This window comes from Pantoea sp. B550 (assembly GCF_024158165.1).
GTDB lineage: Bacteria > Pseudomonadota > Gammaproteobacteria > Enterobacterales > Enterobacteriaceae > Pantoea > Pantoea alfalfae.
Window position 1 is genome coordinate 2,063,265 of record NZ_JAMYXI010000003.1, and the last position, 57,671, is coordinate 2,120,935.

Consider the following 57,671-nt stretch of genomic DNA (forward strand, 5'->3'; position numbering starts at 1 on the left):
TCCGTGAGCAGATTGGTTCAGAAAAGCGTAATCAGGGTAAATCGGTAGACGACATGCTGCTGGTGCCGGAGATGAAAGCGTCACTGGATCGTTTCCCGAAAGGTAAGCATCTGGTGGTGTTGCACACTAAAGGTTCACACTATCTTTATTCACAGCGTTATCCGCGCAGCTTCGCGAAGTATCAGCCAGAGTGTATGGGCGTCGACGAGACCTGCAGTAAAGCGCAGCTGATCAACGCTTATGACAACTCAGTGCTCTATGTCGATAGCATGCTGGATAGCGTGCTGGATCAACTGCGTGATAAGAAGGCGATCGTTTTCTATGCTGCCGACCACGGTGAGTCGATCAGCGAGAATATGCATCTGCATGGCACGCCGCGTGAGATGGCCCCGCCGGAGCAGTTCCGCGTACCGATGATGGTCTGGGCGTCAGATAAGTATCTGGAAGACAGTCAGAACCGCAGTAACTTCGAACGCCTGCAGGCGCAGCAACGTGTGGGCCGGACCCATCGTCACGTTGAGTTGTTCGATACCATTCTGGGCTGTCTGGGTTATACCTCGCCAGATGGCGGCATTAACCCGGCTAACAACTGGTGTCAGGCACCGACTAAAAGTCAGGCTAAAGCGCTGTAATAGTGGCCTGAAAGGGACATGCCGGTGATTGATTTCCGGCAACCGCGTGCTTTCCAGGCGATTGACGTCAAAAGCATAAAAAGCGGTTGACGCTGATCGGGGGTAGCAGTAACATGCGCCCCCATCGGCGAGTAGCGCAGCTTGGTAGCGCAACTGGTTTGGGACCAGTGGGTCGGAGGTTCGAATCCTCTCTCGCCGACCATATTTAAGAAACCTGTCTGAAAAGACAGGTTTTTTTTCGTCTGTAGAAAACCACCGACAGGGACGGTTTTTCCTGAACAGTCTCGATCTGGCCGCTAAGCATTCACATTCTTACCGCTTAGCAGGCTTCAGGGAGCATACGCCTTTCGCAAAGACGCAAAAACGCCATCCCTGACAGGCTCAACGCGGGCGATTACGCACCTCATCCCTGAGGTGCGCCCGTAGCCCGGCGTTTTTGTCCATGGCCCGCGATGCTTTGCTACAGGCGTATGCTCCCTCCGCTTCACGTCTGGCAGACGCATCGGATACTCACATGTGCATTTCGGACGGCTGGGAGACCCAAAGTCAGGTGTATCTGACCGCAGCGCATAAACTCAAGGCGGAGGGAACACGGGCAGAGGAGGAAAGCGTCCCACGCCATGGACGGCGTGGGCCGAGCGTCCAGGGAGGGTTTAAGCGCCTTTCCGATCTGCCCGTGTTCCCGAAGCAGTCTCGATCTGACCGCTAAGCATTCACATTCTTACCGCTGAGTGGGCTTCAGGGAGCATACGCCTTCCGCAAAGACGCAAAACCGCCATCCCTGGCGGGCTCAGCGCGGGCGATTACGCACCTCATCCCTGAGGTGCGCCCGTAGCCGGGCCAACGCTTTGCGTTGTTCAAAAACGCTCCCGGCGTTTTTGTCCCTGGCCCGCGATGCTTTGCTACAGGCGTATGCTCCCTTCGCTTCACGTCTGTCAGACGCATCAGGTACTTACAGAAGCATCTCAGACAACTGACAGATCCAAATCAGAGTGCATCTGACCGCAGCGCATAAACTCAAGGCGGAGGGAACACGGGCAGAGGAGGAAAGCGTCCCACGCCATGGACGGCGTGGGCCGAGCGTCCAGGGAGGGTTTAAGCGCCTTTCCGATCTGCCCGTGTTCCCAAAGCAATCTCGATCTTAACGCTACTCCCGCTTGCCATCTTCGCTATCTTCCAGAAAGTTCCAGTAACCCCCATCCGCGGCGTGTTCCACTTACCAGCCCTGTTATTGTCACTTACCCGCTGGCAGGCCTTGCCATATAAGAGATGCGATCATAATTCGCGACACATTCTTCTTATGACCGAAAGCGGCAACATGCTGATTTCTTATGCTTCTTTGCCAGCATATTCCGCTGGTTGAACGTCATAACGCACAATGAATCGTTCAGTTATTCAACATTTGCCGGTAAAAGTTTTAAGTTTTTTAGCGGTGAGAATCACTAGCGATAGAGCAGCAAGCCAGCACAATGCACGGAATTCAGGTCAGCTACGCTGTGCATTGTATGGCTTTTAGACAGAAACGGTTTTTATTACCGTTGCATGCTATTCCTCACACTCTGTGTAAATAAGTAACCGTTGTATTGACGTTCTTTGCAACTGTTGACAAATTGATGCGTCAATAAACGCGCAGTTACGGAATTTTCTGAATGCACAATCTGCGTCAGAAAAAACAAAAAAAACGCAGCGCGCGTTAACCACCTGTTCGGTGGTACGCCTGAACCGCATAAAAAAATCAGAGGTCGGGCAATACACACAACATCACATCACAATGGAGCAAAAGCATGATCAACTCCCTGGCTAAATCCGGGATGCTGAAGGTCGGTCTGAGCCTGATTGCTATGACTGTCGCCGCCGGTGTTCAGGCAAAAACCCTCGTTTACTGTTCTGAAGGTTCTCCGGAAGGCTTTAACCCGCAGTTGTTCACCTCGGGCACCACCTACGATGCCAGCTCACGTCAGATCTACAACCGACTGGTTGAGTTCACTATCGGCACCACCGAACTGCACGCTGCGCTGGCAGAGAAGTGGGATGTCAGTGAAGACGGTAAAACCTACACCTTCCACCTGCGTAAAGGTGTGAAGTGGCAGACCACCAAAGATTTCAAACCGACACGCGACTTCAATGCGGATGATGTCGTGTTCACCTTTGAGCGCCAGCTGGATAAAAACAACGCCTATCACGGCGTCTCTGGCGGCAGCTACGAATATTTCGAAGGCATGGACATGCCGAAGCTGATCAGCAAAATCGAAAAAGTGGACGAGAATACCGTGCGCTTTGTGCTGACGCGTCCTGAAGCGCCGTTCCTCGCCGACCTCGGCATGGACTTCGCCTCGATTCTGTCGAAAGAGTACGCAGATAACATGCTCAAAGCGGGTACCCCGCAAAACGTTGACCTGAACCCGGTCGGGACCGGTCCGTTCCAGCTGCTGCAGTACCAGAAAGATTCGCGCATCCTTTACAAAGCTAACCCGGATTACTGGGGCACCAAGCCGAAAATCGATCGCTTAGTCTTCTCCATTACCCCGGATGCGTCGGTGCGCTACGCCAAGCTGCAGAAGGGCGAATGTCAGGTGATGCCTTATCCAAACCCGGCTGACATTGCGCGTATGAAGCAGGACAAAAACATCAACCTGTATGAGCAGGCTGGCCTGAACGTCGGCTATCTGTCGTACAACGTTGAGAAAAAACCGCTGGATAACCTGAAAGTGCGTCAGGCACTGACCATGGCGGTCAACAAAAAAGCGATTATCGACGCCGTTTATCAGGGTGCAGGTCAGCCTGCTAAAAACCTGATCCCCCCAACGATGTGGGGCTATAACGACGACGTAAAAGACTACGCCTACGATCCTGAGAAAGCCAAAGCGCTGCTGAAAGAAGCGGGCATGGCAGACGGTTTCTCCATCGACCTGTGGGCGATGCCGGTTCAGCGTCCGTACAACCCGAACGCGCGCCGCATGGCTGAGATGATTCAGAGCGACTGGGCGAAGATTGGCGTCAAAGCCAAAATCGTCACCTATGAGTGGGGCGAATATCTGAAGCGCGCCAAAGCGGGCGAGCACCAGACCGTCATGATGGGCTGGACCGGTGATAATGGGGATCCGGATAACTTCCTGGCCACCCTGTTCAGCTGCTCAGCGGCCAAAGATGGCTCAAACTACTCGCGCTGGTGTGATAAATCCTTTGAGGATCAGATTCAGCCCGCGCGCGCCACCGCCGATCAGGCGAAGCGCATCGAGTACTACAAGCAGGCACAGGTTGTGATGCATGACCAGGCACCGGCGCTGATGATCGCGCACTCAACGGTATACGAACCGGTCAGCAAGAAAGTCTCCGGGTACAAAGTGGATCCGCTGGGCGGACACTACTTTGCTCAGGTAGACATTAAAGAATAATTGTCGCCTTTTCCGGGGCGGCTGCGCGTCGCCCCGGCTTTATCTCCCTGTTTTACTGGAAACGGTAGAGGCGCAGCCTGTCTGCGTCGCGGTCGGGCCTACCCGATCGTCAGATGTAAGCAATAACAACCCTCGCGGCGACGGTCGCGCGGACAAGAGAGAACCCGGATTATGCTGCAGTTCATACTCCGACGTCTGGGCCTTGTCATCCCAACGTTTATCGGTATTACATTACTCACCTTCGCGTTTGTTCACATGATCCCCGGTGATCCGGTGCTGATCATGGCCGGTGAGCGCGGTATTTCTCCTGAACGTCATGCTCAGTTAATGGCGCTGTTAGGTCTGGATCAGCCGCTGTGGAAACAGTACCTGAACTACATTAATGGCGTATTACATGGCGACCTGGGCATTTCACTGAAGAGCCGCATCCCGGTCTGGGATGAGTTTGTTCCCCGCTTCAAAGCGACGCTGGAACTCGGCATCTGCGCCATGATATTTGCCGTTGCCATTGGTATCCCGGTTGGTGTGCTGGCGGCGGTAAAGCGTGGTTCGATTTTCGATCACACCGCCGTGGGCATCTCACTGACCGGCTACTCCATGCCGATCTTCTGGTGGGGCATCATGCTGATCATGCTGGTCTCGGTGCAGCTCAATCTGACACCGGTTTCCGGGCGGGTCGGCGACACCGTCTTCCTGGATGACAGCATGCCGCTGACCGGCTTTATGCTGATCGATACCTTCTTCTGGGGTGAGCCAGGCGACTTCCATGATGCGGTGATGCACATGATCCTGCCTGCCATCGTGCTCGGCACTATTCCGCTGGCGGTGATTGTGCGTATGACGCGATCGGCAATGCTCGAAGTGCTGGGTGAAGATTACATCCGTACAGCGCGTGCCAAAGGCCTGACGCGGATGCGCGTGATCGTGGTGCATGCGCTGCGAAACGCCATGCTGCCGGTGGTTACGGTCATCGGCCTGCAGGTCGGCACGTTGCTGGCCGGGGCGATTCTGACCGAAACCATCTTCTCGTGGCCGGGTCTGGGTCGCTGGCTGATTGAAGCGTTGCAGCGCCGTGACTATCCGGTGGTGCAGGGCGGTGTGCTGCTGACCGCAGTGCTGATTATTGTGGTCAACCTGCTGGTTGATCTGCTGTATGGCGTGGTTAACCCGCGCATACGTCACAAGAAATAAGGGGGCATCATGTCTGTTGTTGATCCCGGCAGCGTTACCGTTGCACCCAAGCCGATGACCCCGTTTCAGGAATTCTGGCACTACTTCAAACGTAACAAAGGCGCGGTCGTCGGTCTGGTTTACATCATCATTGTGCTGCTGTGCGCCATCTTTGCCGATGTGCTGGCCCCGCATGCCCCTGCTGAGCAGTTCCGCGATGCGCTGCTGCATCCGCCGGTCTGGCAGGAAGGCGGTAACTGGAGCTACATTCTGGGCACCGACGATGTGGGCCGCGATGTGCTATCGCGTCTGATGTACGGTGCGCGCCTGTCGCTGCTGGTGGGTTGTCTTGTAGTCGTACTGTCGCTGATTTTCGGCGTGATATTTGGCCTGCTGGCCGGTTATCTCGGTGGCGTGGTCGATGCCATCATCATGCGCGTAGTCGATATCATGCTGGCATTGCCAAGTCTGCTGCTGGCGCTGGTGCTGGTCGCCATCTTCGGTCCCTCAATCGTTAATGCCTCTATCGCGCTGACGTTTGTGGCGCTGCCGCACTATATCCGTCTGACCCGCGCCGCAGTGCTGGTGGAAGTGAACCGCGACTATGTGACCGCTTCCGGCGTGGCCGGTGCCGGTATGCTGCGCCAGATGTTTGTGAATATTCTGCCTAATTGCCTGGCACCGCTCATCGTGCAGGCGTCATTAGGTTTCTCCAACGCCATTCTTGATATGGCGGCGTTGGGCTTTCTCGGTATGGGTGCGCAACCGCCAACGCCGGAGTGGGGCACCATGCTCTCCGACGTTCTGCAGTATGCGCAAAGTGCCTGGTGGGTCGTGACCTTCCCTGGATTGGTCATTCTGCTTACCGTGCTGGCATTTAACCTGATGGGCGATGGTTTGCGTGATGCCCTCGACCCGAAACTCAAGCAGTAAAGAGGCACCGAGATGGCGTTATTAAATGTAGACAAACTGTCGGTGCATTTCGGCGACGATAAAGCACCGTTCCGCGCGGTTGACCGCATCAGTTATCAGGTTGAGCAGGGCCAGGTCGTGGGTATCGTGGGCGAGTCCGGCTCCGGTAAATCGGTAAGTTCACTGGCGATCATGGGACTGATCGACTTCCCAGGCAAAGTGATGGCGGAGAAGCTGGAGTTCAACCAGCGCGATCTGAAACGCATCTCCGAACGCGAGCGCCGCCAGCTGGTGGGCGCAGAAGTGGCGATGATTTTTCAGGACCCGATGACCAGCCTGAATCCCTGCTACACCGTGGGCTTCCAGATTATGGAAGCGATCAAGGTGCATCAGGGCGGCAATAAGCGCACCCGGCGTCAGCGGGCGATTGACCTGCTGAATCAGGTCGGGATTCCCGATCCTGCGTCACGGCTCGATGTCTATCCGCACCAGCTGTCGGGCGGCATGAGCCAGCGTGTGATGATTGCGATGGCAATCGCCTGTCGGCCTAAGCTGCTGATCGCCGATGAGCCGACCACGGCGCTCGACGTGACCATTCAGGCGCAGATCATTGAACTGCTGCTGGATCTTCAGCGGCAGGAGAACATGGCGCTGATCCTGATTACGCACGATCTGGCGTTAGTGGCAGAAGCGGCGCACCACATTATCGTGATGTATGCCGGTCAGGTCGTGGAGAGCGGTAAAGCGACCGATATCTTCAAAGCGCCGCGCCATCCTTATACGCAGGCGTTGCTGCGCGCGCTGCCGGAGTTTGCGGCCGACAAAGCGCGTCTGGCTTCACTGCCTGGCGTGGTGCCGGGCAAGTATGACCGCCCGGCTGGCTGTCTGCTTAACCCACGCTGCCCTTATGCGACTGACCTTTGTCGTCAGGAAGAACCTGAACTGCGCACCATTCCAGGACGCCAGTCCAAGTGTCACTATCCGCTGGACGATGCCGGGAGACCCACTTATGAGTCATGAAACCACGAAAGATCAGTTCCTGCTGCAGGCGATTGATCTGAAGAAGCACTACCCGGTGAAGAAGGGTCTGTTTGGTCAGGAGCGTCTGGTCAAAGCGCTGGATGGCGTCTCTTTTAATCTGGAGCGCGGCAAAACGCTGGCGGTCGTCGGCGAGTCAGGCTGTGGCAAATCCACCCTGGGACGCCTGCTGACCATGATCGAAACCCCGACTGAAGGCCAGCTTTACTGGCACGGCCAGGATCTGCTGAAACACGATCCCCAGGCGCAGAAGCTGCGTCGCCAGAAAATCCAGATCGTCTTCCAGAACCCCTATGGCTCGCTCAATCCGCGTAAGAAAGTGAGCCAGATTCTGGAAGAGCCGCTAGTGATCAATACCCAGCTCACGAAAGCGGAACGCCGCGAGAAGACGCTGGAGATGATGGCGAAAGTCGGCCTGAAAACCGAGCACTACGACCGCTATCCGCATATGTTCTCAGGCGGGCAGCGTCAGCGTATCGCGATTGCGCGTGGGCTGATGCTCGATCCGGATGTACTGATTGCCGATGAGCCGGTTTCGGCGCTCGACGTGTCGGTGCGCGCCCAGGTGCTGAACCTGATGATGGATCTGCAACAGGATATGGGCCTCTCTTACGTCTTTATCTCGCACGATCTGTCGGTGGTGGAACACATTGCCGATGAGGTGATGGTGATGTATCTCGGCCGTTGCGTAGAGAAAGGCAGCAAAGAGGCGATTTTCGCCAACCCGCGCCATCCTTATACCCAGGCTTTGCTGTCAGCGACGCCGCGGCTTAATCCTGACGACCGTCGTGAGCGCATTAAGCTGACCGGCGAGCTGCCCAGCCCGCTCAATCCGCCGCCAGGCTGCGCCTTCAATGCGCGCTGCCACCGACGTTTTGGCACCTGCGTGCAACTGCAACCGAAGCTGAAAAACTACGGTGGCCAGGAGATTGCCTGCTTCGCGGTCGATCAGGACGAGAATCAGCCGGTGGGTGTGGCAGAAAAGGTCAGCTGACGATTGGCAGCTCAGGCCGTTAATGCAGTGATGGCCTAGGGAGCATATGCTCTTCGCAAAAACGCCATCCATGGCCCGCGATGCTTAGCTACAGGCGTATGCTCCCATCTCCTGAAGAGAGTTAGCCGTCTGTGGTTCTGATTTGGTAATGCAATACACCCTGAGCCAGTACAATTTCTTAAGCTGAAGGCTCCTTATTGGAGCCTTTTTTTATCTCAATTCTGCTGCAAACCGCACCGCTGGCGGACCGCCATCACGTTTCGGTTATTTCCCCTCTTTTTCCGTTATCAGATTTAATCTGTTTTTCTTCTGGCGAAATTCGCAGCGAAAAAAGATAAACAGGCTCAATCCCTTATGACAGCGATCGGTTTTTTTTGCGCCTGCGGCCGCCCGATCGTGGCTTAACATTGCGTTTATCATGTCCCGTCTGGTTGTGCCAGGGGTTGTCAGAGCGGCTAAGTCTTAAAAATTATTGAAACATCGCAGATTAATTTAACTTAAACATCACTTATTAATTATAGGGGTTACTTATCTTATATTGGCTTTATTTTGCTGTAAGTGAATCTTTATGATTAAACTATTTTATTGAATATGCTTTATTTGTAATCAGGTTTTTCTGACTGACATTAAAGGGATGTGTTATATTCCAGGAAAAATCCTCCCTTGTTGCAGGCCACGGCCAATGAAGAATAATTACGATGATTTGCAGCGTTTTAAAGAGAAAACGCAAACGCTCGACATCGACTTTAAAGATATGTCTGGCCAGGCGCAGGAAGCGGCGGAACACAGTAAATGGGCTTTAATTCGTCAACTGGCGAAAGAGGAGCATCAGACCTCATTGGGTGGCGGTCAGCGTATCGACCTGCCGCAGCCACAGCCGCTGCGTGGAGATGAATTTACCGCACCACCACCTGAGGCACCGGCAAGGCCTGCCACACTCAGTGCGCAACCGACGACATCCGCCCGCAGCGCAATTCTCGATAGTCTGTCAGGCAGCAACCTGCCCACGGCCCGCACCGCTGAACGTGACCCTTCAGCACTGTTTCCGCCACCGCCGCCACCGCAAAAACGGGTTGCGGCTGATCCTGTTGCTGTATCACATGCTGAGCCAGTCCGGCCCGCCATGGTGGCGGATTTAAAGCCCACCATCACGCCTGCTACACCCCATTCTGAACCGGAACGGTTTGGTGCGTTGTTCCGCTCGCGCAACAGCGAACCGTCGAATCTGCCAAAAGAAACCTTACTCAAACCGTTACTGGAGAAGATTGCGCTATGCCGTTAGTTTGTGTGTGCTCGCCGAAGGGAGGGGTGGGGAAAACCACGCTGGCGGCGAATCTGGCCTGGAGTCTGGCGCGTTCCGGTAGCAAAGTTCTGGCCATTGATTTCGATGTGCAGAATGCACTGCGTCTTCATTTTGGCGTGCCGCTGCATGATGGCCGCGGATTTGTGGCGCGCTCAGAAGAGCAGGCGGACTGGAGCCAGTCGATTCTTACCACCGGCGGCAATATCTTTGTCCTGCCCTATGGCAATGTCACCGAGCCACAGCGCGAACGGTTCGAAGAGAACCTGATGAAAGATCCCCACTTTATTAAGCGTGGTCTGGATACAGTACTTAATTATCCCGGTCTGGTGATTGTCGCTGATTTTCCGCCTGGTCCGGGTCCGGCCCTTAAAGCAATGACGGCGCTGGCCGATATGCATTTAGTGGTGATGTTAGCGGATACCGCCTCTGTGTCGTTATTACCGCAGATTGAAGAGAACCGGATGACCGGGAAACCGCTCAATAATAAGCAGGGGCACTATTTTATCCTGAACCAGTGCGATAACCGCCGGAATATTAATCGCGATGTCACTGCATTTATGCAGCAGCGTCTGGGCGATAATTTACTGGGCGTGGTTCACCGTGATGAAAGTGTGGGTGAAGCCAATGCTTCGCAGCAGTCCGTATATGATTTCAGCCCTGCCTCAGCAGCGGCATTTGATATTGAACTGATCGCCAAACGGGTCAGCAGCATTCTGAATATCACCGTGGGAAATGGCGAAGTTCAGGCTCCCATCCGCACAAATCATTTTTAGTCGGCTATTGCAGGCGACTGACTTAAACAGCTCTTCTCAGGGTGAATCATGAGTAAAATCGGGTTTTACCTGCTGCTGCTGGTGCTTGCACCCGTTGCCGCGGTGATCATCATTACGCCGATGGACAGCCAGAAACAGTATATTTTTGGTCTGATCAGCATCGGCATGATGTTTTTATTGGGTTTCAGCAAGAGCCGCAAAATAACCGTGGTGATGGTGATTCTCTCTGCCCTGATGTCCAGCCGCTATATCTGGTGGCGCACCACTGAGACGCTGCACTTTAATTCCGAAATCGAGGCGATATTAGGGATTGGCTTATATCTTGCGGAGCTTTACGTCTGGCTGATCTTAATTCTTGGCTTCCTGCAAACCACCTGGCCATTAAAGCGCACCATTGAGCCGTTGCCGGACGATACCCGTCTGTGGCCGACGGTCGATATTTATGTGCCGTCTTATAATGAAAGTCTGGATGTGGTGCGCGATACCGTGCTGGCGGCGCAGTGTATCGACTACCCGCGTGACAAACTCAAAATCTATCTGCTGGATGATGGCAAGCGCAGCGAATTTGCCCGATTTGCGGCGGATGTCGGGGTAGGGTATATCACCCGCGACGACAACAAACATGCCAAAGCCGGTAACCTCAACCATGCAATGAAAATCACCAAAGGTGAGCTGATTTGCATCTTCGACTGCGACCACGTGGCGACCCGCACCTTCCTGCAGGCGACGGTGGGGCCGTTTCTGAAAGATCCGAAGCTGGCGCTGTTGCAGACGCCGCACTACTTCTATTCGCCCGATCCCTTTGAGCGTAACCTGCGCGCTGCGCGCAGCATTCCCAACGAAGGCGCGCTGTTTTATGGCCCGGTGCAGCAGGGGAACGACAACTGGAATGCTACCTTCTTCTGCGGCTCCTGTGCGGTGATCCGTCGTTCGGCGCTGGAAGAGATTGGCGGCTTTGCCGTTGAAACTGTCACCGAAGATGCACACACCGCCCTGAAAATGCAGCGCCTGGGCTGGGGCTCAGCCTTCCTGTCGATCCCGCTGGCGGCCGGTCTGGCGACCGAACGTCTGGGTCTGCATATCATCCAGCGTACCCGCTGGGCGCGCGGCATGACGCAGATTTTCCGCGTCGATAATCCGCTGTTTGGCCGTGGCCTGAACTGGCAGCAGCGTCTTTGCTACCTCAACGCCATGCTGCATTTCCAGTTTGGCCTGCCGCGCGTTGCCTTCCTGACCGCGCCACTGGCTTACCTGCTGTTTAACCTCAATATTATTCACTCATCGGCGTCGCTGATTTTTGCCTACGTGCTGCCGCATCTGGTGATGTCGCTCTACGTTAACTCACGCATGAATGGCCGTTTCCGTTACACCTTCTGGGGTGAGATTTATGAGACGGTGATGTGCTTCCATCTGGTCATTCCGACCATCCTGACGCTGCTGTCGCCGAAACATGGCAAGTTTAACGTGACCGACAAAGGCGGTGTGCTGGATCAGGGCTTCTTCGATTTCCACATCGTGCGTCCGCACGTGATTGTGGCGCTGCTGCTGGGCATCGGCATTGTCGCTGGCGTAGTGCGTGCCGTGATGCATGACTATTTTGGCGTCGACCCTTACGTTATTGCGCTCAACGTCGGCTGGGCGATTTTCAGCCTGATTATTCTGATGGCGGCGATTGCCGTGGCGCGCGAAACCAAACAGGTGCGTAAAACCATCCGCGTTGACGTACAAATCCCGGCGATTATTCACTACGCCAGCGGCATTTCATCACGCACCCAGACCAGCAACCTTTCGATGGGCGGTGCACAGCTCGATGCGCCGGATGGCCGTCATGAAACGGATGAAATTGAAGAGATTGATCTGCTGCTGAAATCCGGCGCGATCACCATCCCGGTGAGTAAGATTTCCGGCGATGACGAGAGCATTCGCCTGCGCTTTGAAGCGATGCCGCTGGCGCGTCGTCGCGAACTGGTGCGTGTCGTGCTGGCGCGTGCGGACGCCTGGATCCAGCCAGAGTATAAGCAGGACAACCCGCTGATGTCGCTGGGCACCATTATTCGTACCGTATTTGAGCTGTTCTGGCTGACCTGGAAGGGGCGCCACGATAAACGTAAAAAAGTCGACCCGGTTGCCGCGGCGGCGAAAGAGGATGGCGCGGCATGAAGATCCTGACGCACACGTTGCTGGCCAGTTCACTGACCGCCGCGTTATGGCTGACGCCCGCTGGCGCCGAAACGCCGACGGCGATCGATAACAGCAGTGCCGCGCCGGTAAACAGTCCGGCTCCGACGCCGCCTGATGCTGCTGCAACCACCCAGCCAGCTGAGGCCACTGCAACCTCGAAATCTGCTGATGCCGCCACGAGTGTGCCGGTAACCAGTACGGCTCCGGCGTTGCCTGATGCGGCTGCAACCACGCAACCTGCCAGTGCAGCAGCGAGTGTGCCGGTAACCAGTACGGCTCCGACGCCGCCTGAGGCTGCTGCAACCACTCAGCCAGCTGAGGCCACTGCAACCTTGAAATCTGCTGATGCCGCCGTCAGTGTGCCGGTAAACAGTGCGACTCCGGCGTCGCCTGATGCTGCTGTAACCACACAGTCAGCTGAGGCCACTGTCAGTACACCCGCGGAAAATCAGGCCCCGGCCAGCGGTGCGGCGTATGTGACGCCACCTGCAACGCCTGTTAATCACGCTGCCACACCGGATGCCGGTTCAGCGCAGATGACGGCCCCGGTGAGTGTGGGCGGGTCAGCAGCGCCGTTAGTGCCGTTCGCGGCCCAGCCCGCGGAATCTGTACCGGCCTCTGCGCCACAGAGTGCAGTACCTGATGCCACGCCGACATCAACAAACTCTTCTTACGCACCAGCGGGTGAGGCAACATCAGCGCCTCAGGCGTCAGCGAACGGCGGGTCTTCTTCCGTCGCGCCGGTGACGAGCAGTGGCGCCGTGACCCAGGATAGCAGCGCGCTCTCCGCGGTGCCGCTGCCACAGGGGCTGAGCAATGCCGATCCGGCGCTGGAAGCGGCCGCCAGTGCGCTGCCCTACGCGCCGGGCCAGGCGACTGCGCCGGTTGCAGAACCGCAGCCACCTATCGCGTCGGCCATCAATCAGCCGATCAGCAGCGTGATTTCAGTGGCCCAGATGGGCCAGTCACGCGGCATTACGCTGACCGGCGGTCAGTTACAGTCGGGCATCACTTTTACTCTCCCCAGCGATGAAGTGATTACCAATGCGCGACTCAGTCTGACGCTGCGCGTCTCCGCCGCGCTGGCGGCACGCAATACCTCACTGCAGCTGATGCTGAATGGTCAGCCGCTCGGCACGCTGCCGCTGGGAGCCACGGACAGCGACGTCAGTGATTATGAGCTGGATATTCCGGCGGCGATGGTGGTGTCGAACAACAACCTCAGTTTTAAAATCAACGATGCGGACAAGCTGCTGTGTGAGAAAGAGAGCGCACAGCAGTATCAGGTCACCATTCTGCCGAATACCACGCTGCACCTTGAAGGTCAGCAGCTCAATATTGGCACCCGTCTGCGCAACTTCCCGCGTCCGTTCCTGGATCCGCAGCGGATGACGGCGTCCACCATCACGATGGGCTTTGCCAGTAACGTCTCACCTGATGCGGTCAGCGCGGCTGCGCTGGTGGCTTCCTGGCTCGGCATTCAGAGTGATTATCGCGGCATCCGGTTCCCGGTGGTACGCGGCGAACTGCCGGAAAACAACGGCATCCTGTTTGGTCATCCTGGCGATCGAATCGGCACCCTGACGTTCCCGGCCAGTAATGGCCCGATGCTGCAGGTGGTGGATAACCCCAGTAATCCGGTTTACAAATTGCTGCTGGTCAGTGGTAACAATGACGATCAGCTGCGTCAGGCGGCGAACCGTCTGACGACGCAGCCTTTTACCACCGATGAGAGCCAGCTGCAGGTTCCTGTACAGACCATTGGCAACCGTAAACCTTACGATGCGCCGCGCTGGATTAACACTGACCGCCCGGTTCGCCTGAGCGAACTGCTGCGTAAAGATCAGAGCCTGACCAGCAGCGGCATCTGGCATGATGCGCTGCGGGTTAATTTCCGCGCCGCGCCTGATCTGTTCCTGTGGGATGGCGACACGGTGCCGGTCAATGTGCACTATCGCTTCCCGTCTGAAAGCTGGATTGATGAGGACAACTCGTTCCTTAACGTCATGCTCAACGGCACGTTCCTGCGCAACCTGACGGTGAACAAAGTTGGCCTGCTGGAGAACGCCTGGCATAGATTGGGCGGTGATGCGCGTCAGGAGCAGTATCAGCTGAATCTCGAGCCCTATCTGATCTATGGCGATAACCAGCTGGCGCTCTACTTCAATATTAAACCCCGCGCCGATGCGCCCTGCGGCGTGCTCCTGAATAACAACATCAAGAGCCGGATTGAAGAGGACTCGTGGATCGATCTGAGCCATACCCGCCACTTCAGCATGTTGCCGAACCTCTCTTACTTTGTGGGTGCCTCGTTCCCGTTCTCGCGGCTGGCTGACTTCGGCCAGACCACGCTGCTGCTGCCGGAAACGCCCAGCGATGCTGAGCTGTCGACGCTGCTGGATCTGACGGCGCGAGCCGGAACCGCGACCGGCGTGGCGCTGACGCAGAATCAGGTGCTGTTTGGTCTGCCCACTGGCGGCACCCATCTGGCGCGCATACAGCAGAGCGATCTGCTGGCGGTCAGCACGACAGGTAACACGGCCTTTAATCAGGCGATGCTGGCGGCGTCACCTTATGATGCCACCAGCGGCACCTTTGGAGTTAAAGAGCCCGACACGCTGGAAAAATTACGCGGCTGGCTGACCGGCGACTGGAGTCGTCAGCAGCTGGATGCCGATCGTTACTTCTCATCCAACGAAGCGTGGCGGGGCTTTCTCAGCTACCGGTCGCCATGGAATCGCGATCGGCTGGTGGTGATGACGGTGGCAACCAGCGACGATCAGCTGTTGCGACTGCACAACGATTTAAGTTCGGCGCAGATTAACGCCGCAGTGCGGGGCGACACCGCGATTATCACCGATGAAAACGGCATTCGTAGTTTTCGCGTTGGTGCACAGTTCCCCAGCGGCGAGATGCCCTGGTACATGATGGTGGTATGGTATGCCAACCAGCACTCGGGGCTTCTGGCGGTGGCAGCGATGCTGCTCTCTGCGCTGGTGGGCAGTGCGGTCTGGGTGATGCTGAAGCATCATGCCTGGCGGCGTCTGAACCCGAAGCAGGGCCATGATTCCGGCAGGAAGTAAGGACAACAATAATGAAAAAAAATCCGTTAAGTGCCGGTATTCGTAAAGCGTTGCTGCTGGGCAGCGCGCTGGCCCTGTCACCGCCGCTGCTGGCGGCAGAAAGCGCCAATCCGGCGTTGCAGGCTCTGTTCGATCAGGCCTCCTACTGGCATCAGAAAGCACATGACGACCTGGCGAAAGCCTCACTGCAAAAGGTGCTGATGGTTGAACCCGGCAACACCCAGGCGCTCTATCTGCTGGCCCTCTATTCACAGCAGGGTGGCGACACGGCTGCCGCAGCGCAGTATCGCGCCCGTCTCAGCCAGGTCTCTCCCAGCGATCCGCACCTGAGCGAGCTGGATAATGCGCGCCAGATGCAGACCATTCCGCAGGCGCAGCTTTCGCTGGCACGTCAGCAGGCGCGCAGCGGCAACATTGCGGCGGCATTACAGACCTGGCGCAACACCTTCAGTGGTAATGAGCCGCCACCGAGCGTGGCGGCGGAATATTATCTTACGATGGCGGGTGACCGTACGCTGCTGCCGCAGGCCGTTGAGGCGCTGCGGCAGTTTGCGGCTCAGCATCCGCAGGATACCGGCGCACGGCTGGCGCTGGGTAAAGCGCTGACCTGGCAGGAACCGACCCGTCGCGAAGGCATTGAGGTGCTGAGTTCGCTGGCAAGTGGTAATCAGGATGCCGATCGTTCACTGCGACAGGCGCTGCTGTGGCTCGGTCCGCAGCCGTCAGACGCGGCACTCTATCAGACCTGGCAGCAGCGTCATCCGCAGGACTCCGCCGTCATCGACTACTATCGTAAAAATGTCGGTGGCGCAGAAAAAGGGGCCGGATTCAGCGCGCTGAACAGCGGTGATGTCGGCGGTGCGCAGTCCAGCTTTGAAAAAGTGCTGGGTGCGAATCCGCAGGATGCCGATGCGTTAGCGGGGATGGGCTATGTGGCCCAGCGAGCCGGACATTATCAGGAAGCGGCAGATTATCTGCAGCGGTCTGCTCAGCAGGGCGGCGATCAGGGTTCCTTGCGCCAGCAGCAGGCCGACGATGCCCGCTTTTATGCGCAGCTGGCCAGCGCGCAGCAGGCGCTGAAAAGCGGCGACACGGCGCAGGCGCTGACCTTAAGCGAACCGCTGGCCCAGGCTGACGGCGAAAAAGGGCTGGCCGCCAGGCTGTTCCGCGCCGACGTGCTACGCCGCACCAATCAGCCTGAGCAGGCTGAGCAGATCTACCGCACCATTCTGCAAAGTGATGCGGACAACCGCAGCGCCAAAGAAGGGCTGTTCTACGTTCTGCGTCAGCAGAATCGCAGTGCCGAAGCCAGTACGCTGCTGGGGGCACTGCCGGACAACGTACGTCAGAGCGTCACGCCACGCGCCAATGAAGCCGATGCGCTGCGTCAGCAGGCGAAGCGGCAGCAGGCGGCCGGTAACAACGCCGCTGCTATCGCGACACTGCAGCAGGGCATTCAGCGCTATCCCTCCGATGGCTGGCTGCGGCTCGATTTAGCCCGACTCTATCGTCAGCAGGGCGATACGCTGCTGGCGGCCAACGTGATGCAGCCGGTGATGCGCAACGGGGCCAGCACCAGCGAGCTCTATGCCGGTGCACTTAACGCCAGCGAAAGCGGTGGCTGGCAGCAGGCCAGCGCGTTGCTGTCGCGCATTCCCGCAAACGCACAGACGGCGGCGATGCGTGAGCTGGCGCAGCGGGTGAATTTCAATCTGCAGATGAGCACCGCCGATCAATATCTGGCGCAGGGCGCGATGGCCGCCGCCACCAATACCCTGAAAGCGCTCACGGTCACGCCGCCCGCTAATCCGGTGGATGCCGGAAACCTGGCGCAGAAGCTGGCAAAAGCGGGCGATCTCACCAGCGCGGTATCAGTGGTGCGGACGAACCTGCAGCGTGGCGTACAGGGCAATGCGGGCGATTATGCCGCGCAGATGGCGGTGCTGAATCAGGCAGGCCTCGGCAGTGAGGCGCAGCGCTTCCTCAGCAACCCGGAGCTGCAGGCGCGCAGTACCCCGGCGCAGCTGGCCGGTATTCGTAACGGCTATCTGATTAACGAAGTGGATCGCCTGCGGCAGCAGCGGCAGTACGCAGTGGCCTATGACAAGCTGATAGGTGCGCTGCAGCAGGATCCGCAGAACCGCGATCTGATGTTCGCGATGGCCCGTCTCTATCAGGACGGTAAGATGAACCGGGATGCGGGAGTCGTGTATGACTACCTGATGACCCAGGATACGCCGACCCAGGATGCGCGTGTCGGGGCCATCAACGTCGCGCTGGCGCAGAACAATGTGCAGCGCGCCAGTGAACTGAGCCGCGGCCTTAACAGCACCACGCAGACTCCGGATCGCCTGCTGCTGCTGGCGCGGGTCGCTGAAGCCAATGGCGAGCATTCACAGGCGATGGCGTATCTGCGTTCGGCACGCGGGCAACTGATTGGCCTGCAGGGCGTGCAGTCTGGCAGTGTGCCGACCGTGGGCGGCCTGGCGCTGGCGGACAATCCGTTTATCAACCGCACCACCTCGCCGGTGGGACGTTCACCATCCAGCTACGGTACCGTGCTGCCGTGGCAGGCGGCACCAGTGGCGGCTACTGCGGGGGTGACCACGCAGGATGAACCGGCAGCGGGCAGTAAAACGGTTTCTCAGCAGTCACGGATTCTGCATGACATCGACACCATGATGGATTCGCTGCAGGAGAAAACCGGCACCTGGAGTCAGGGGATGGTGCAGGTACGCGGGCGCGATGGCGAGTCGGGCCTGAGCAAGCTGACGGAAGCCAAAGCGCCGCTGACCTTCTCTACCGTGCCGTTTGAACAGGCGCGTCTCGACTTTACCGCCACGCCGGTCTCACTGACGGCGGGCAGTGGCGCAGCTGATGCCTGGCGTCGTTTCGGCACCAATGCGCTGAGCCAGGGCCGCGTCGTGGCCGCAGGCGGCGCGACGGTCAATGACCTGCCCAACGCGACTACCGATTCGCAGACCGCTTCTGGCGTCGAGCTGAATCTGGCGCTGAAAGGCGACAGCTACAAAGTGGATATCGGCAGTACGCCGCTGGGCCAGGATCTCAGTACGCTGGTCGGTGGCGTGCAGTGGTCACCGAAACTGACCGACTTCCTGACGCTGATCCTGACCGGTGAGCGTCGCGCGATTACCGACAGCCTGCTCTCTTATGTCGGCGCAGAAGATAAAACCAGCGGCAAACGCTGGGGACGGGTCACGAAGAACGGCGCGAACGCCCTGTTAAGCTATGACAATGGCGATGCGGGCTTCTACGCTGGTGGCGGCGCTTACAGCTACCTTGGCGAGAATGTCGCCAGCAACAACAGCCTGCAGGCGACTGCCGGGGCCTATGTCCGTCCGTTCCACAGTGACGATCGCGAGCTGAAAGTGGGCATGAATCTGGCGTGGATGGACTTCTCAAAAAATCTCAGTTACTTCAGCTATGGGCAGGGTGGTTACTTCAGCCCGCAGAACTACGCGTCGGTCTCGTTCCCGATAGAGTTCACCCGCAAATTTGACGATTTAAAAGTCAATATCGGCGGTGCAGCCGGTTATCAGACCTACAGTCAGGATAAGAGCGCGTACTTCCCGTCGGATGCCAGCCTGCAGTCGGCGCTGGAATCTCTTGCTGCCAGCGGCAGCGTGAAAGACGCTTACTACTCTGGCGGCAGTAAAAACGGCATCGGCTATAACCTGCACGCCGGAGCGGACTACAAACTCAATAAAGATGTGACGATTGGCGGCCAGCTGGGTTATGACACCTTTGGTGACTACAACGAAAGCAGCGCCCGGCTCTATGTCCGTTACCTGTTCGGAGAGAAGTAATGAGTGAACATTCGGGGGTATCGCATCCTTATCAGCCGGGCTGGTTTGACCTGGTCAGCGTACTGATTGACGGGATGATCGCCAACGCCGGTCAGCAGGAGGCGGAAGCCTTTCTCTACAGGATGGGTGAATCGCTGGCGACCCGCTATCCTTTGCCAGAGTCGCGCACCGTGCAGGATCTGGAGCGCGAGGCCAACCTGCAACTGGCGCGGTTTAACTGGGGCTTTGTGCAGCTTCAGCCGGAAGAGAAGGCGCTGCTGATTGCGTATCACGCCTTACCGGCAGGCGACAGTCTTCCTTCTCCGGCTGACTGGCAGGCGGCGTTTGGTGCGGTCATCGCCGGACTTTTTTCAGGCTGGTTGCAGGGCCAGGGCGGCAGCAGAATGGTGCCGGTGACGCTTGAACTCAACGATGGCAGCACGCTGCACTATCGATATCAATAGGATCACAAATGAAACGTAAGCCATTCTGGATGGGCTGGATCTGCTCTGTTTTACTGCTGGCCTGCAGCGCGCAGGCAAGTGCCAGCGGCTGGGATACCTTTAAAAGCCGTTTTCTGACCGCCGAAGGGCGGATCACGGACACCGCTAATAACAATGTCAGTCACACCGAAGGTCAGGGGTATGGCATGTTGCTGGCGGTGGCCAACAACGATCGCGCCACCTTCGATCGGCTGTGGCAGTGGACGCGCACTCAGCTGCGTAATCCGCAGACCGATCTCTTCTACTGGCGCTATGTGCCGGGCAGTGATAATCCGGTGGCTGACAAAAATAACGCCTCGGATGGCGATGTGCTGCTGGCATGGGCGCTACAGCGCGCCGCACAGAAATGGCAGGAGGAGAGCTATCAGCAGGCGTCTGACCGCATTCAGCGCGCCATCATCAAGCTGGATGTGACCAGCTTTGGCGGCCATACCGTCCTGCTGCCGGGTGCACAGGGTTTCAATAAAACCAGCTACGTGGTGCTGAATCCCTCGTACTTCCTGTTTCAGGCGTGGCGGGAGTTTGGCGAGCGCAGTCATCTGCAGGTCTGGGATAAGCTGATTAATGATGGTTTTGATCTGCTGGGTAAGCTGAGCTTTGGCAAAACCGGCCTGCCACTGGACTGGGTCGCGCTGAATGCGGATGGGTCGGTTGCGCCGGCTGTCGGCTATTCAAACCGCTTCAGCTACGATGCGATTCGCGTGCCGCTGAACATCTGGTGGTACGATCCGCACAGTCTGGCGCTGGTGCCGTTTCAGCGCGTCTGGCAGGGTTACAGCCGCATGCTGACCCCCGCCTGGTTCGATGTGCTGGCGAATGCACCAGCCCCTTATCATCTTGAGGGCGGTCTTCTGGCGGTACGTGACCTGACGCTGAATGAGACCGGCTATCTGAGCGATACGCTGGCTGCCGATCAAAACTACTTCTCTGCCAGCCTGCAACTGTTGACCTGGCAGGCGTTTCAGGAGAAGCGCTGATCAATCGCATAACGTCGGCGCTGGCCGCCATTATGCGGCTGATAACCCGGTGTGTCAGGCGCTGAGCCGCGCCTGACACATACTTCTGCTATCCGGCGGTAAGGCGTTACTGCGGATAGGGCACCCAGTCGCCGCCGTTGAGCCTGATCCAGGGCTTGCCCTGATACATCATCACCACCGCCCCGTCGTTTTCTGACACCACTGGCGTCTGCGGCAGCTTGTCGGTCAATACCGACATATTCACATTCGGCGCATTAAATACCTGCCCATCCACCACCCGCGACACAATTTCTGAGATCGCCAGCAGGCTGGTCGGTGCATCAATATTGAGAGGCTGACCCTGATGCGGGGCTTTCATGCCGACAAACTTAATCCCCACCGGCACATGCGTAATGGCAGGGCTGGGAATATCCCGCAGGCCTGACATCTGCATCTTATCACCCTGCAGTGCGGCACCATGCTCCGGTACGACCAGCACCATCACCCGACGGCCCGACTTCTCCAGCTGGGTGAGGAAGGCGTCGATTTGATCAAACAGCAGTTGAGCGCGCGGCTTCCATGGGGCGGTCTGGGTGCTGCCCAGCTCACGGGTGCCGTCGTGCAGCGGGATCAGGTTGTAGAAGGTGGCGCTGCGGGCATCGCTGCTCTTGCTGCGTTCGTCCAGCCAGCGCTGCATCAGCTGAGCATCGTTAAGCACCGGCGAGCCGTCGAATGAGGTCAGCTCCGGGGCAATGCCCGCCTGTGACATCAGCGGTGCCTGAATATCGCCGCCCTCGCGCAGTTCCTTGAGATAGTTACCGAACACACCAGTGTGATCCATCATCAGTTGCTCTTTAAAGCCCAGCTTCGCCAGATTATCGAACAGATAACAGCGTGAATCGGTGGGTTTGTAGAGTTCGCTGTGCGAAATCTGACCGCAACTGGCACGCAGCAGACGAATCCCCGCCGGTCCGCTGTAGCTGGTGGCGGAGTTATAGTTGGTCAGCATGATGTCGACGTGCTGCCACAGCGGATGATTACGCAGCTGGGCGGCATCCATGTCGGACCAGGCGAGTGAACAGATGTTGATCACCAGGATGTCGAACGGCTGCGAATCGGCTGGCAGGCTGTCAGGGAAATGGGTGTAGCGCTTGCGTTCATTCTCGTAAAAACGGCTGAGCCAGGCGGTCAGGCTGGCGCTGGTGGGCGCGGCTGACTGATCAAGCCCATCCGGCACGGCAGCGGCCTGGCTGGCAGCAGCCGGTGTCTGATTCAGCACCACCGGCGGGGTCGTCGCGCGGGTCGGCAGCAGCGACATCGCCGGACCCGCAATGGTCAGCACGTTGAGCCAGATCAGCATCAGCGAAACCAGCACGGTGATGCGAACCCACTGTGAAATAAACAGATAGAGCACCAGCAGAACAAACAGGGCACCCACCATTTGCCAGTTGATAAAACGGTCAGCCAGATCGAGCAGGTAAGCACCCGAGAAGCCCGCCAGCTGATCGCCCTGGCTGAGAATGCTGCTGAGTCCCGGTAGCCAGGTGTCATGCCAGAACAGCGCGAGGCCAACAGGGATCGAGACCCAATGGCGCAGGCGATGCAGGCGAACCGACGGCAGCGGGAAAAGCAGCCAGGCAAGAAACACCAGATTACTCAGGGCGTGAAAATTGAGGTAGCCGTACCACAGCAGGGCGAATTTGACTAAAAAGTAGAAGTTCCAGCCGCCCAGTCCGCGCCAGCAGGACCACAAACGGGAAGAGTGGGCCGCAGCGGGTTGATCATTTTTCATTAATTTTTGCATCCGTTTTTGGAGATTGACGCTGCCAGTGACCTTCAGACTTCAGCGCGCGAGCAGGCAACAGCCGATTCAGCAGGCCATTCCAGCGACGCGGCAGCCACTGGTGCCAGACCGGCTTTAAAATCAGCAAAATAACAACGACCAGCAGCGCAATCTGTACCCAATCCATCAGGTTCATCGGGATTCATTCTCCGGCAGTAAAGTGATGGGCAGGGGAGCTGAGCGTTCCTGCGCTTCGTGCCGGCGCTCGACGGCGACACGTGTTGTCTCTGATACCGGCGTCAGATCCTGAATCGCCATGGGCGTCAGTTTCTTAATATTGCTGACTTCCGCAAGGATCTGATTATCCTCGAACCAGACCATTCGGTTTGCAAACAGCTCGTCATGAGGCAATGAAAATATATATTTCAATGCTTTATCAAGATCGTTATAGCGGCAGGAGGAGAGAAACAGAATGACGCGATCTTCCAGTACCGTGACCAGGTCGCCAAAGCGGCGCGGCTTACAAAGTGTCAGAATCTGCTGCGGTTTAAGCTGTGGCACCGGCCGCAACGCCACCAGCAGGCCCTTATCATTTTCCGGCAGTAAAGTATTACTGATCAACTGGCTGACTGACTGGCAGAAGGCGTCAAGCCGCAGGTAGCCTTTTTCATGCAGAGGCTGCAACGACGCGGTTAACGCTTCAAGACTGGCGGGAACACGGCGGTTAAACACCTGTCCCTGAAGACCTTCAAGTGTGGTCAGAAACCGCGACATTGGCGCGTTGGTCGGCACAATAACGTTTACCCCGCAGGCCAGCAGCAGACGTTCGTCGCTGTAACGCAGGCTGGCACCCATCTCACGCACCACAATTTTCAGGCCGTTGCCGCGTCCGCGTCGCAGGCTGTGTACAAACTTCGCCAGTTCGTTGATAAGGTCGCTTCGGGTCAGGCTGAAAATAACCGTTGCGGCATTGGCCTGTTGAGCCCGTAACCAGACCTGCTCATTATCATCAAAGAGTTGCCACTGGCGTGAAAGTGGCGGTGCACCCTCAAGCACTATTTTGTCTGCAAGATAATGCTGCTCGTCATTAAGGCTCAGCGGTTCCTGATTTTCATTTAAAGTAAAGAAACGATCCGCTTCACAGCCCAGGCGTATTGCACGATCGGCCAGCAGGCGTTCTGCGGCATACCACCAGTTAATTCGATACTGCCAGCTATCCTGCTGAAAGCCCAAATGCGCCACGCCATCCAGCTGACGAAAATAACGCTGAAGATTATTACTCAGGTTTATTATAGTGGAACCGGAAGTCACGATTAAAAGCGTGAGTTTTCTTTTATGCAGCGTGTGGCGCATACCCTTTATCCACCGCGTTAATTCGGCGTCATCGAGCTTATCCCATTGCGCTGCACTGCTGTTAAATATCACCAGGCCGTTTTTACTGCCGAGCGTGCGCAGAAAATCACTTTCCAGCTGCAACAGACTCCGTTTGCTTTTGGGAAGAGAAAACAGCGGGATACGGTCAGGGCCGCCGACCGGGTCAGGCGTCAGTAAATCACGCGGCGGCTGATCAGCGCTGATGAGCGTGACGGCCTGCTGATGTGAAATCACCTGTCGAATAAAAGTGCGGGCGTCATCCTGCCGTGCACAAGTGACCCAATAACAGCCAGGGGTTTGCAATGCCGTTAATTCAGGCTGAACATGCAACAGCCCTAGCGAAAAAGAATTTTTCATATTGAATTCGTTATTTTTCCAGTCCAGGCTAGCTTATTATAGACAGGCCAGGATGTAACCTGAGAAATTTAAAGATTTCTGATGGCAGGCTGGCTCACAATGTTGTGCAAATGCCGCGTTTCTGGAAATTTTTTAATGCCCTTTTTACGCGCGGCCGGTCATTCTGAATCTGACATTGTTTTATTTTTGGCGAACAGTAATGAAAAACCAGAATCTTTATAACCCTGTCGCCACTGCTGGCGAGCGTCAGGATGATATTAGCGCTTTGCGTGACGCCTTTTCTTTGCACTCTTTTCGCTATGTCGATATTGCACGTGAAGAGCGCCTGAAAGAGATCGTGTCACGCTGGCCGCTGTTAGCGGAAACGCTCCCCAGCCAGCCTGAGCAACCTGACTGATGCCGCTGATAGCGCTTCAGGGCGTGCGGGGCGGCGTTGGCACAACCTCTCTTTGTGCAGGACTCGGCTGGGCGCTCGCGACCCTCGGCGAGCGGGTCTTACTGATCGACGGCTCGCCGGTCAGTCAGCTCGGCGTGCATTTTAATCTGCCCGCTCAGCAGGAGAGTGGCTGGATGCAGGCGCTGTGCGATGATGAGGCGTGGCAGCATGCCGCGCTTCGCTATCCCAATGGACCTGATTTGCTTCCTCATGGTGTGCTTTCTCATCAGCATGCGTTGACTATTGCCCACCAGAATGAGGCGGTGGCCGCGCCGCTGCTCCAGGCATTGCCGGACCTGCAGGTGCGCTATCAGTGGATTATTTTCGATTTGCCCGCCGATCCCCTGCCGTGGCACGAAACGCTCTATCCGGAACTGGACGGTGTACTGTGCGTCACTCAGCCAGACGCGAATTGTCATTTACGCCTGAGCCAGCGTCATTTTCCAGTGCATACCCGGTTTATTATCAATCAGTTTAATGCTAACAGTCGTCTGCAGCAGGACCTCCATCAGCTCTGGATGGCTTCGCTGACAGAGCTGATACCGCTGCTAATCCACCGCGATGAGGCGCTGGCTGAATCGCTGATGATGAAGCAGCCGGTCGGTGAATATCGGCCACATGCGTTAGTCAGCGAAGAGATCATCACGCTGGCAAACTGGCTGCTGCTCAATCTGAATGGGGTGAGGTCGTGAACCCGTTGCGCTGGCTGTTGACTGCTCCCGCCTGGCAATCGCTGCACAGCGGCTATACCACCGCGCGTGGCAACGGCGCTTCACGCTTCGCCAGTGCACTCCACCTGTTCTGGTCTGTTCTGGGGGTGATGCTGCTCCGTTTCGAAAGCCCGGCCTGGCAGCGTGTTATTCAGCAGCGTCGCCGACTTTATCCGCACATCTCACCAGAGCGTCCGCGTCCGCTGGATATTTTGCGTTTTCTGATTCAGACACTCTGGCTGATTGTGATCCGGCTACCGGGTGCGCGCGGGCGCGGCGGCGTTAATCGCCTGAGCGTGCTGACTGGCTGGCGGCACCACGGTTATCGCTGGCTGGATAATCTTGTCGCCCGCTCGCAAACCCAGGGCATTGATACGCGTCTTGAACAGCGGCTGAAGCGCCTGTCGCCGCTGATGCGACGCAGCCTTTTCATTGTTATTGCCCTCTTTGCCTCACTGCTGGCGTTGCTCTGTATCAGCCAGCCCTTTGGTCTCATGACCCAGTTTATTTTTGTCGTACTGCTCTGGGGCCTGGCAATGCTGGTACGGCGCATACCGGGGCGTTTCCCCACGATGATGCTGATCGTACTGTCGCTGACCGTATCGTGCCGCTACCTCTGGTGGCGCTATACCTCGACGCTGAACTGGGACGATCCACTGAGCCTGATCTTTGGTCTGCTGCTGATTGCAGCAGAGACCTACGCCTGGGTGGTGCTGGTGCTGGGCTATTTCCAGACACTCTGGCCGCTTAACCGTCAGCCAGTTTCTATGCCGGCGGACCGTTCGCAGTGGCCATCGGTGGACCTGCTGGTGCCGACCTATAACGAACCGCTCAGCGTTGTCAGACCGACGCTCTATGCTGCGCTGGGCATTGACTGGCCGAAAGATCGCCTGACTATCTATCTGCTCGACGACGGCAACCGACCGGAATTCCGCGAATTTGCCACCAGCATTGGCATTAACTATGTGGTGCGCCCCTCTAACGAACATGCCAAGGCGGGCAACATCAACCACGCGCTGAAAAAGTACTGCCGCAGCGACTTCGTCTCGATCTTTGACTGCGACCATGTGCCAACTCGCTCATTTTTACAGATGGCCATGGGCTGGTTTATCAAGGACCCCCGGCTGGCGATGCTGCAGACGCCGCATCACTTCTTTTCGCCCGATCCGTTTGAGCGCAATCTCGGGCGGTTTCGCCGTACGCCGAATGAGGGATCGCTGTTTTACGGGCTGGTGCAGGACGGTAATGATACCTGGGACGCCACCTTCTTCTGCGGCTCCTGCGCCATTCTGCGTCGTACCGCGCTGGAAGAGATTGGCGGTATTGCCGTAGAAACCGTGACTGAAGATGCTCATACCTCGCTACGTCTGCATCGGCTTGGCTACACCTCAGCCTACATCCGCATTCCTCAGGCGGCCGGACTGGCAACCGAAAGCCTGTCAGCGCATATCGGACAGCGTATCCGCTGGGCACGCGGCATGGTGCAGATTTTCCGCCTGGATAATCCGCTGTTTGGTAAAGGGCTGAAGTGGGTGCAGCGGCTCTGTTATGCCAACGCCATGCTGCACTTTCTGTCCGGCATTCCAAGGCTGGTCTTCCTGCTGGCACCGCTGGCATTTTTACTCTGCCATGCCTACATCATCTACGCGCCTGCGCTGGCGATCGCGATTTATGTTTTACCTCACATGCTGCATACCAGCCTCACCAACTCGCGTATCCAGGGGCGCTGGCGTCACTCTTTCTGGAGCGAAGTCTACGAGACGGTGCTGGCCTGGTATATCGCCCGCCCGACCACCGTAGCGCTGTTCAATCCCCACAAAGGCAAGTTTAACGTTACCGCCAAAGGCGGACTGGTCGAGGAGCAGCACCTGGACTGGGTGATCACCAAGCCCTATATGCTGCTGGTGCTGCTCAATCTGGCGGGTGTGCTGATGGCGTTCTGGCGCATACAGCATGGTCCGGCAAACGAGATACTGACGGTATGCGTAAGCCTGATTTGGGTGATCTACAACATGATTATTCTCGGTGGCGCGGTAGCGGTGTCGGTTGAAGCACGACAGATCCGTGAGGCGCATCGGGTAGAGATTGCCATGCCCGCTGCCATCGCACGCGAGGATGGTCACATGCTGCCCTGTACGCTGCGTGATTACTCTGACGGCGGCGTAGGGCTGGAAATGCGCGAACCGGATGCGCTGCGGGAAAATGAAAAAGTCTGGCTGCTGCTGCGTCGTGGACAGCAGGAGTTCAGTTTTCCGTGCCAGGTCCAGCGCGTCTTTGGCCGTCGGGCAGGTGTCCGTCTGCATCAGCTGACCACCCAGCAACATATTGATTTTATCCAGTGTACCTTCGCCCGTGCCGATACCTGGGCACTGTGGCAGGACGGTTTTCCGGAGGATAAGCCGGTGCAGAGTCTGGCCGACATCATGATCCTCGGTTTTAAAGGTTATCTGCGCCTGGCGGAATATGGCCCGCCGCAGTTACGTCGGTTGTTTAACCTGCTTACCGCTGGGGTAAGCTGGCTGGCTTCGCTGTTGCCGCAAGGCATCGGACGCGTGCCCGCTTCAAAAAATCTGCATTGAGTTGATGATATGATAACAACAGGAATAAACAGGTGGGTCGCTGCACTGCTGCTGGGCTCGGCAACGCTGAACTGCGCAGTGGCGCAGGAGAGTGCGCCGATCATGGCCACAGGAGAAACGGCGGTGCAATCGTTGCCCCAGCAGCCTGCCGCGCCGCTGCGTAGCAGTCAGCTGAGCTTCGTTAAGCTGGCCCCGCCGCCGGGCAGCATGACGCTGAGCGGAACCCGCCCCAGCGGGCAGATCGAGTTCGGGGTGCGCAGTGATGAGGTGGTGACACGTGCGCTGCTTAATCTCAGCTACCGGCCGTCGCCTGCGCTGCTGCCCACGCTGTCGCAGCTGAAAGTCTATCTCAACGATGAGCTGGTGAGCCTGATCACCCTGACGCCGGAACAGCCTGGCAAACAGAATCAGGTGCAGCTGGCGATCGATCCCCGTTTTATCGCCGACTTTAACCGCGTGCGCTTTGAGCTGGTCGGTCACTACGCCAACATCTGTGAAAATCCGGCCAACAGCACCATCTGGCTCGATATCGGCAAAGAGAGCGGTCTGGATCTGACGCTACAAAAACTGCCGCTGAAAAACGACCTGTCTCATTTCCCGGAGCCCTTTCTTGATACGCGCGACACGCGGCCGCTGACCCTGCCGATGGTGTTTGCTGCCCGGCCAGACGTTAACCAGCAGCGTGCCGCTGCGATCCTGGCCTCCTGGTTCGGCAGCAAAGCGGCCTGGCGCGGACAGCATTTTCCGGTGCTCTACAATCAGTTGCCGCAACAGCAGCATGCGGTGGTGTTTGCCACCAACAATGCACGCCCGGATTTCCTGAAAAATTTGCCACCGGTGATGAAGCCGACCGTGGCGATGGTAAGCCAGCCTGACAGCCCCTATGAAAAGATGCTGCTGATCCTGGGACGCAACGACGACGATCTGCTGACGGCGGTGCAGGGGATTGCGCAGGGCGAGCTGCTGTTACGCGGCGACAGCGCGACCGTCGACCGCGTCACACTGCGGGCACCGCGTCAGCCCTATGATGCGCCAAACTGGGTACGCACCGATCGCCGCACCACTTTTGCTGAGCTGACGCAGTATGAAAACCAGCTGCAGTCTGACGGTCTGCAGCCCAACCCGATCAGTCTGACGCTGAACCTGCCGCCCGATCTCTTCCTGGTGCGCGCGCGCGGTATCGATATGGATCTGAGCTATCGCTACACCTCGCCTGTTCACCCGGATGGCTCACGACTGGCCGTTAACCTGAATAATCAGTTTATTCAGGACTACCCGCTGGTGCCGAAAAACACGGCCGGGCAGCAACTGCTGCATATTCCGCTGATTCAGGGAATGATGGACAAGAATCATGAGCTGCTGATCCCGGCGCTGCGGCTGGGCGTGGTTAACCAGCTGCGCTTTGATTTTGACTATGCCAATACCTTTATGGGGGGCACCGCCGACGGGCGTTGTGAAACCGTGACGCCGGTAGGACATCATGTGGTGGTGGACGACAATTCCAGCATCGACTTCTCTGGCTATCGCCACTACATCGAAATGCCCTCATTGCAGAGCTGGGCGAATGCTGGCTTCCCGTTCAGTCGCTACGCCGATCTGGCCCAGACGCTGGTGCTGGTCCAGTCCAACCCTGATGCACAGCAGGTGAGTACACTGCTGAATGCGCTGGGCAATATGGGCGCGCAGACCGGCTATCCGGCGCTGCGCGTGCAGCTTACCGATGACTGGAGTACGGCGAAAAAGCAGGATGCGGATCTGCTGATGATCGGCGATATTCCTAAAGATCTTCAGGATGACCGTCGGATCACGGCGCTGGTCGATGCCACCGCCAGCTGGCTGAAAACCCCGGCGCGCAAGGTTTCTCAGCCTGTTCAGCCGCTGAGTGAGGCTGAAAGAGCAGCGGAAAGTACCACAGCCATTGGTTCACGCGGCCCGCTGGCGACCGTGATCGGTTTCCAGTCGCCGTTTTACGATCAGCGCAGTGTGGTGGCACTGCTCGCCGATGGCAGTCCGCGCAGCTGGCAGCTGCTTGATGAGGCGCTGGATGACAGCGGCAAACGCCAGGCGATCTCAGGCTCCACGGCGATTATCCGTGAGTCTGGCGTCAACAGCCTGCGCGTTGGAGAGACCTACTTTGTTGGCCATCTGCCGTGGTGGGAACGTCTCTGGTCACTGCTCTCTTCACATCCCTTCTGGCTGGCACTCTGTGCATTCTTTGTGGTGGTGCTGTTCGCGCTGATGACATGGCGTCTGATGCGAATTATTACCCGTCGTCGTTTACTGGATGAAGATGAATAACGCTCAGTTATTGCGGACAGGCATGCTGCTCGGCGCGCTAAGTGCGCTGCCGGGAATGGCCGCGTCCGCTGACGGATCGGAAGTCTCACCGGTCGACTGGCTGCTGACCCAGGTCCGTACCGGCGAGTCGACCAACAAATACGATCTGGTACAGCAATCGCTCTATCGGCTGGAGAAAATCGATCCCGATAATCCCCAGGTGCTGGCGGCACGTCTGCGGCTGGCGCTGCATCAGGGTGATATCGCCAGCGCGCAATTGCTGCTGGCTCAACTGAAAAAGGTTGCACCTGATTCGGCAGAGACACGCGAATCCGCTGTCGGCCTGGCGCTGACCTCATCCGATGGACGACAGCAACTGCAGCAGGCGCGTCTGCTTGCCACCTCGGGGCGACTGACCGAGGCGAAAAGCGCTTATGATGCGCTGTTTAACGGCGTCTTTCCCGATCCCAATACCGCCCTGGAGTACTGGCGGCTGCTGGCACGTCTTCCCGGTCAGGAGGGCGTGGCTTATCAGCAGCTTCAGGCACTGGAACAGCGCTATCCGGGCAATATCGGGGTTGAGCTACAAATTGCGCGTATGGCGTTTAATCAGCAGCAGCCAGAAAAGGCGATAGCGCAGCTGAAAAAGCTGGCAAACAGCAATGGCGGGCGTACCGCTGCCGCCGACCTCTGGCTGCAGCAGATCACCGATCAGCCCATCAGCGACAGCAGCGTGGCACAGCTTAAAGCTTATCTGGCTGTTTTCACTGAGGGCGATGCGCACCAGCAGGGCGCAGAGGCGCTCGCGAAGCAGCAGACGACGCTGGCCGATCCCGCTTATCGGGAACGAATGCGGGCGCTGGCGCTGGTTGACGCAGGCGACGTGAATAACGCGATGACGACCCTTAACCGGGCGCTGAAAGCGAATCCCGACGATGCCGAATTAATGGGCGCAATGGGACAAACTCAGGCCCGCGCAGGTCATCGTGATGCCGCCATTCTCTGGCTGGAACGCGCCATTAAAGCGGGTCAGCAGAGCACGCTGATTGGTAAATGGCAGTCACTTTTGCAGAGCAATCGCTACTGGCTGGCGATTGAGCAGGGCGATAAAGCGCTGGCACAGCACGATATTGATGCTGCCGAAAAATACTATCGCGCGGCGCAAACGTATGACAGCAGCGACAGCTATGCCCTGATTGGTCTGGGTGATGTGGCGATGGCGCGCAAAGAGACGGCGGCGGCTGAACAGTTCTGGCAGCGCGCGCGACGGCTGGATGGCACCAATATCACCGCAGTGCGTCGGCTGGCGGGGCTGTATCAGACGGTGTCGCCTGCCCGCGAGATGGAATTTATCACTACCTTGCCCGCTGCACAGCAGCGTGCACTGGCCGATACAATCCGGACGCTGCGCAGCGACAGCCTGCGCGCGGAGGCGGATGCCCTGGCGCAGCAGGCGCGCTGGTCGCAGGCCGCAGAGAAATATCGCCAGGCGCGCGAGCTGGCACCGGATGACGTCTGGCTCAGTTACCGGCTGGCGGGTGCACTGCGTAACGGCGGAGCCGGACAGCAGGCGGATGCGGTAATGCGCGCACTGTTGCAGAAGCATCCCCAAAACGCCACCGCGCTTTATGCGACCGCACTCTGGTTCTCAGGCAACGATAACAATAGTGAGGCGATGGCTACGCTGCATCGGCTGCCCGACGCGCAGTGGAGCAGCGATATGCGCGAGCTGGCTGACCGCCTGAAGCAGGATCAGATCTTTGCCCAGGCTGAGGCGCTGCGCGTCGCCGGGCAGGAGCAGGCAGCGGTGACGCTGCTTAAGCAGCAGCCGGTTTCCAGCCAGCGCGACCTGCTACTGGCCGACTGGGCGCTGGAACGCGGTGAAGCGCAGCAGGCACTGGCGGATTATCAGCAGGTGCTGTCGCGCCAGCCGGATAACGGCGATGCGGCGCTGGGACGAATCGAAGCGCTGGTTGCCCTGCAGCGCAACAGCGAAGCCCGACAGGCGCTTGAGCAACAGCCGCCGGTACAGGCCAGCGTCAATGCGGATCGCCGTGCTGCGCTGGCGTGGCAGGCGGTGGGTGAAACCACACGGGCTGTCGCGCTATTTACCGATTTGAAACAGCGTGCTGCCGCGCTGCCGCCTTCGCAGGACAAGGCGCTGGTGTTTCGTGATGCGGCACGGCTGGAGGGTGCGCAGCAGCAGCCTGAACAGGCGCTGACAGACTATCGTCAGGCGATGACGGCCAGCGGTATCGATAGCCGTGGCAATATCAGCCGCGCAACCCGCAACGATCCTCAGGATGACTGGCTGAAGCGCAGCCTGCGCAGCGACACGGCCGATCTTTACCGTCAGCAGCAGACCACGCTGACGGTGCAGCAGGACTATTCACGCAACAGTGGTACCGGCGGCATCTCCGATTTTACGGCGCACACCACCATGCTGCAGGCGGAACATCCGTTTGCCGATGGCCGGGGCTTTGTCCGTCTTGATCGGGTGGATGTCTCCGCAGGCACCTTTACCACCCAAAACGGCAGCATCGACGCCCTGTTTGGCAGCTGTGACGACGCCAGTTCGGGCGGCTGCAGTCGCCAGACCCGCCAGCGCGATGAGGGTACGGCGCTGGCCGCTGGCTGGCATAACGCGACCTGGTCGGCTGACCTCGGTACCACGCCGCTGGGTTTTGAAGTCACTAACTGGACCGGCGGGCTGAGCTGGAAAACCGATGTGAAACAGCTCGGCGTCACACTCACTGCCTCACGCAGGCCGATAGCCAGTTCGCTGCTCTCCTATGCCGGGACGCGCGATCCTGCAGCCAACGGGGGCAAAAGCTGGGGTGGCGTGGTGGCCACGGGCGGCAGCATCGGGCTGAGTTACGATCAGGGCGGCGCGCATGGCGTCTGGGGTGATATCAGCGCGCATCAGATCACCGGTAAAAATGTTGCCGATAACAGCCGTGAGCGCCTGATGGGCGGCTATTACTACAAGCTCATCAACAGCGACAACCGCCGTGCAACCGTCGGGCTGAACAGCATGCTCTGGCACTATCAGAAGGATCTCAGTGATTACACCTTCGGCCAGGGCGGCTACTACAGTCCGCAGCAGTATCTCTCCTTTTCCGTGCCGGTGACCTGGCGGCAGCGGACAGAGAACTGGTCGTTTGATCTGGGCGGCTCCGTCTCCTGGTCACATTCGAAAACCAGTGCGCAGCAGCGTTATCCGGTTAATCCGGGCTATACCCTTGCCAGTAATCCGTCTTCTGCCAGCAGTTCCGGCGGCGGTACGGGCTATACGCTGCAGGCAGTCATTGAGCGACGGCTGACGTCGAACTGGTTTATTGGTGCGGGTGTCGATATTCAGCAGGCGAAGGATTACACCCCGAGTCATGGTCTGCTCTATGTGCGCTATGCTGCCGGCGGCTGGGAAGGCGATCTCGATATGCCGCCACAGCCGCTGATCCCTTACGCAGATTTTAAATAACACGGAACGGGAAAAAGCAGGACTTTTCAGACGGTAAAAAAGTCAGTTTTTGGGATATACTGGCGGGCATTGTCCTGTCTGCTATCTGGGCTTTTTTCATCGTCGGGAGAGAATTTTTTGCGCGTAAGCCGGTCACTTACGATAAAGCAGATGGCGACAGTTTCGCTGGTTGCGGTTATCACCATCAGTATCTTTATCGTCATCCAACTGTTTCATTTTGTGCAGCAGCGCAGGATTGACTACGCCCAGCAGATGGAGAATATCGCGCACACCGTCCGCCAGCCGCTGTCGGAAGCGGTGCTGCGTGCCGATATTTCTCAGGCCGAACGCATTCTTCATTCACTGAAGCCTGCCGGTATTTTATCGCGCGCCGACGTGGTGCTGCCTAATGCGTTTCAGGCCCTGCATGCCGACTTTGAGACGGAAAAACCGGTGCCGCTTCTGGTGGCCCGCCTGTTTGAGCTGCCGGTGCAGATTACCCTGCCGCTCTATTCGGTCGAAAATACCGGGATGCCGAAGCCGCTGGCCTATCTGGTGTTGCAGGCTAATTCGACGCGCGTCTACCAGTTTATCCTCAGCACGCTCTCAACCATGATCATCACCTATCTGCTGCTGGCGCTGATCCTCTCCGTGGCGATCAGCTGGTGCATCAACCGGCTGGTGGTGCATCCGCTGCGCAATCTCTCACGCGAGCTGCAGGAGTTGCCACCGCAGTCGATTCTGACGCATAAACTGACCCTGCCGCAGAGCCATCGCGATGACGAAATCGGCATGCTGATCCGCAGCTACAACCGTAATCAGCAGGTGCTGGAGTCGATTCATGACGAGATGAGTCGGCTGACCACCCATTTTGCCGTCACCGATCTGCCTAACCGTACGCTGTTTCTTGCGCTGGTCGAACAGTTCATGTGTAACCCTGAACAGCCTCTGGGTCTGATGGTGATCCGCATTGAAACGCTGCAGGAAGCCAATGGCGTCCTGCGCGATGAGCAGCGCGATACGCTGATGCTGACGCTGGTGGAGAAAATCCGGCATACGCTGGATGACCATACCCTGCTGGCACAGACCGGTGTCAGCGACTTCGTGCTGTTAATGAAGCGCGCCAGTAATCCGTTTCGTGCGCTGCGCCTGGCGCGCAACCTGATGATTCGCCTGAATCAGCCGGTCAACCTGCATCAGCTGCAGCTGCGTCCTAACGTCAGCATCGGTCTGGCGCTGCGCGACGACAAGCCGATGAGCGCTAACGAGCTGCTTGACCGCGCGACCTCGGCGATGATGTCGGCCCGTCATCAGGGCAAAAATCAGATCCTGTTCTTTGACGCCGCGCTGACCGAGCGCGCTCAGAAGCGTCTGACACAGGAGCATGACATTCTGCAGGGGCTGCACGATGAGCAGTTCGCCCTCTACCTGCAACCCCAGGTGGATATGCGCACCGGTACGTTAACCGGCGCAGAAGCGCTGCTGCGTATGCGCCAGCCTGATGGCAGTTACGGTCTGACCGAAGAGTTTATTGCCAGTGCTGAAGAGATTGGTGTGATTAGCGCGATTGGCCGCTGGGTGTTTGAAGAGGCGTGCCGCATTCTGGCTGGCTGGCAGCGACAGGGTATTATGCTGCCGCTGAGTGTGAATATTTCCGCAGTGCAACTGCGGGATACCGGTGTAGTTTCTCATCTGCAATCCCTGCTGGCGCGCCACCGTATCGCACCAGGCACTCTGGTGCTGGAAGTGACAGAAACGGCTCAGCTTGACGATGCGGAACAGGCGATGTCGATGCTGCGGATGTTGCAGCAGACCGGCGTGGCGGTGGCGCTGGATGATTTCGGTATGGGCTATTCTAACCTGAACTATCTCCATCAGCTGAAAGCGTTGCCGGTTAACAAACTGAAGATGGATCGCAGCTTTGTGGCGGCACTGCCGCATGACGACACCATGGTCCGCATCGTGGCGGCTATCGCCGAAATTATCCATCTGGAGGTGATTGCCGAAGGTGTGGAAACGGCGGAGCAGCGCGACTGGCTGCTGGCGCGCGGCATCGCTATCGGTCAGGGCTACCTCTATGCGGAAGCGCTGCCGGTGAGCCGCTTCAACCAGACCTGGATCGAAAAATCCTCACTGCCGCAATAATTGCCTGATTCATTGATTTTGCGAGAATTTTAGTTACAAAACCCCTTGCTGAAGCGTTTCAGTTCAGAATTACGATCCCAGGGTTTCCTGGGCGTTTGTCACCCTGTATTAATCACGTAAACAGAGTGTTATTTTCGGGTTACTGTCAGGCGCCACCTCTGTTGCCCGCCAGTCACAATAACGAATCCGACAACATCACCTCACGGCGTTAGTGGACACCTGTTTATGAAAACCTCACTTTTTAAAAGCCTTTATTTCCAGGTGCTGATGGCGATTGGCATCGGCGTTTTGTTAGGCCATTTTTACCCGGAGTTAGGGACCCAGATGAAGCCGCTGGGAGATGGCTTTGTTAAATTAATCAAGATGATTATCGCCCCGGTGATTTTCTGTACCGTGGTGACCGGCATCGCTGGCATGGAAAGCATGAAAGCGGTAGGGCGTACCGGCGCAGTTGCACTGCTCTATTTTGAAATTGTCAGCACCATCGCGCTGATTATCGGCCTGATCGTGGTAAACGTCGTGCAGCCAGGTGCCGGGATGAACGTTGATCCTGCCACGCTGGATGCCAAAGCCGTGGCGATGTACGCCCAGCAGGCAGAACAGCAGGGCATCGTCCCCTTCCTGCTGGATATTATTCCTAACAGCGTGATTGGCGCCTTTGCCAGCGGCAACATTCTGCAGGTATTGCTGTTCGCCATTCTGTTTGGTTTCGCCCTGCATCGCCTGGGTAACACCGGCACGCTGATTTTCAACGTGATTGAAAATTTCTCAAAAGTCATTTTCGGCATCATTAACATGATCATGCGTCTGGCACCGATAGGGGCATTTGGCGCAATGGCGTTCACCATCGGTAAGTATGGCGTGGGATCACTGGTGCAGCTCGGCCAGCTGATCATCTGCTTCTATATCACCTGTGTTCTGTTTGTGGTGATCGTGCTGGGGCTGATTGCGCGTCTGTTTGCCGGATTCAGCATCTTTAAGTTCATCGCCTATATCAAAGAAGAGCTGCTGATTGTGCTGGGGACCTCCTCTTCCGAGTCTGCACTGCCGCGCATGCTGGATAAGATGGAGAAACTGGGCTGTAAGAAATCAGTGGTCGGGCTGGTGATCCCCACCGGTTACTCCTTTAACCTCGACGGCACCTCGATTTACCTGACCATGGCGGCGGTGTTCATCGCTCAGGCGACCAATGCGCACATGGATATCTTCCATCAGATTACGCTGCTGGTGGTGCTGCTGCTCTCCTCGAAAGGCGCAGCGGGGGTAACCGGAAGCGGATTTATCGTACTGGCGGCGACGCTCTCTGCGGTAGGACATCTGCCGGTGGCGGGTCTGGCGCTGATACTCGGTATTGACCGCTTTATGTCTGAAGCCCGTGCGCTGACTAACCTGATCGGTAACGGAGTGGCGACCGTGGTGGTCGCGAAGTGGGTCGATCAGCTGGATCATAAACAGCTGGCCGACACGCTGGCAGGCCGTAATAAGGAGAATAAAGCGTCTGAATCTTCAATTTAATCATTGAATTTCACTTAAATCCCCACAAATGCCCGCTGTCGCTTGCCCTGACAGCGGGCATTTGCATAATGAACCCCACTTGTTTTTTTTGACGTTTTTCACTTCGTTGCGCGACATCCTGAGCTTCCTGTGGTCAAACACTCTGTTGTTGGATAACAGCGCGAATCGGCGTCAGCCGGTTCGTTAATAACAGCGGCAATATGCGCCAGTGATAATGATATTTGAATTATTTGAGTAGGGGTTCACATGCAGGGCACCAGAATTCGGCTTTTGGTTGGTGGATTAGTGCTGGCAGGCAGCTTTGGTCTCCAGGCCGAAACGCTGCAACCGGATCCGGCCTGGCAGGAAGGCAAGCTGGATAATGGATTTAACTGGCAGTTACTGGCCACACCGCAACGGCCCAGCGACCGCATTGAACTGCGTCTGGTGGTGAATACCGGTTCGCTGGTGGAGAGTGCGCAACAGACCGGCTTCAGTCATCTGCTGCCACGCCTGGCGATGGTGCATAACACTGCACTCGATAATCATCAGCAGCGTGCGCTATGGCAACAGGCGATGGATCCTCAGCATCCGCTGCCGCCCGTCATCATCTCCTATGATTCCACCCAATATAATCTGAGCCTGCCGAATAACCGCCCTGAGCTGCTGAAAGAAGCGCTGAACTGGCTGGCGGCCACGGCGGGCAATATGGCGATCACTGAAGAGGTGGTTAACACCGCGCTGGCCGCCTCCGATCCGGTGGCGACCTGGCCGAAAGATCCGCAGGATGTCTGGTGGCGCTACCGCCTGAAAGGCTCCGCGCTGCTGGCGCACGATCCCGCTACACAACCCCGTGCGCCGGTGGATTTAACCCAGCTCAGCGATTTTTATCATCAGTGGTACACCCCGGACGCGATGACGCTCTATGTGGTAGGCAACGTCGACAGCCGTAACCTCTCTGAACAGATCAACAAAACCTTTTCGGCGTTAACCGGCAAACGTGAAACCCCTGCGCCACTGCCGACGCTGTCACCGCTGCCACATGAGCCGGTGAATCTGGTCAGCAGCAACATGACGCAGGATCGTCTGTCGCTGGTGTGGGATACGCCATGGCAACCGATTCGTGACTCCCAGAATCTGCAGCGTTACTGGCAGAGCGACCTGGCCCGTGAAGCGCTGTTCTGGCACGTTCAGCGTGCACTCAGCGACAGTAAGGCGCAGGGCATCCAGGTCGGATTCGACTGCCGGGTGCTCTATCAGCGGGCGCAGTGTTCCATCAACATGGATGGGCGCAATGACAATCTGGCGCAGAATATGAATCTGGTGGCACGTGAGCTGGCGAACGTGCGTGATAAAGGCATACCGCAGGAGGAGTTTGATGCGCTGATGGCGCAGAAGCTGCTGGAGCTGAACAAGCTGTTTACCACTTATGCCCGCACCGATACGGATGTGCTGATGAGCCAGCGCCTGCGCTCGCAGCAGAACGCCGTGGTCGATATCGCGCCAGAGCAGTATCAGAAGCTGCGTCAGACTTTCCTGGCCGGCCTGACCCGCGAACAGCTGAACCAGGAGCTGCGTCAGCAGCTGACGCAGGAGCTGATGATGGTTCTGATTCAGCCGGAAGGCGAAGCGGAAACCAACGTGAAGAGCCTGCAAAACAGCTGGGACAAAGTGATGTCACCGCCAGCGGCACCGGCGACCAGCAATGAAGCCAGTCCGCCGGATAGCAACGTCAAAGACGTTCCGCCCGCCGCGTAACGTCAGGTTTTTGCCCTGAGCCACTCGGTCACTAACATCGGCCAGCTGGCGAGGGGCAAATCTGCCACGCCACGGATACCAAATCCGTGCCCGCCTTTCTGATAGAAATGCACCTCTGCCGGAACCTTATGCTCACGCAGCGCGCCGAAAAACGCCATGCTGTGATTCACTGAGACATCGTCATCGTCGGCGGCGTGGATTAACAGCGTCGGCGGCACCAGCGGATGAACCCGGGTTTCCATTGAATAGGCTTCAATCGTTTTCTGATCGGGCCATGCACCCAGCAGGCGGGTTCTGGCACCTTCGTGGGCGATGCCGTCACGCATACTGATCAGGGGATAGACCAGTACCATCGCATCCGGACGCGGCGAGAAGTTTTCAGCGCCATCCTGCACCGGATAGAGTTTCTCTGCGAAACGCGTTCCCAGGCTGGCCGCCACGTGGCCACCCGCCGAAAAGCCCATCATCACAATGTATTTACCGTTCAGGCCGCGCTGTGCCCGATCACGCAGGACGCGAACCGCACGCTGCGCATCGGCCAGCGGCGCATCGGGGCCTTCGTGATGCCCGTCGTAGGGCAGGCGATAGGTCATGACCGCCAGGGTGTAGCCCATTGAAGTAAAGAAGGTTGCCAGCGCGCTGCCTTCACGATCGATCATGACACGCTGATAGCCACCGCCCGGTGCGACCAGCAGGGTAATGCCATTGGATTCGACCGGATGCCAGATCGCCATCTCCGGGCAACGCACGCCGGTAGCGGCGCGATCGTAAGGCTCATACTCTTTTGCCATATCGACAATCTGCGGCTCGGCGCGCGAGTCGCTGGCGCCTGGTGCATCACCGTGTGGCCAGATATTAATAATTTCTGTGTGCATAAATAGATCCTGATGCGGGGAATATTTTAATTGTTTTGTTCGCGGCCGGAGAGAACAGCGTCCTGCTGTCTTTTGATTAAAAGATGGTCTTTTTTCAGGCGGTCGTCCATCCGAAAAGGGCGAATCTGACCAGATTAGGACTATGCCTGGAGAGCGATTTGTTTGCGTAACTGATTAATATTAATCAATAAATTATAAGAGAGATTAAAGAGGATTGCCGAAGAGTGTCTGTTATTAACCACTAATTTTCAGCTTAAGGTAAATAACTGGCACGGGCCACTTTGTTAGACGCAATTTACCGGATATCACGCTGTTTGCTGTTAAGGCGACATAATGCTTTTTGTGCCAGAGTGATCCCCGTCTCAATGCTGAGATTAATGTGCCAGTCTCATTTGGGAATGGTCAGCATTATTTACCACGCGGCAGTTTCCTGTTGGTTGATGCGGTTTAACATAACATCCTCCGTCTGTTCACAACGGTAAGAGGCATGTCATGCTTGATACCAATCTCTCAACCAGACAAACCTTTGGTCGCCTGTGGCCGATGATTTCTCCCTTCAGACTGGGGCTATTGGTCGCGGGTGTTGCCCTGATCGTCAACGCCGCCATAGACCCGTTTATGCTGACGTTACTGAAGACGCTGCTGGACGATGTCATTGGCCAGAAAAATCCCGGCATTCTGGTCTGGATGCCGCTGGTGATTATCGGGCTGATCCTGATCCGCGGTGTCAGCGGCTATCTCTCCAGTTACTGTATCTCGTGGGTGTCAGGCAAAGTGGTGATGGCCCTGCGTTGTCGCCTGTTCAGCCATATGATGGGCATGCCGGTGGCATTTTTTGATCAGCAATCAACCGGTACGCTGCTCTCCCGTATCAGCTACGATTGTGAGCAGGTCGCCTCTTCCTCTTCTGGTTCACTGGTGACGGTAGTGCGTGAAGGGGCCTCTATTCTTGGCCTGTTTGTGATGATGTTTTACTACAGCTGGCAACTTTCGCTGATCCTTCTGGTGCTGGCACCTATTGTGTCGCTGGCAATTCGTATCGTCTCCAGGCGCTTTCGCCACATCAGCAAAAATATGCAGAACACCATGGGGCAGGTGACTTCTCATGCCGAGCAGATGCTGAAAGGGCATAAAGAGGTGCTGATGTTTGGCGGCCAGCAGGTTGAGTCCGACCGCTTCGGACAGGTCAGCAACAACATGCGTCGCCAGGGAATGAAAATGGTCTCGGCGACCTCACTCTCCGATCCGATTATTCAGCTGCTCGCCTCCTCGGCACTCGCCTTTGTGCTCTATGCGGCCAGTTTCCCCTCGGTGATGGCCACGCTGACCGCAGGCTCTATCAGTGCGGTTTTTTCCGCCATGCTGATGCTGATGCGTCCGTTAAAGTCGCTGACCAACGTCAATGCCCAGTTCCAGCGCGGCATGGCGGCCTGTCAGACGCTGTTTGCGATTCTGGATATGGAACAGGAGAAAGATGAAGGGACACGCGTGGTTAAGCGCGCCACCGGCAACATTGAATTTCGGGATGTTACCTTTACCTATCCGGTCGCGGAAACACCGGCGCTGCAGCAGATCAATCTGACCATTCCTGCCGGTAAAACCGTGGCGCTGGTCGGCCGTTCCGGTTCAGGGAAATCGACCTTTGCCAGCCTGCTGACGCGCTTTTACGACATCGACAGCGGCGAAATTTTGCTGGATGGCCATGACCTGCGTGATTACACCCTGGCCTCGCTGCGCGAGCAGGTGGCGCTGGTCTCTCAGCATGTTCACCTGTTCAATGACACGGTTGCCAACAATATTGCCTATGCCCGTACCGATGTCTTCAGCCGCGAGGAAATAGAAAAGGCGGCAGAGATGGCCCATGCCATGGAATTCGTTAATAAAATGGATAACGGACTGGATACGGTGATTGGAGAAAACGGCGTGCTGCTGTCGGGTGGACAGCGGCAGCGCATCGCCATTGCCCGCGCCCTGTTGCGAGACAGCCCGATTCTGATCCTCGACGAAGCGACCTCAGCTCTGGACACTGAGTCTGAACGCGCGATTCAGTCTGCGCTGGAGACGCTGCAGCAGAACCGGACCACGCTGATCATCGCTCACCGTCTCTCGACCATTGAAAAGGCTGATGAAATTCTGCTGGTAGATGAGGGGGAAATTGTGGAGCGCGGCTCGCATCAGCAGTTGCTGCAACAGAACGGCGCATATGCGCGGCTCTATCAGATGCAGTTCAGTCAGCCGCTTTGTGCGTAAGAGTTGTTTGTGCCAAATCACTGCCTGAAAGGCAAATCAGAGTGAATCCAGCAGCAATAAATCAGCTCAACGCACAGGGAACCGGGTCAGAAGAGGAAAGCGTCCCGCGCAAGACAAAAACGCCGGGAGCGTTTTTGAACAACGCAACGCGTTGGCCCGGGTACGGGCGCACCTCAGGGATGAGGTGCGTACTAAAAACGCCGGGAGCGTTTTTGAACAACGCAACGCGTTGGCCCGGGTACGGGCGCACCTCAGGGATGAGGTGCGTACTAAAAACGCCGGGAGCGTTTTTGAACAACGCAACGCGTTGGCCCGGGTACGGGCGCACCTCAGGGATGAGGTGCGTACTAAAAACGCCGGGAGCGTTTTTGAACAACGCAACGCGTTGGCCCGGCAACGGGCGCACCTCAGGGATGAGGTGCGTAATCGCGCGGACCGAACGTGTCAGGGATGACATTTTCCGTCATCTATATTCGCAGATAGATCTTCACGACGCTAACTGCTACAGCATCACTCTGGCATCGCCGCTGCCGGAATAATCGCACCGCGATGCTGAATCACGGTGCTGGCGGTCAGGTGTCCGCGCTGCGCGGCGGCCTCTGCAGAAGCGCCCGTCAGACGGCGCGCCAGATACCCGGCACTGAATGAATCGCCAGCGGCCGTCGTATCGATTACTCTCTCTTTCGCCAGACGTACCGCAGGCACCTCAATCAGCGGCGCATCGCCGATAGCGACCAGACATGACTCTGCACCCCGCTTAATGACGATTTCGCTGGCACCGGCCTGACGGGTACGCGAAATAACGTCATCGAGCGGCTGCTCGCCCCACAGCAGATGTTCATCATCCAGCGTCAGGAAAGCGATATCGGTACAGGTCAGCATGGCGCGATATGCAGCCTGCGCGCTGGCGCGGTCGGCCCATAAACGCGGGCGGTAGTTGTTATCGAAAATCACCCTGCCGCCATTCGCCTGACAGCGGGCCAGCAGCGCCATCAGCTTCTCACGACTTGCCTGCGGCAGAATCGCCAGACTGATGCCGCTGAGGTAGAGATAATCGTAGTGCGACAGCTGTTCGGCTATCTCTGCGGATTGCGGGCTGTCGAGCCAGTAACGCGCGGCAGCATCGCTGCGCCAGTACCAGAACGTACGCTCGCCGTCGGCATCGGTTTCAATCACATACAGGCCCGGCATCTTATTATCGAGGCGCTGAATCAGGTCCGTATTCACCTTCTCCTGCTGCCAGGCTGCGATCATCTGATCGCTGAACGAATCCGTCCCCAGCGCGGTGACATAATCGACCCGCAACTGCGGCTCATCAACCTGGCGGGCGAGATACACCGCCGTGTTAAGGGTATCGCCGCCAAAGCCTCGCTTAATGTTCTCACCCTTTTCGGACAGCTCAATCATGCATTCGCCGATGATGGCAATTTTCTTCTGCGTCATGGTTTCAGACCTGTAGTGAAATATCGCCTTAGTCTCGCGTCTGGTATGGCAGACGTCAATGGTTTTAAAACGGTGTTTTAATTTAACTTAAGGCGCAGAAAAGCCGCGATCCGGGCGATAAGAGCGGCTAATTTCGGCCTGTTTTACCGATTATGCTAACGAAACGGCTGGTAAACTCTCCGTTTTCATACGGCCGCCCCATTCATCTCATTATCACAGGCATTTACGATAATCGCTTGAGTCTCCCGTTTTGGGGACGTATTACCAACCAGGAAAATAGCATGGTGATGGAGAATATTAGCCAATGGCTGCCGTCTTCAACCGACCTTAATCTCCACACGGAAACGCCGCTCTTCTGGCAACAATGTCATCGACGCTATCGGTTTCAGCCGATTTATCGGGTAACAGGTCGGTTACTGGCGATTGAACTGCTGACCGCCGTTTATCATCCCATGGCGCCGGAAAGGAATCTCTCGCCTGAAGCCTGGTTTGCCGGACTCGATATCGCTCAGCGCCTGAACGTAGTGTATGAGCAGCTCGAGCTCCTCGCAGAATGGACTGCATTTTTCGAACACAATGATGTGGTCGCCTCGGTCAACATAGACGGTCCCTCACTGCTGGCCATTCAGCACCGACCCGCTATTCGTCGCCTCATTGCCAGCCTGCCATGGATACGCTTTGAACTCACCGAGCACCAGGCGCTGCCGCAGGAGGAGAAAGTAGCGAAAATACCTGAACTGGGGCCGCTGTGGCTGGATGACTTCGGTTCGGGTATGGCGAATTTCTCGGCGCTGACCGAACTGAAATATGATTACATCAAGCTGTCGCGCGACCTTTTTACTATGCTGGGCACCACCAATGAAGGGCGCAGCCTGTTTTCGATGCTGCTGGCGCTGATCAATCGCTACTGCAACGGCGTCATTGTTGAAGGCGTGGAGACGGAAGCGCAGTGGCAGCAGGTTAAAGCATCCCCCGCTATCGCGGCCCAGGGCTACTACTTTTCGCGACCTGTCCCATTTTCTGAACTGAATCATCTCACTATCCAGCTTCCCTGATGCCGTTGCTCGCCGTCTCGACTATCTTTAACGCAGACCGTGAATGTGCAAGGAGAAAGCGTAATGTCGCGTACCGGGAAAATAGTCAGCTGGGTAGCAGGAATTCTGGTGTTATTAATCGTGGTGATTATCGTCGTCATCGCCACCTTTGACTGGAATCGCCTGAAACCCACCATCAATCAGAAAGTCTCTACCGAATTAAATCGCCCCTTTGCGATACGGGGAGATTTGGGTATCGACTGGGCGAGAAATCGCGACGAGGCAGGCTGGCGGCGCTGGGTGCCATGGCCGCAGGTGCATGCGGAAGATATTATGCTGGGCAATCCGCCAGATATTTCTGACGTCACCATGGTGCATCTGCAACGTGTGGATGCCACGCTGTCACCGCTGTCGTTGCTGCATAAGGAGCTGTTCATTCCATGGATTAAGCTGCAGCGGCCCGATGCCCGACTGATCCAGACTGCAGATAAAAAGAACAACTGGACCTTTACGCTGGCCGAAAGCGACAAAGATGAGAAGAATGCCGCGCCATCGGCCTGGTCCTTCCGTCTGGATAATATTCTGTTCGATCAGGGCCAGATTCGTTATCGCGATGCCGTTAACCGTGCAGATGTGACGGTGCAGGTCAATCCGCTAGGCAAACCGGTGCCTTACGCGCAGATCGCCGGCGGCAACGACCAGCAGAAGGGCGCGGGCAACTTTGTCTTTGGCTGGAAGGCCAGTGGCACCTACAACAACGAGAATCTCAGTGGCGACGGCAAAATCGGCGGCATGCTGTCGCTGCGCAGCCAGAACACCCCGTTCCCGATTCAGGCCGATGTGCGCAATGGCTCCACGCGCGTGCAGGTCACCGGTGGTCTGCAGGATCCAATGAACCTCGGCGGGCTGAATGTGCGACTGCGCTTCTCGGGCGATACGCTGGCGAATCTCTACGGCCTGACCGGCGTCCTGTTGCCTGACACACCGCCTTATGAAACTGACGGCCATCTGATTGCTAAATTCAATGGCGAAAAAGGTGCGGTCTACCGTTATGAGAAATTCAACGGACACATTGGCGACAGCGATATTCATGGCTCCCTGATTTACACGCAGGGCAAACCCCGTCCAACGTTGACGGGTGAACTGACCTCGGAGCAACTGCGCATGGCCGATCTGGGGCCGCTGATTGGCGTAGACTCTGGCAAAGGCAGTGAAAAAACCGCGCAGGCCAAAGCCCGTCGCGGTGAGAAATCGAATCAACCCGCCGACCGCGTGCTGCCGCACGATAAATTTGAGACCAAAAACTGGGACGTGATGGATGCCGATGTGAGGTTCAGCGGCAAACGAATCGAACACAGTAATTCACTGCCGTTAAGCGATCTCTACACCCACTTACAGCTGAAAAGCGGCGATCTGCTGCTGGATCCGCTGCGCTTTGGTGTGGCAGGTGGCAGTCTCAACAGCACCATCCGACTGGAGGGCGATCGCTCGCCGATGCGTGGTCGGGTTGACCTTCATGTACGTAAGCTGCAGCTGCGTCAGCTCTTCCCGACGGTGGACGCAATGAAGAACAGCCGTGGTCAGCTCAATGGCGATGCCAGCTTTACCGGCACCGGTAACTCAGTGGCCGATCTGCTGGCGACCAGCAATGGTCAGCTTAAGCTGCTGATGAATGATGGGCTGATCAGTCGCAGCCTGATGGAGATTGCCGGACTCAACGTCGGTAACTACGTGGTGGGCAAGCTGTTTGGCGATGACCAGGTGCGTATCAACTGCGCCGCGACCGATCTCAGACTGCAGAATGGTGTGGCGACCCCGAACCTGTTTGTATTTGATACCGAGAACGCGATTATCAATGTGTCAGGCAACGCCAACTTCGCCAGTGAGAGACTGGATCTGTCGGTGAATCCGGAGAGTAAGGGCATCCGCATCGTGACGCTGCGCTCCCCGCTCTACGTGCGCGGTACCTTTAAAAATCCTGATGCAGGCGTGAAAGCAGGGCCATTGCTGGCCCGCGGTGCCGCTGCTGTGGCACTGGGTGCGGTCGTCGGCCCGGCAGCGGCGCTGCTGGCCATGATCTCGCCAAGCGATAACGAAGACAATCAGTGCAGCACCGTCCTGCAGCAGATGAAGCAGAAGAAGTAACTAGTTGCGGTAGAGCACTTTGATAACGTGATAACCAAAGCCGGTCTTTACCGGCCCGTAAGGCGTCAGCAGCGGGCAGGTAAAGACCGCTTTATCAAAGGCCGGCACCATCTGTCCCTGACGGAACTCGCCCAGATCGCCCCCCTTCCGGCCGGAAGGACAGGTAGAGTGCTTCTTTGCCAGCTCCTGGAAATTGCCGCCTTTCGCCAGTTTCGCCAGAATCTCTTTTGCCAGCGCCTCCTCTTTGACCAGGATGTGTAAAGCCGCCGCGGTTTTCGCCATGTTGGTATCTCGCTTGTGTATAATTGCCGCCCAGTATAAACCCCTTTCTTTTGATTCAATCAGGCGATTTCTTTTATGCGTTTAAACCCCAGCCAACAACGTGCCGTCGAATTTGTTACCGGTCCCTGTCTGGTGCTGGCGGGCGCGGGATCAGGCAAAACCCGCGTGATTACCAACAAAATCGCCCATCTGATTCGTGAATGCGGCTATCAGGCGCGCCATATCGCCGCAGTAACCTTTACCAATAAAGCCTCGCGCGAAATGAAAGAGCGTGTGGCACAGACGCTGGGCCGCAAAGAGGCGCGTGGCCTGCTGATCTCGACTTTCCATACGCTGGGACTGGAGATCATCAAGCGCGAGACGGCGGCGCTGGGCATGAAGTCCAACTTCTCACTGTTCGACGATCAGGATCAGCTCGCCCTGCTAAAAGAGCTGACCAAAGAGTGGCTGGAAGAGGATAAGACGCTGCTACAGCAGCTCATCTCCACCATTTCGAACTGGAAAAATGATCTGATCGATCCGCAGGGCGCCGCCGCGCTGGCGCGCTCGCAGCAGGATAATATCTTTGCCCACTGCTATGCCCTCTACAGCCAGCATCTGAAGGCGTGCAACGTACTGGATTTTGATGACCTGATCCTGCTGCCGACGCTGCTGCTGCAGCGTAATCAGGAAGTGCGCGAGCGCTGGCAGCAGCGTATCCGCTATCTGCTGGTGGATGAGTATCAGGACACCAACACCAGCCAGTATGAACTGGTTAAGCTGCTGGTTGGCGCACGCGCGCGCTTCACAGTAGTCGGCGATGATGACCAGTCGATCTACTCCTGGCGCGGCGCACGGCCGCAGAATCTGGTGCTGCTGAATCAGGATTTCCCGGCGCTGGAGGTGGTGAAGCTGGAGCAGAACTACCGTTCTTCGCAGCGCATACTGAAAGCGGCAAATATCCTGATTGCCAATAATCCGCACGTCTTTGAAAAGCGCCTCTTTTCGGAGCTGGGGCAGGGTAGCGAGTTGAAAGTGCTTACCGCCAACAGCGAAGAGCATGAGGCGGAGCGGGTCACTGGCGAACTGATCGCGCATCACTTTATCAACAAAACGCAGTACAAAGATTACGCGATTCTCTATCGTGGTAACCATCAGTCACGGACCTTTGAAAAGTTTCTGATGCAGAACCGCATCCCTTATCGCATCTCTGGCGGCACCTCCTTTTTCTCACGTCCTGAGATCAAAGATCTGCTCGCCTATCTGCGTGTGCTGACCAATCCCGAGGATGACAGCGCGTTTCTGCGGATCGTCAATACGCCGCGCCGCGAGATTGGCCCGGCGACGCTGCAGAAGCTCGGTGAGTGGGCCAACCTGCGGAGCAAGAGTCTGTTTAACGCCAGCTTTGATGTCGGTCTGGGGCAGACGCTGAGCGGCCGTGGTCTGGAGCATCTGCAGCGCTTCACCCACTGGCTGAATGAGATTATCCAGCTGAGCGAACGTGAGCCGGTGAATGCCGTCCGCGATTTGATTCGCGGCATCGACTACGAAAGCTGGCTGTTCGAAACCTCCGGCAGCCCGAAAGCCGCCGAAATGCGGATGAAAAACGTCAATACGCTGTTTCAGTGGATGACTGAAATGCTGGAAGGCAGCGATATTGATGAGCCGATGACGCTGGCGCAGGTGGTAACGCGCTTTACCCTGCGCGACATGATGGAGCGCGGTGAAAGTGATGAAGAGCTTGATCAGGTGCAATTGATGACGCTGCATGCCTCTAAAGGTCTGGAGTTCCCCTATGTATTCCTGGTGGGCATGGAAGAGGGACTGCTGCCGCATCAGAGCAGTATCGATGAGAACAACATCGAAGAGGAGCGTCGCCTGGCTTACGTGGGGATCACGCGGGCGCAGAAAGAACTGACTTTCACCCTGTGTCGCGAGCGCCGGCAGTATGGCGAGTTAATCCGGCCTGAACCAAGTCGTTTCCTGCTGGAGTTGCCCCAGGACGATCTGCAATGGGAGACCGAGCGCAAAGTGGTCAGTGCGGAAGAGCGGATGAAAACCGGGCAGAGTCGGGTCGCCGGGTTGAGAGCGATGCTCGATAAGGCGAAGAAGAGTTAAACCTCGCAGGAGGCGAAGGAGATTCGCCTCACGCGGGTGCCATTACGACAGGGTTAACAACCAGTGGACGTAAGACTGATAGTGGCTTTCCTGCTCCAGCAGTTCGCTGCGCAGCGGATGCGCCTCCAGCCAGCCTGCGGGCAGGGTCAGATGCAGGGCATCATCGTCTGCCAGTAACCGCACTGCAGGCAGGGTGTCGTCGCGACGGCGGGTGGAGAAAATAATCGCCAGCCGCAGCAGACGGCACATCCGTTCCGCCAGGCGCGGCGGCAGCGCGTTTTGCTGAGTCAGCAATGCCAGATCGATGCTGCCGCTCTGATTTTGCAGTAAACAGGCCAGCAGCTTCTTCTGTGCCGGTGTGAAGCCGGGAAGGTCGAGGTGACGCACCAGATACGCCGCGTGCTGCGGCGCATGACGGAAGTCGACGCTCAGGCCAATTTCGTGGATCGCGCAGGCGCTGAGCAGCAGCTCACGACAGCGCTGATCCAGCTTCCACGGCGTGGAAACCTGACGGAAAAAGCTCTCTGCCAGCTGACGCACGCGGTCTGCCTGTTCGACATCGATGCTGAAACGGCGCTGAACGTTGTGCAGCGTGCGGGTACGGATATCGCGGTCAATCGGCAGATGCAGCATGCCGTAAACCAGTCCTTCCCGCAGTGCACCACCTGCCAGCGTCATGCTATCAATGCTGAGCGCCTGGAAGATAGCGATCAGGATCGACAGGCCGCTGGGGAACACCAGTGCCCGTTCCAGCGTCAGTCCTTCAATTTCCAGCTCTTCCAGTTTGCCGCACTGTATAGCGCGCTGCTTCAGCTGCTGCAGTTTATTCAGCGTGATGCGCTCATCCATACCCTGCGCCACCATAATCTCCTGCAGCGCCTGAACCGTGCCGGATGCCCCGACACAGGCCTGCCAGCCCTGCGCACGCAGTTGCGCGGCAATCGGCTGGATCATCTCACGGGCCGCCTGTTCAGCCTGGTCGAAGTTCTCTTTTGCCAGATGACGATCGCTGAAGAAGCGCTCCAGCCACGTCACACAGCCCATCGACAGGCTGAACAGCACTGATGCGTGTGAACCGTCGCCGGTAGCCAGTTCGGTACTGCCGCCGCCGATATCGACCACTAAGCGCTGGTCGGAACCGCCGGTAGTGTGGGCCACGCCCTGATAAATCAGGCGCGCCTCTTCTTCACCGCTGATGACGTTGATGGTACAGCCGAGAATCTGCTGGGCGGTGTTGAGGAAGGTCTGCGCATTGGCAGCCAGACGCAGCGTGGCGGTCGCCACCACGCGAATCTGATCGGGGGGAATATCCTGCAATTGTTCAGAGAAGAGTCTGAGGCATTGCCAGCCACGCGACATCGCATCGGCTGACAACAGGTTATTTTTATCCAGACCGGCAGCAAGGCGAACCTTGCGCTTAATTTTTGCGACGGTCTGAATACTGCCAGAAACTTCGCGCACCACCAACATATGAAAGCTGTTAGACCCTAAATCGATCGCTGCATAAAGTGACGACGCGCTGAGCATGGTGGCCTAACCTGAACGTTTGCGGTTATTGTTGCGTGGAGCACCGCGACGATTGGCGTTATTCCCTCCGCGACGCTGGCCATTGCCGGTACGGCTGCGTTGCAGACGTTTAGGCGGCGGTAAATCGGTTAACAACGCCTCGCTGCTGTACTTGCTGACAGGAATGCTGTGGCCAATGTACTCTTCAATTGAAGGCAGGTTCAGCGCGTACTCTTCACAGGCCAGGCTGATAGAGTGTCCGCTGGCGCCTGCACGACCGGTACGGCCAATACGGTGAACGTAATCTTCACAGTCATCTGGCAGATCGTAGTTAAAGACGTGCGTCACAGCCGGAATGTGCAGACCGCGAGCGGCCACATCGGTGGCGACCAGAATATCCACATCACCTTTGGTGAAGTCATCCAGAATGCGCAGGCGTTTCTTCTGAGCCACGTCGCCGGTCAGCAGACCAACACGATGTCCATCGGCAGCCAGGTGGCCCCAGATATCTTCACAGCGGTGCTTGGTATTGGCGAAGATAATGGCGCGATCGGGCCACTCTTCTTCCAGCAGTGTCTGCAGCAGGCGCATTTTCTCTTCGTTAGACGGATAGAAAAGCTCTTCCTGAATGCGATGGCCGGTTTTTTGTTCCGGTTCCACTTCCACATATTCAGCACTGTTCATGTGCTCAAACGCCAGTTCACGGACGCGATAAGAGAGCGTCGCCGAGAACAGCATACTCAGACGCTGCGTAGCAGGCGGCATGCGACGGAACAGCCAGCGGATATCTTTAATAAAGCCGAGGTCGAACATGCGATCGGCTTCGTCCAGTACCATGACCTGAATGGCACCGAGGTTGACATGATTCTGCTTCGCGTAATCGATCAGGCGGCCGGTGGTTGCCACCAGAATATCAACGCCCTGTTCCAGCACTTTCAGCTGTTTGTCATAACCGTCTCCGCCATAGGCGAGACCCAGTTTCAGGCCGGTTGAGGCGGTAAGGGGTTCGGCATCCGCATGAATCTGCACAGCAAGTTCACGCGTCGGCGCAAGAATTAAAGCCCGTGGCTGGTTAACCTGACGACCTTCCGCCGCAGGATGTGAGAGAAGATGATGAAACGTTGACGTCAGAAACGCCATCGTTTTGCCGGTACCGGTTTGCGCCTGGCCTGCAACATCACGCCCTGAAAGCGTAAAAGGCAGAGCTAACGCCTGAATCGGCGTGCAGTATTGAAAGCCTTTACTATCAAGGGCTTCCACCACTTTTGGGTGCAGGGCGAAGTCGGAAAACTTCTGTTCAGTTAAGTGTGTTTTGCTCATAGTGTGGTAGAATATCAGCTTACTATCGCTTTACGAAAGCGTATCCGATGAAATAAAGTCAACCAACATTGGTATATATTACGCCAATTCGCCAGGCATAATCTTTGGAGTAAAATATGAGCAGCGATAAAATCGTTCATCTGACTGATGACAGTTTCGACACCGACGTGCTGAAAGCCGACGGCGTTACACTGGTAGATTTCTGGGCTGAATGGTGTGGTCCTTGCAAAATGATCGCGCCCATCCTTGATGAAGTTGCAGAAGAGTATGATGGCAAGCTGACCATCGCTAAGCTGAATATTGATGATAACCCAGGCACGGCGCCGAAATATGGCATTCGTGGTATCCCGACGCTGCTGCTGTTTAAAAATGGCGAAGTCGCCGCGACCAAAGTGGGCGCGCTGTCTAAAGGCCAGCTGAAAGAGTTCCTGAACGCCAACCTGGCGTAATTCAGGGCTGAACGTCCGGCAGTGGTGAATTTATCTCCTGCTGCTGGACGTTCGCTTTCGGGCGTGCTAAGTTACCAATACTGCATTACGAACTTACCTTGTAGTTTGCATCTAAAAGTTTTCCCTTGTTGAACCCTGTCGCCCTGTACCTTATAAAGATAGAACGGTTCAGCAATCTTACGGTTAGCTCCAACTCTGGCATCACATTCGGACATCTGCCTGCATACCGATCGCCATTTCATACGATGATCGTCGGGAAGAGCCGAAAAGAGCCATTAACGGCATGGATTAATTGCCATACCACTCACGACAAACATTCCGAGTATTACCCCGAGTTTAAGAACCCATCACTATGAATCTTACCGAATTAAAGAATACGCCGGTTGCTGAGCTGATTACTCTCGGCGAAAATATGGGGCTGGAAAATCAGGCTCGCATGCGTAAGCAGGACATTATCTTTTCAATCCTGAAACAGCACGCGAAAAGCGGCGAAGACATCTTTGGTGATGGCGTGCTGGAGATTCTTCAGGATGGATTTGGATTCCTCCGTTCCGGAGACAGCTCCTACCTCGCCGGCCCTGATGATATCTACGTTTCCCCCAGCCAAATCCGCCGCTTTAACCTCCGCACTGGTGACACCATCTCTGGCAAAATCCGTCCACCAAAAGAAGGTGAACGTTATTTTGCGCTGCTGAAAGTTAACGAAGTTAACTACGATAAGCCGGAAAACGCGCGTAATAAGATTCTGTTCGAAAACCTCACGCCGCTGCACGCAAATAAACGTCTGCGTATGGAGCGGGGTAATGGCTCAACGGAAGATTTAACCGCTCGCGTACTCGATCTGGCATCGCCGATTGGTCGTGGTCAGCGTGGTCTGATCGTGGCGCCGCCGAAAGCCGGTAAAACCATGCTGCTGCAGAACATTGCGCAGAGTCTGGCGTACAACTACCCGGATTGCGTGCTGATGGTGCTGCTGATTGACGAGCGCCCGGAAGAAGTGACCGAGATGCAGCGTCTGGTGAAAGGCGAAGTTATTGCCTCAACCTTCGATGAGCCCGCTTCGCGCCACGTTCAGGTTGCTGAAATGGTGATCGAGAAGGCCAAGCGTCTGGTTGAGCATAAAAAAGATGTCATCATCCTGCTCGACTCCATCACACGTCTGGCGCGTGCCTACAACACCGTGGTGCCTGCTTCAGGTAAAGTCCTGACTGGTGGTGTGGATGCCAATGCCCTGCATCGTCCAAAGCGTTTCTTTGGTGCTGCACGTAATGTGGAAGAGGGCGGAAGCCTGACCATCATCGCGACCGCGCTGGTTGATACCGGTTCTAAGATGGATGAAGTCATTTACGAAGAGTTTAAAGGTACCGGTAACATGGAACTGCATCTCGCTCGTAAAATTGCTGAAAAACGCGTCTTCCCGGCGATTGATTACAACCGTTCTGGTACGCGTAAAGAAGAGCTTCTCACCTCTCAGGAAGAGCTGCAGAAGATGTGGATCCTGCGTAAAATTATTCACCCAATGGGCGAAATCGATGCAATGGAATTCCTCATCAACAAGCTGGCGATGACCAAAACCAATGATGAATTCTTCGATATGATGAAGCGTTCATAATCTGATACTGCCAGGCCGGACCACAGATTCGGCTTTTTTAGTTCAAATGCGCAGAAAATCGACCTTACGCCACGTCCCGACGTGGCGTTTTTCATTTGTGAGCTATAGGATTGAACACTGACAGGAGCATTTATAATGACTGTGGTAGTGATGGCGAATTTATGACCATTCGTCTGTCTCTTTATGCAGAATTCGGAATCCGACACAGCACCAGGCGCGCTTTTTCGCGTATTGTGGTGCGGGATGTTAGCTGAGAGCGTTTAACGTGAATTTACTCACTATGAGTACTGAGCTTGGTTTAATTTTTCTCTTTTCCCTGGCTTTCCTCTTTTTTGCTCGAAAAGCAGCTAAAAAAATTGGTTTGGTTGATAAGCCTAACTCACGTAAGCGCCATCATGGCGCGATTCCGTTGGTGGGCGGCATTTCCGTGTTTGCAGGTATCTGCTTTACGTTTGCCATTACTAATTACTATCTGCCACACGCGCTGCTCTATCTTGGCTGCGCCGGTATTCTGGTGCTGGTTGGTGCACTGGATGACCGCTTCGATATCAGCGTCAAATTCCGCGCGGTTGTGCAGGCCATTGTCGCCCTGGTAATGATGTTTGGCGCAAAGCTCTATCTGCTCAGCCTGGGCTTTATCGTCGGTCCGTTCGAGCTTATCGTGGGCCCCTTCGGCTATGTGCTGACGCTGTTTGCCGTCTGGGCTGCGATCAACGCCTTTAATATGGTAGACGGGATCGATGGCCTGCTGGGCGGACTCTCCTCGGTCACCTTTGCCGCAATGGGGATTATCCTCTACTTCGACGGCCAGACGAGCCTGGCGATGTGGTGTTTTGCGATGATTGCCGCCACGCTGCCCTATATTTTGCTTAACCTCGGCTTCCTGGGGCGTCGCTTCAAAGTCTTTATGGGCGATGCCGGCAGCACCATGATCGGCTTCACCATTATCTGGATTCTGCTGGAAACAACGCAGGGTCTGAGCCATCCCATTACACCCGTTACCGCACTTTGGCTGATAGCCATTCCGCTGATGGATATGGTGGCGATTATGTATCGTCGCCTGCGCAAAGGCATGAGCCCGTTCTCGGCTGATCGTCAGCACATCCACCATCTGATTATGCGTGCCGGTTTTACCTCGCGTCAGGCCTTTGTCCTGATTACCGTTGCGGCGGCCATCCTCGCCGGTATCGGTGTACTGGGTGAATATCTGGCGTTTATCCCGGAGTGGGTGATGCTGCTGCTGTTCCTGGGCGCTTTTATGGTTTATGGCTACTGCCTGAAACATGCGTGGCGCGTGGCGCGACGCGTCCGGCGTATCAAGCGTCGTCTGAGCCATCATCGCGAAGCAAAAAATAAATGAACCCGATGCTGAAAAAGGATACCTCTGCCATGCCTGCTGACGTTGTGGACAACGAACTGGATATTCGCGGCCTGAGCTGCCGTTTATGGCGTGGTAAACGCTGGATTGTCGGGCTGGCACTGCTGTTTGCTCTGATCGCCTGGCTGGCTACGCTGCTGCTGAAACAGGTCTGGAGCACCACGGCGATCACCGATCGCCCGACGGTGAACATGCTGGGCTCTTACTATGCACAGCAGCAGTTCCTGACCAATCTGGATGTGCGCAACAATGCCCTGACGCTGGCTGCGCCGTCACCGACGGTCATGGATCAGGTTTATCAGGAGTTCACCATGCAGCTTGCCTCCTGGGATACGCGTCGGGAGTTCTGGCAGCAAACGGATTACTACAGGAACCGTAAAACCGGCAATGCGCATAACGATGCCGCGCTGCTCGACGATTTGATTGGCAACATCCTGTTCACGCCCGCTGACGCGGCACATAACCTGCCCGATAACGTCAAACTTAAAGCGGAAACCGCGGGCGACGCCAACAATCTGCTGCGTCAGTACATCGCCTATGCGAGTGAGCGCGCCGCTCGTCATCTGAATGATGAGTTAAAAGGTGCCTGGCGGGCGCGTACCGACCAGTTGCAGGCGCAGGTGAAACGTCAGGAAGATGTGGCTAACGCTGTATTCCAGCGCCAGCAGCATCGGCTGGAACAGGCGCTGAAAGTTGCGAGCCAGCAGGGTATCAACGAGAAACAGACGCGCGAAGCGGGTGAGAATCTGGCAGACAGCGACCTGTTCCTGCTGGGCCAGCCCGTTTTACAGGGACAGCTCGATACCCTGCGCGCCACCGGTCCGGGGTTTGATATCAGCTATGATCAGAACAGAGCAATGCTGACCACGCTGCAGACCGGGCCAAAACTGAATAGCCAGTTCCAGACCTACCGTTATCTGCGTACGCCGGAAGAGCCGGTATCACGGGACAGTCCGCGACGTCTGTTCATGATGATTATGTGGGGTGCCGTTGGGGCATTAACAGGCGCGGGTGTGGCGCTGGCACGTCGTCCGCGTCTGATGTCAGACACGCATGATTGAGAGAAACAGTGTGAAAGTTCTGACCGTATTTGGTACTCGTCCGGAAGCGATTAAAATGGCGCCGTTGGTGCAGGCGCTGTCGCAGGATCCCGCTTTTGAATCGCGACTGTGCGTGACCGCACAGCATCGCGAAATGCTCGATCAGGTGCTGCGTCTGTTCAAGCTGGAACCGGACTATGATCTCAATATTATGCGTCCTGAACAGGGACTGACCGAGATCACCTGCCGCATTTTAGAAGGCATGAAAACCGTCCTGCTCGACTTTAAACCGGATATCGTGCTGGTGCATGGTGACACCACCACGACGCTGGCGGCGAGCCTGGCGGCTTTTTATCAGCAAATCCCCGTCGGGCATGTGGAGGCGGGTCTGCGTACCGGCGATCTCGCCTCGCCGTGGCCTGAAGAGGGTAACCGTAAGCTCACCGGCCATCTTGCCCGCCTGCACTTCACGCCCACCACCCGCTCGCGTCAGAACCTGTTGCGGGAGAATCTGCCCGATGCGCGCATCGTCGTCACCGGTAATACGGTCATTGATGCGCTGCTGTGGGTGCGCGATCGGGTGCTGGACGACAGCAATCTGAACGCACAGCTGGCGGCGCGCTATCCGTTTCTCGACCCGGATAAGAAACTGGTGCTGGTTACCGGACATCGGCGTGAGAGCTTTGGCGGCGGTTTTGAACGTATCTGCAGCGCGCTGGCGCAGGTTGCCCGCCAGCATCCCGAGGCGCAGATTGTCTATCCGGTACATCTCAATCCCAATGTCAGCGAGCCGGTTAACCGGATACTCAGCGGCATTGAGAATATCATTCTGATTGAACCGCAGGAGTACCTGCCTTTTGTCTGGCTGATGAACCGCGCCTGGCTGATCCTTACCGATTCCGGCGGCATTCAGGAGGAAGCGCCTTCACTGGGCAAGCCGGTGTTGGTGATGCGCGACACCACCGAGCGCCCTGAAGCCGTCGATGCCGGTACCGTCAAACTGGTCGGGACGGATATTGCCAGAATCGTGGCCAGCGTCAGCGAATTGCTGAGCGACGACGAGGCCTGGCAGGCGATGAGCCATGCCCATAATCCGTATGGCGATGGCAAAGCCTGTGGTC

The 57,671-nt window shown here is 56.8% G+C and carries 38 protein-coding genes and 1 tRNA gene (2 of these 39 cut by a window edge); 31 read left to right on the forward strand and 8 right to left on the reverse strand.

Annotated elements, in window-relative coordinates; genetic code table 11:
- The 14 genes from eptB to NIM72_RS12760 form a co-directional block, all read left to right on the forward strand.
- Positions 1–632: the end of a kdo(2)-lipid A phosphoethanolamine 7''-transferase gene (eptB, locus tag NIM72_RS12695; RefSeq protein WP_161734188.1), read on the forward strand. 1,060 nt of this gene lie to the left of the window's left edge; only the last 632 of its 1,692 coding nucleotides appear in the window; the start codon falls outside the window, past its left edge; the stop codon is at positions 630–632.
- A 125-nt stretch (positions 633–757) separates the two neighbouring features.
- Positions 758–834: transfer RNA gene (locus tag NIM72_RS12700), tRNA-Pro, on the forward strand.
- A gap of 1,582 nt (positions 835–2,416) precedes the next feature.
- Entirely contained in the window at positions 2,417–4,027 is a 1,611-nt protein-coding gene (gene dppA / locus NIM72_RS12705) for a dipeptide ABC transporter periplasmic-binding protein DppA (protein WP_033734771.1), read from the forward strand.
- Between the two features lie 171 nt (positions 4,028–4,198).
- Positions 4,199–5,218 (forward strand): dipeptide ABC transporter permease DppB, encoded by a 1,020-nt coding sequence (dppB, locus tag NIM72_RS12710; protein WP_013359638.1) that lies wholly within the window; start codon positions 4,199–4,201, stop codon positions 5,216–5,218.
- Positions 5,219–5,227: 9 nt separating this feature from the next.
- The gene (dppC, locus tag NIM72_RS12715) at positions 5,228–6,130 is read left to right on the forward strand and encodes a dipeptide ABC transporter permease DppC (RefSeq protein ID WP_013359639.1); all 903 of its coding nucleotides are present in this window, start codon (positions 5,228–5,230) and stop codon (positions 6,128–6,130) included.
- Positions 6,131–6,142: 12 nt separating this feature from the next.
- Positions 6,143–7,129, forward strand: coding sequence for a dipeptide ABC transporter ATP-binding protein (gene dppD / locus NIM72_RS12720; protein WP_033784396.1), 987 nt, complete (start codon positions 6,143–6,145; stop codon positions 7,127–7,129).
- Positions 7,119–8,141 (forward strand): dipeptide ABC transporter ATP-binding subunit DppF, encoded by a 1,023-nt coding sequence (dppF, locus tag NIM72_RS12725; protein ID WP_013359641.1) that lies wholly within the window; start codon positions 7,119–7,121, stop codon positions 8,139–8,141. Before dppD ends, dppF begins: the two co-directional genes overlap by 11 nt.
- Positions 8,142–8,823: 682 nt before the next feature.
- A complete protein-coding gene (bcsO, locus tag NIM72_RS12730; protein ID WP_161734191.1) occupies positions 8,824–9,423 on the forward strand; it encodes a cellulose biosynthesis protein BcsO in 600 nt (199 codons plus the stop codon).
- The gene (bcsQ, locus tag NIM72_RS12735) at positions 9,414–10,217 is read left to right on the forward strand and encodes a cellulose biosynthesis protein BcsQ (protein ID WP_161734193.1); all 804 of its coding nucleotides are present in this window, start codon (positions 9,414–9,416) and stop codon (positions 10,215–10,217) included. The genes bcsO and bcsQ (NIM72_RS12735) overlap by 10 nt, the downstream gene beginning before the upstream one ends.
- Positions 10,218–10,265: 48 nt before the next feature.
- Positions 10,266–12,377: a UDP-forming cellulose synthase catalytic subunit gene (bcsA, locus tag NIM72_RS12740; RefSeq protein ID WP_161734195.1), complete on the forward strand. Its 2,112-nt coding sequence runs from the start codon at positions 10,266–10,268 to the stop codon at positions 12,375–12,377.
- Positions 12,374–15,481 carry a cellulose biosynthesis cyclic di-GMP-binding regulatory protein BcsB gene (bcsB, locus tag NIM72_RS12745; RefSeq protein WP_253420637.1) on the forward strand — a complete coding sequence of 1,036 codons (3,108 nt, stop codon included), beginning with the start codon at positions 12,374–12,376 and terminating at the stop codon, positions 15,479–15,481. The genes bcsA (NIM72_RS12740) and bcsB (NIM72_RS12745) overlap by 4 nt, the downstream gene beginning before the upstream one ends.
- A gap of 11 nt (positions 15,482–15,492) precedes the next feature.
- Positions 15,493–19,308, forward strand: a complete 3,816-nt coding sequence (locus tag NIM72_RS12750) for a cellulose biosynthesis protein BcsC (RefSeq protein WP_222924771.1) — start codon at positions 15,493–15,495, stop codon at positions 19,306–19,308.
- Complete coding sequence (bcsD, locus tag NIM72_RS12755) at positions 19,308–19,751, forward strand: cellulose biosynthesis protein BcsD (RefSeq protein WP_253420639.1); 444 nt, start codon at positions 19,308–19,310, stop codon at positions 19,749–19,751. Before NIM72_RS12750 ends, bcsD begins: the two co-directional genes overlap by 1 nt.
- An 8-nt stretch (positions 19,752–19,759) precedes the next feature.
- Positions 19,760–20,767, forward strand: coding sequence for a glycosyl hydrolase family 8 (locus NIM72_RS12760; RefSeq protein WP_161734204.1), 1,008 nt, complete (start codon positions 19,760–19,762; stop codon positions 20,765–20,767).
- A gap of 106 nt (positions 20,768–20,873) precedes the next feature.
- On the opposite strand, the gene bcsG is transcribed toward NIM72_RS12760, so the two are convergent.
- The 3 genes from bcsG to bcsE are packed head-to-tail and all read right to left on the reverse strand — an operon-like array spanning position 20,874 to position 24,260.
- The gene (gene bcsG / locus NIM72_RS12765) at positions 20,874–22,538 is read right to left on the reverse strand and encodes a cellulose biosynthesis protein BcsG (RefSeq protein WP_161734206.1); all 1,665 of its coding nucleotides are present in this window, start codon (positions 22,536–22,538) and stop codon (positions 20,874–20,876) included.
- The gene (bcsF, locus tag NIM72_RS12770; protein ID WP_098051885.1) at positions 22,528–22,725 is read right to left on the reverse strand and encodes a cellulose biosynthesis protein BcsF; all 198 of its coding nucleotides are present in this window, start codon (positions 22,723–22,725) and stop codon (positions 22,528–22,530) included. The genes bcsG and bcsF overlap by 11 nt, the downstream gene beginning before the upstream one ends.
- Complete coding sequence (gene bcsE / locus NIM72_RS12775) at positions 22,722–24,260, reverse strand: cellulose biosynthesis protein BcsE (RefSeq protein ID WP_161734208.1); 1,539 nt, start codon at positions 24,258–24,260, stop codon at positions 22,722–22,724. Before bcsE ends, bcsF begins: the two co-directional genes overlap by 4 nt.
- Positions 24,261–24,459: 199 nt before the next feature.
- On the opposite strand from bcsE, the gene bcsR reads away from it, so the two are divergent.
- From bcsR to NIM72_RS12815, 8 genes are all read left to right on the forward strand, one after another.
- The gene (gene bcsR / locus NIM72_RS12780) at positions 24,460–24,657 is read left to right on the forward strand and encodes a cellulose biosynthesis protein BcsR (protein ID WP_161734210.1); all 198 of its coding nucleotides are present in this window, start codon (positions 24,460–24,462) and stop codon (positions 24,655–24,657) included.
- Positions 24,657–25,388: a cellulose biosynthesis protein BcsQ gene (gene bcsQ, locus NIM72_RS12785; RefSeq protein WP_161734212.1), complete on the forward strand. Its 732-nt coding sequence runs from the start codon at positions 24,657–24,659 to the stop codon at positions 25,386–25,388. Before bcsR ends, bcsQ (NIM72_RS12785) begins: the two co-directional genes overlap by 1 nt.
- The gene (gene bcsA / locus NIM72_RS12790; protein WP_253420641.1) at positions 25,385–27,985 is read left to right on the forward strand and encodes a UDP-forming cellulose synthase catalytic subunit; all 2,601 of its coding nucleotides are present in this window, start codon (positions 25,385–25,387) and stop codon (positions 27,983–27,985) included. The genes bcsQ (NIM72_RS12785) and bcsA (NIM72_RS12790) overlap by 4 nt, the downstream gene beginning before the upstream one ends.
- Before the next feature lie 9 nt (positions 27,986–27,994).
- Positions 27,995–30,283, forward strand: coding sequence for a cellulose biosynthesis cyclic di-GMP-binding regulatory protein BcsB (bcsB, locus tag NIM72_RS12795; protein WP_253420643.1), 2,289 nt, complete (start codon positions 27,995–27,997; stop codon positions 30,281–30,283).
- Positions 30,276–33,743 (forward strand): cellulose synthase complex outer membrane protein BcsC, encoded by a 3,468-nt coding sequence (bcsC, locus tag NIM72_RS12800; protein ID WP_253420645.1) that lies wholly within the window; start codon positions 30,276–30,278, stop codon positions 33,741–33,743. Before bcsB (NIM72_RS12795) ends, bcsC begins: the two co-directional genes overlap by 8 nt.
- Positions 33,744–33,860: 117 nt before the next feature.
- A complete protein-coding gene (gene hmsP / locus NIM72_RS12805) occupies positions 33,861–35,867 on the forward strand; it encodes a biofilm formation regulator HmsP (protein WP_253420647.1) in 2,007 nt (668 codons plus the stop codon).
- Positions 35,868–36,092: 225 nt separating this feature from the next.
- Positions 36,093–37,382, forward strand: a complete 1,290-nt coding sequence (locus NIM72_RS12810) for a dicarboxylate/amino acid:cation symporter (RefSeq protein WP_161733858.1) — start codon at positions 36,093–36,095, stop codon at positions 37,380–37,382.
- Between the two features lie 246 nt (positions 37,383–37,628).
- Positions 37,629–39,119, forward strand: a complete 1,491-nt coding sequence (locus NIM72_RS12815; RefSeq protein WP_161733860.1) for a pitrilysin family protein — start codon at positions 37,629–37,631, stop codon at positions 39,117–39,119.
- Positions 39,120–39,121: 2 nt separating this feature from the next.
- Here the strand turns inward: NIM72_RS12815 and NIM72_RS12820 are convergent, their stop codons facing one another.
- A complete protein-coding gene (locus NIM72_RS12820; RefSeq protein ID WP_013359660.1) occupies positions 39,122–39,994 on the reverse strand; it encodes an alpha/beta hydrolase in 873 nt (290 codons plus the stop codon).
- 492 nt (positions 39,995–40,486) lie between these two features.
- On the opposite strand from NIM72_RS12820, the gene msbA reads away from it, so the two are divergent.
- A complete protein-coding gene (gene msbA, locus NIM72_RS12825) occupies positions 40,487–42,244 on the forward strand; it encodes a lipid A ABC transporter ATP-binding protein/permease MsbA (protein WP_253420649.1) in 1,758 nt (585 codons plus the stop codon).
- 510 nt (positions 42,245–42,754) lie between these two features.
- Here the strand turns inward: msbA and NIM72_RS12830 are convergent.
- Positions 42,755–43,687, reverse strand: a complete 933-nt coding sequence (locus NIM72_RS12830) for a sugar kinase (protein ID WP_253420651.1) — start codon at positions 43,685–43,687, stop codon at positions 42,755–42,757.
- 281 nt (positions 43,688–43,968) lie between these two features.
- On the opposite strand from NIM72_RS12830, the gene pdeH reads away from it, so the two are divergent.
- The gene (pdeH, locus tag NIM72_RS12835) at positions 43,969–44,742 is read left to right on the forward strand and encodes a cyclic-guanylate-specific phosphodiesterase (protein WP_161733867.1); all 774 of its coding nucleotides are present in this window, start codon (positions 43,969–43,971) and stop codon (positions 44,740–44,742) included.
- 63 nt (positions 44,743–44,805) lie between these two features.
- A complete protein-coding gene (locus NIM72_RS12840) occupies positions 44,806–46,866 on the forward strand; it encodes an AsmA family protein (RefSeq protein ID WP_253420654.1) in 2,061 nt (686 codons plus the stop codon).
- Here the strand turns inward: NIM72_RS12840 and ppiC are convergent, their stop codons facing one another.
- Entirely contained in the window at positions 46,867–47,148 is a 282-nt protein-coding gene (gene ppiC, locus NIM72_RS12845; protein ID WP_253420657.1) for a peptidylprolyl isomerase PpiC, read from the reverse strand.
- A 75-nt stretch (positions 47,149–47,223) separates the two neighbouring features.
- On the opposite strand from ppiC, the gene rep reads away from it, so the two are divergent.
- Positions 47,224–49,245 (forward strand): DNA helicase Rep, encoded by a 2,022-nt coding sequence (rep, locus tag NIM72_RS12850; protein ID WP_161733871.1) that lies wholly within the window; start codon positions 47,224–47,226, stop codon positions 49,243–49,245.
- A 42-nt stretch (positions 49,246–49,287) separates the two neighbouring features.
- Here rep and gppA read toward each other — a convergent pair whose 3' ends face one another.
- Positions 49,288–50,772, reverse strand: a complete 1,485-nt coding sequence (gppA, locus tag NIM72_RS12855; RefSeq protein ID WP_222924762.1) for a guanosine-5'-triphosphate,3'-diphosphate diphosphatase — start codon at positions 50,770–50,772, stop codon at positions 49,288–49,290.
- 6 nt (positions 50,773–50,778) lie between these two features.
- Complete coding sequence (gene rhlB / locus NIM72_RS12860; protein WP_150013289.1) at positions 50,779–52,071, reverse strand: ATP-dependent RNA helicase RhlB; 1,293 nt, start codon at positions 52,069–52,071, stop codon at positions 50,779–50,781.
- A gap of 116 nt (positions 52,072–52,187) precedes the next feature.
- On the opposite strand from rhlB, the gene trxA reads away from it, so the two are divergent.
- From trxA to wecB, 5 genes are all read left to right on the forward strand, one after another.
- Entirely contained in the window at positions 52,188–52,520 is a 333-nt protein-coding gene (gene trxA / locus NIM72_RS12865; protein ID WP_003851963.1) for a thioredoxin TrxA, read from the forward strand.
- Between the two features lie 352 nt (positions 52,521–52,872).
- Positions 52,873–54,132: a transcription termination factor Rho gene (gene rho, locus NIM72_RS12870; RefSeq protein ID WP_003851960.1), complete on the forward strand. Its 1,260-nt coding sequence runs from the start codon at positions 52,873–52,875 to the stop codon at positions 54,130–54,132.
- A gap of 280 nt (positions 54,133–54,412) precedes the next feature.
- Positions 54,413–55,492, forward strand: coding sequence for a UDP-N-acetylglucosamine--undecaprenyl-phosphate N-acetylglucosaminephosphotransferase (gene wecA, locus NIM72_RS12875; RefSeq protein WP_161733875.1), 1,080 nt, complete (start codon positions 54,413–54,415; stop codon positions 55,490–55,492).
- Between the two features lie 5 nt (positions 55,493–55,497).
- Complete coding sequence (wzzE, locus tag NIM72_RS12880; RefSeq protein ID WP_256497782.1) at positions 55,498–56,571, forward strand: ECA polysaccharide chain length modulation protein; 1,074 nt, start codon at positions 55,498–55,500, stop codon at positions 56,569–56,571.
- A gap of 10 nt (positions 56,572–56,581) precedes the next feature.
- Positions 56,582–57,671: the 5' portion of a non-hydrolyzing UDP-N-acetylglucosamine 2-epimerase gene (gene wecB / locus NIM72_RS12885; RefSeq protein WP_161733877.1), read on the forward strand. Its footprint extends 41 nt past the window's final position; the window shows 1,090 of its 1,131 coding nt (coding positions 1–1,090); it begins with the start codon at positions 56,582–56,584; the stop codon falls past the right edge of the window.

Excerpts from the sequence above, each read along its gene's own strand:
- bcsC (WP_253420645.1), top strand. The coding sequence starts at position 30,276 with ATGAATAACGCTCAGTTATTGCGGACAGGCATGCTGCTCGGCGCGCTA.
- NIM72_RS12840 (WP_253420654.1), top strand. The coding sequence starts at position 44,806 with ATGTCGCGTACCGGGAAAATAGTCAGCTGGGTAGCAGGAATTCTGGTG.
- bcsR (WP_161734210.1), top strand. The coding sequence starts at position 24,460 with ATGAAAAACCAGAATCTTTATAACCCTGTCGCCACTGCTGGCGAGCGT.
- NIM72_RS12830 (WP_253420651.1), bottom strand. The coding sequence starts at position 43,687 with ATGACGCAGAAGAAAATTGCCATCATCGGCGAATGCATGATTGAGCTG.
- dppC (WP_013359639.1), top strand. The coding sequence starts at position 5,228 with ATGTCTGTTGTTGATCCCGGCAGCGTTACCGTTGCACCCAAGCCGATG.
- bcsA (WP_161734195.1), top strand. The coding sequence starts at position 10,266 with ATGAGTAAAATCGGGTTTTACCTGCTGCTGCTGGTGCTTGCACCCGTT.
- dppF (WP_013359641.1), top strand. The coding sequence starts at position 7,119 with ATGAGTCATGAAACCACGAAAGATCAGTTCCTGCTGCAGGCGATTGAT.
- bcsO (WP_161734191.1), top strand. The coding sequence starts at position 8,824 with ATGAAGAATAATTACGATGATTTGCAGCGTTTTAAAGAGAAAACGCAA.
- wecA (WP_161733875.1), top strand. The coding sequence starts at position 54,413 with ATGAGTACTGAGCTTGGTTTAATTTTTCTCTTTTCCCTGGCTTTCCTC.
- ppiC (WP_253420657.1), bottom strand. The coding sequence starts at position 47,148 with ATGGCGAAAACCGCGGCGGCTTTACACATCCTGGTCAAAGAGGAGGCG.
- bcsQ (WP_161734193.1), top strand. The coding sequence starts at position 9,414 with ATGCCGTTAGTTTGTGTGTGCTCGCCGAAGGGAGGGGTGGGGAAAACC.
- bcsE (WP_161734208.1), bottom strand. The coding sequence starts at position 24,260 with ATGAAAAATTCTTTTTCGCTAGGGCTGTTGCATGTTCAGCCTGAATTA.
- NIM72_RS12810 (WP_161733858.1), top strand. The coding sequence starts at position 36,093 with ATGAAAACCTCACTTTTTAAAAGCCTTTATTTCCAGGTGCTGATGGCG.
- rep (WP_161733871.1), top strand. The coding sequence starts at position 47,224 with ATGCGTTTAAACCCCAGCCAACAACGTGCCGTCGAATTTGTTACCGGT.
- dppB (WP_013359638.1), top strand. The coding sequence starts at position 4,199 with ATGCTGCAGTTCATACTCCGACGTCTGGGCCTTGTCATCCCAACGTTT.
- gppA (WP_222924762.1), bottom strand. The coding sequence starts at position 50,772 with ATGCTCAGCGCGTCGTCACTTTATGCAGCGATCGATTTAGGGTCTAAC.
- bcsB (WP_253420637.1), top strand. The coding sequence starts at position 12,374 with ATGAAGATCCTGACGCACACGTTGCTGGCCAGTTCACTGACCGCCGCG.
- NIM72_RS12820 (WP_013359660.1), bottom strand. The coding sequence starts at position 39,994 with ATGCACACAGAAATTATTAATATCTGGCCACACGGTGATGCACCAGGC.
- msbA (WP_253420649.1), top strand. The coding sequence starts at position 40,487 with ATGCTTGATACCAATCTCTCAACCAGACAAACCTTTGGTCGCCTGTGG.
- pdeH (WP_161733867.1), top strand. The coding sequence starts at position 43,969 with ATGGTGATGGAGAATATTAGCCAATGGCTGCCGTCTTCAACCGACCTT.
- NIM72_RS12815 (WP_161733860.1), top strand. The coding sequence starts at position 37,629 with ATGCAGGGCACCAGAATTCGGCTTTTGGTTGGTGGATTAGTGCTGGCA.
- bcsQ (WP_161734212.1), top strand. The coding sequence starts at position 24,657 with ATGCCGCTGATAGCGCTTCAGGGCGTGCGGGGCGGCGTTGGCACAACC.
- bcsD (WP_253420639.1), top strand. The coding sequence starts at position 19,308 with ATGAGTGAACATTCGGGGGTATCGCATCCTTATCAGCCGGGCTGGTTT.
- dppD (WP_033784396.1), top strand. The coding sequence starts at position 6,143 with ATGGCGTTATTAAATGTAGACAAACTGTCGGTGCATTTCGGCGACGAT.
- bcsF (WP_098051885.1), bottom strand. The coding sequence starts at position 22,725 with ATGAACCTGATGGATTGGGTACAGATTGCGCTGCTGGTCGTTGTTATT.
- bcsG (WP_161734206.1), bottom strand. The coding sequence starts at position 22,538 with ATGAAAAATGATCAACCCGCTGCGGCCCACTCTTCCCGTTTGTGGTCC.
- bcsB (WP_253420643.1), top strand. The coding sequence starts at position 27,995 with ATGATAACAACAGGAATAAACAGGTGGGTCGCTGCACTGCTGCTGGGC.
- NIM72_RS12760 (WP_161734204.1), top strand. The coding sequence starts at position 19,760 with ATGAAACGTAAGCCATTCTGGATGGGCTGGATCTGCTCTGTTTTACTG.
- rho (WP_003851960.1), top strand. The coding sequence starts at position 52,873 with ATGAATCTTACCGAATTAAAGAATACGCCGGTTGCTGAGCTGATTACT.
- dppA (WP_033734771.1), top strand. The coding sequence starts at position 2,417 with ATGATCAACTCCCTGGCTAAATCCGGGATGCTGAAGGTCGGTCTGAGC.
- rhlB (WP_150013289.1), bottom strand. The coding sequence starts at position 52,071 with ATGAGCAAAACACACTTAACTGAACAGAAGTTTTCCGACTTCGCCCTG.
- NIM72_RS12750 (WP_222924771.1), top strand. The coding sequence starts at position 15,493 with ATGAAAAAAAATCCGTTAAGTGCCGGTATTCGTAAAGCGTTGCTGCTG.
- wzzE (WP_256497782.1), top strand. The coding sequence starts at position 55,498 with ATGCTGAAAAAGGATACCTCTGCCATGCCTGCTGACGTTGTGGACAAC.
- trxA (WP_003851963.1), top strand. The coding sequence starts at position 52,188 with ATGAGCAGCGATAAAATCGTTCATCTGACTGATGACAGTTTCGACACC.